This is a genomic window from Mucilaginibacter arboris (genome assembly GCF_009754915.1).
GTDB classification, from domain to species: Bacteria; Bacteroidota; Bacteroidia; order Sphingobacteriales; family Sphingobacteriaceae; genus Mucilaginibacter_A; species Mucilaginibacter_A arboris.
The window spans coordinates 57,672-115,342 of sequence record NZ_WPIK01000001.1 but is presented as its reverse complement, the minus strand read 5'-3'; the positions used below and the strand labels follow the sequence as shown (position 1 = coordinate 115,342).

At 38.0% G+C, this 57,671-nt stretch carries 52 protein-coding genes (2 of these 52 cut by a window edge); 33 read left to right on the top strand and 19 right to left on the bottom strand.

The window, feature by feature from the left end:
* The 4 genes in view from GO621_RS00540 to GO621_RS00525 are tightly spaced (at most 32 nt apart) and all read left to right on the top strand, a layout consistent with a single transcriptional unit that may run on beyond the window.
* Positions 1-140, top strand: partial view of an amidohydrolase family protein gene (locus tag GO621_RS00540; RefSeq protein ID WP_157562873.1) — the end only. 691 nt of this gene lie to the left of the window's left edge; only the last 140 of its 831 coding nucleotides appear in the window; its start codon lies beyond the left edge, outside the window; its stop codon occupies positions 138-140.
* 11 nt (positions 141-151) lie between these two features.
* Complete coding sequence (locus GO621_RS00535; RefSeq protein ID WP_157562870.1) at positions 152-1,204, top strand: aldo/keto reductase; 1,053 nt, start codon at positions 152-154, stop codon at positions 1,202-1,204.
* A complete protein-coding gene (locus tag GO621_RS00530; RefSeq protein WP_157562868.1) occupies positions 1,201-2,214 on the top strand; it encodes a zinc-binding alcohol dehydrogenase family protein in 1,014 nt (337 codons plus the stop codon). The genes GO621_RS00535 and GO621_RS00530 overlap by 4 nt, the downstream gene beginning before the upstream one ends.
* 32 nt (positions 2,215-2,246) lie before the next feature.
* Positions 2,247-3,212, top strand: coding sequence for a pectinesterase family protein (locus GO621_RS00525; protein ID WP_157562866.1), 966 nt, complete (start codon positions 2,247-2,249; stop codon positions 3,210-3,212).
* Between the two features lie 177 nt (positions 3,213-3,389).
* Here the strand turns inward: GO621_RS00525 and GO621_RS00520 are convergent, their stop codons facing one another.
* The 7 genes from GO621_RS00520 to GO621_RS00490 form a co-directional block, all read right to left on the bottom strand.
* Positions 3,390-6,728, bottom strand: coding sequence for a glycosyltransferase (locus tag GO621_RS00520; protein WP_157562863.1), 3,339 nt, complete (start codon positions 6,726-6,728; stop codon positions 3,390-3,392).
* Positions 6,729-6,802: 74 nt separating this feature from the next.
* Complete coding sequence (locus GO621_RS00515) at positions 6,803-6,955, bottom strand: FeoB-associated Cys-rich membrane protein (protein WP_157562860.1); 153 nt, start codon at positions 6,953-6,955, stop codon at positions 6,803-6,805.
* 59 nt (positions 6,956-7,014) lie between these two features.
* Positions 7,015-8,208: a hypothetical protein gene (locus tag GO621_RS00510; protein ID WP_157562857.1), complete on the bottom strand. Its 1,194-nt coding sequence runs from the start codon at positions 8,206-8,208 to the stop codon at positions 7,015-7,017.
* A gap of 11 nt (positions 8,209-8,219) precedes the next feature.
* On the bottom strand, positions 8,220-9,056 hold the full coding sequence (locus tag GO621_RS00505; RefSeq protein WP_157562855.1) for a type 1 glutamine amidotransferase: 837 nt from the start codon (positions 9,054-9,056) through the stop codon (positions 8,220-8,222).
* A 13-nt stretch (positions 9,057-9,069) separates the two neighbouring features.
* The gene (locus GO621_RS00500; RefSeq protein WP_157562853.1) at positions 9,070-10,167 is read right to left on the bottom strand and encodes a carboxylate-amine ligase; all 1,098 of its coding nucleotides are present in this window, start codon (positions 10,165-10,167) and stop codon (positions 9,070-9,072) included.
* Between the two features lie 33 nt (positions 10,168-10,200).
* A complete protein-coding gene (locus GO621_RS00495; RefSeq protein ID WP_157562850.1) occupies positions 10,201-11,271 on the bottom strand; it encodes an ATP-grasp domain-containing protein in 1,071 nt (356 codons plus the stop codon).
* A gap of 18 nt (positions 11,272-11,289) precedes the next feature.
* Positions 11,290-11,994 carry an esterase family protein gene (locus GO621_RS00490; protein ID WP_157562848.1) on the bottom strand — a complete coding sequence of 235 codons (705 nt, stop codon included), beginning with the start codon at positions 11,992-11,994 and terminating at the stop codon, positions 11,290-11,292.
* A 119-nt stretch (positions 11,995-12,113) separates the two neighbouring features.
* On the opposite strand from GO621_RS00490, the gene GO621_RS00485 reads away from it, so the two are divergent.
* A complete protein-coding gene (locus GO621_RS00485) occupies positions 12,114-12,932 on the top strand; it encodes an alpha/beta hydrolase (protein WP_157562845.1) in 819 nt (272 codons plus the stop codon).
* 158 nt (positions 12,933-13,090) lie between these two features.
* A complete protein-coding gene (gene typA / locus GO621_RS00480) occupies positions 13,091-14,902 on the top strand; it encodes a translational GTPase TypA (protein ID WP_157562842.1) in 1,812 nt (603 codons plus the stop codon).
* 87 nt (positions 14,903-14,989) lie between these two features.
* Here typA and GO621_RS00475 read toward each other — a convergent pair whose 3' ends face one another.
* The gene (locus GO621_RS00475; RefSeq protein ID WP_157562839.1) at positions 14,990-16,468 is read right to left on the bottom strand and encodes a lipopolysaccharide biosynthesis protein; all 1,479 of its coding nucleotides are present in this window, start codon (positions 16,466-16,468) and stop codon (positions 14,990-14,992) included.
* 62 nt (positions 16,469-16,530) lie between these two features.
* Between GO621_RS00475 and GO621_RS00470 the strand changes: the two genes are divergently transcribed.
* The 3 genes from GO621_RS00470 to GO621_RS00460 are packed head-to-tail and all read left to right on the top strand — an operon-like array spanning position 16,531 to position 19,297.
* On the top strand, positions 16,531-17,541 hold the full coding sequence (locus GO621_RS00470; RefSeq protein ID WP_157562836.1) for a glycosyltransferase family 2 protein: 1,011 nt from the start codon (positions 16,531-16,533) through the stop codon (positions 17,539-17,541).
* A 57-nt stretch (positions 17,542-17,598) separates the two neighbouring features.
* Entirely contained in the window at positions 17,599-18,375 is a 777-nt protein-coding gene (locus GO621_RS00465) for a class I SAM-dependent methyltransferase (RefSeq protein ID WP_157562833.1), read from the top strand.
* Between the two features lie 22 nt (positions 18,376-18,397).
* Positions 18,398-19,297 (top strand): glycosyltransferase, encoded by a 900-nt coding sequence (locus GO621_RS00460; protein WP_157562830.1) that lies wholly within the window; start codon positions 18,398-18,400, stop codon positions 19,295-19,297.
* Between the two features lie 12 nt (positions 19,298-19,309).
* On the opposite strand, the gene GO621_RS00455 is transcribed toward GO621_RS00460, so the two are convergent.
* A complete protein-coding gene (locus GO621_RS00455; protein ID WP_157562827.1) occupies positions 19,310-20,062 on the bottom strand; it encodes a class I SAM-dependent methyltransferase in 753 nt (250 codons plus the stop codon).
* 103 nt (positions 20,063-20,165) lie between these two features.
* On the opposite strand from GO621_RS00455, the gene GO621_RS00450 reads away from it, so the two are divergent.
* On the top strand, positions 20,166-21,452 hold the full coding sequence (locus GO621_RS00450) for a glycosyltransferase (RefSeq protein ID WP_157562824.1): 1,287 nt from the start codon (positions 20,166-20,168) through the stop codon (positions 21,450-21,452).
* On the top strand, positions 21,445-22,197 hold the full coding sequence (locus tag GO621_RS00445) for a glycosyltransferase family 2 protein (RefSeq protein WP_157562821.1): 753 nt from the start codon (positions 21,445-21,447) through the stop codon (positions 22,195-22,197). The genes GO621_RS00450 and GO621_RS00445 overlap by 8 nt, the downstream gene beginning before the upstream one ends.
* Before the next feature lie 4 nt (positions 22,198-22,201).
* Here the strand turns inward: GO621_RS00445 and GO621_RS00440 are convergent, their stop codons facing one another.
* From GO621_RS00440 to uvrB, 6 genes are all read right to left on the bottom strand, one after another.
* Positions 22,202-22,564, bottom strand: coding sequence for a DUF5615 family PIN-like protein (locus GO621_RS00440; protein ID WP_157562818.1), 363 nt, complete (start codon positions 22,562-22,564; stop codon positions 22,202-22,204).
* Entirely contained in the window at positions 22,564-22,794 is a 231-nt protein-coding gene (locus tag GO621_RS00435; RefSeq protein ID WP_157562815.1) for a DUF433 domain-containing protein, read from the bottom strand. The genes GO621_RS00440 and GO621_RS00435 overlap by 1 nt, the downstream gene beginning before the upstream one ends.
* Positions 22,795-22,834: 40 nt before the next feature.
* Entirely contained in the window at positions 22,835-25,315 is a 2,481-nt protein-coding gene (locus tag GO621_RS00430) for a YfhO family protein (RefSeq protein ID WP_157562812.1), read from the bottom strand.
* 142 nt (positions 25,316-25,457) lie between these two features.
* The gene (locus tag GO621_RS00425) at positions 25,458-25,748 is read right to left on the bottom strand and encodes a hypothetical protein (protein WP_157562809.1); all 291 of its coding nucleotides are present in this window, start codon (positions 25,746-25,748) and stop codon (positions 25,458-25,460) included.
* Positions 25,749-25,753: 5 nt separating this feature from the next.
* A complete protein-coding gene (locus GO621_RS00420) occupies positions 25,754-26,041 on the bottom strand; it encodes a DUF4834 family protein (RefSeq protein ID WP_317163367.1) in 288 nt (95 codons plus the stop codon).
* Between the two features lie 89 nt (positions 26,042-26,130).
* Complete coding sequence (gene uvrB, locus GO621_RS00415; protein WP_157562803.1) at positions 26,131-28,158, bottom strand: excinuclease ABC subunit UvrB; 2,028 nt, start codon at positions 28,156-28,158, stop codon at positions 26,131-26,133.
* A 93-nt stretch (positions 28,159-28,251) separates the two neighbouring features.
* On the opposite strand from uvrB, the gene GO621_RS00410 reads away from it, so the two are divergent.
* From GO621_RS00410 to GO621_RS00345, 14 genes are all read left to right on the top strand, one after another.
* Complete coding sequence (locus tag GO621_RS00410; RefSeq protein ID WP_198170087.1) at positions 28,252-29,076, top strand: DUF3800 domain-containing protein; 825 nt, start codon at positions 28,252-28,254, stop codon at positions 29,074-29,076.
* Between the two features lie 191 nt (positions 29,077-29,267).
* Positions 29,268-29,912: a uracil phosphoribosyltransferase gene (gene upp / locus GO621_RS00405; protein WP_157562800.1), complete on the top strand. Its 645-nt coding sequence runs from the start codon at positions 29,268-29,270 to the stop codon at positions 29,910-29,912.
* Positions 29,913-29,942: 30 nt separating this feature from the next.
* Positions 29,943-30,635: a YjjG family noncanonical pyrimidine nucleotidase gene (locus GO621_RS00400; RefSeq protein WP_157562798.1), complete on the top strand. Its 693-nt coding sequence runs from the start codon at positions 29,943-29,945 to the stop codon at positions 30,633-30,635.
* A 334-nt stretch (positions 30,636-30,969) separates the two neighbouring features.
* Positions 30,970-31,962, top strand: coding sequence for a glycosyltransferase family protein (locus GO621_RS00395; RefSeq protein ID WP_157562795.1), 993 nt, complete (start codon positions 30,970-30,972; stop codon positions 31,960-31,962).
* 49 nt (positions 31,963-32,011) lie between these two features.
* On the top strand, positions 32,012-32,995 hold the full coding sequence (locus tag GO621_RS00390) for a DUF6427 family protein (protein WP_157562792.1): 984 nt from the start codon (positions 32,012-32,014) through the stop codon (positions 32,993-32,995).
* 45 nt (positions 32,996-33,040) lie between these two features.
* Positions 33,041-33,733: a phosphoribosylformylglycinamidine synthase subunit PurQ gene (gene purQ, locus GO621_RS00385; protein WP_157562789.1), complete on the top strand. Its 693-nt coding sequence runs from the start codon at positions 33,041-33,043 to the stop codon at positions 33,731-33,733.
* Positions 33,733-34,473, top strand: a complete 741-nt coding sequence (locus GO621_RS00380) for a type III pantothenate kinase (RefSeq protein ID WP_157562786.1) — start codon at positions 33,733-33,735, stop codon at positions 34,471-34,473. The genes purQ and GO621_RS00380 overlap by 1 nt, the downstream gene beginning before the upstream one ends.
* Entirely contained in the window at positions 34,470-35,774 is a 1,305-nt protein-coding gene (locus tag GO621_RS00375; protein ID WP_157562783.1) for a hypothetical protein, read from the top strand. The genes GO621_RS00380 and GO621_RS00375 overlap by 4 nt, the downstream gene beginning before the upstream one ends.
* Positions 35,775-35,778: 4 nt before the next feature.
* On the top strand, positions 35,779-36,366 hold the full coding sequence (gene lptC, locus GO621_RS00370) for an LPS export ABC transporter periplasmic protein LptC (RefSeq protein WP_232335556.1): 588 nt from the start codon (positions 35,779-35,781) through the stop codon (positions 36,364-36,366).
* A 107-nt stretch (positions 36,367-36,473) separates the two neighbouring features.
* Positions 36,474-38,579 carry a peptidylprolyl isomerase gene (locus GO621_RS00365; protein ID WP_232335555.1) on the top strand — a complete coding sequence of 702 codons (2,106 nt, stop codon included), beginning with the start codon at positions 36,474-36,476 and terminating at the stop codon, positions 38,577-38,579.
* Positions 38,580-38,649: 70 nt separating this feature from the next.
* Positions 38,650-39,171 carry a DUF2480 family protein gene (locus tag GO621_RS00360; protein WP_157562777.1) on the top strand — a complete coding sequence of 174 codons (522 nt, stop codon included), beginning with the start codon at positions 38,650-38,652 and terminating at the stop codon, positions 39,169-39,171.
* A 34-nt stretch (positions 39,172-39,205) separates the two neighbouring features.
* Positions 39,206-39,979, top strand: coding sequence for a DUF3108 domain-containing protein (locus GO621_RS00355; protein ID WP_157562774.1), 774 nt, complete (start codon positions 39,206-39,208; stop codon positions 39,977-39,979).
* A 10-nt stretch (positions 39,980-39,989) separates the two neighbouring features.
* Positions 39,990-40,568, top strand: a complete 579-nt coding sequence (locus GO621_RS00350; protein ID WP_157563616.1) for a DUF3109 family protein — start codon at positions 39,990-39,992, stop codon at positions 40,566-40,568.
* 308 nt (positions 40,569-40,876) lie between these two features.
* Positions 40,877-42,481, top strand: a complete 1,605-nt coding sequence (locus GO621_RS00345) for a gliding motility protein RemB (RefSeq protein ID WP_157562771.1) — start codon at positions 40,877-40,879, stop codon at positions 42,479-42,481.
* Between the two features lie 820 nt (positions 42,482-43,301).
* On the opposite strand, the gene GO621_RS00340 is transcribed toward GO621_RS00345, so the two are convergent.
* The gene (locus tag GO621_RS00340; protein ID WP_157562769.1) at positions 43,302-43,811 is read right to left on the bottom strand and encodes a hypothetical protein; all 510 of its coding nucleotides are present in this window, start codon (positions 43,809-43,811) and stop codon (positions 43,302-43,304) included.
* A 1,161-nt stretch (positions 43,812-44,972) separates the two neighbouring features.
* Complete coding sequence (gene dxs, locus GO621_RS00335; RefSeq protein ID WP_157562766.1) at positions 44,973-46,901, bottom strand: 1-deoxy-D-xylulose-5-phosphate synthase; 1,929 nt, start codon at positions 46,899-46,901, stop codon at positions 44,973-44,975.
* 307 nt (positions 46,902-47,208) lie between these two features.
* Here dxs and GO621_RS00330 point away from each other — a divergent pair, with 307 nt between their 5' ends.
* On the top strand, positions 47,209-48,480 hold the full coding sequence (locus GO621_RS00330) for a serine hydroxymethyltransferase (protein WP_157562763.1): 1,272 nt from the start codon (positions 47,209-47,211) through the stop codon (positions 48,478-48,480).
* A gap of 81 nt (positions 48,481-48,561) precedes the next feature.
* Here GO621_RS00330 and GO621_RS00325 read toward each other — a convergent pair whose 3' ends face one another.
* Positions 48,562-49,260, bottom strand: a complete 699-nt coding sequence (locus GO621_RS00325) for a ComF family protein (RefSeq protein ID WP_157562761.1) — start codon at positions 49,258-49,260, stop codon at positions 48,562-48,564.
* Between the two features lie 37 nt (positions 49,261-49,297).
* Positions 49,298-50,347 carry a 23S rRNA (adenine(2503)-C(2))-methyltransferase RlmN gene (gene rlmN, locus GO621_RS00320; RefSeq protein ID WP_317163357.1) on the bottom strand — a complete coding sequence of 350 codons (1,050 nt, stop codon included), beginning with the start codon at positions 50,345-50,347 and terminating at the stop codon, positions 49,298-49,300.
* Between the two features lie 112 nt (positions 50,348-50,459).
* On the opposite strand from rlmN, the gene GO621_RS00315 reads away from it, so the two are divergent.
* The 7 genes in view from GO621_RS00315 to GO621_RS00285 are tightly spaced (at most 55 nt apart) and all read left to right on the top strand, a layout consistent with a single transcriptional unit that may run on beyond the window.
* Positions 50,460-51,650: an amidohydrolase family protein gene (locus tag GO621_RS00315; protein ID WP_157562758.1), complete on the top strand. Its 1,191-nt coding sequence runs from the start codon at positions 50,460-50,462 to the stop codon at positions 51,648-51,650.
* A 55-nt stretch (positions 51,651-51,705) separates the two neighbouring features.
* Positions 51,706-51,996: an acylphosphatase gene (locus GO621_RS00310; RefSeq protein ID WP_157562756.1), complete on the top strand. Its 291-nt coding sequence runs from the start codon at positions 51,706-51,708 to the stop codon at positions 51,994-51,996.
* A 39-nt stretch (positions 51,997-52,035) separates the two neighbouring features.
* Positions 52,036-53,571: a lipopolysaccharide biosynthesis protein gene (locus tag GO621_RS00305; protein WP_157562754.1), complete on the top strand. Its 1,536-nt coding sequence runs from the start codon at positions 52,036-52,038 to the stop codon at positions 53,569-53,571.
* Entirely contained in the window at positions 53,537-53,971 is a 435-nt protein-coding gene (gene dut / locus GO621_RS00300; protein ID WP_157562752.1) for a dUTP diphosphatase, read from the top strand. Before GO621_RS00305 ends, dut begins: the two co-directional genes overlap by 35 nt.
* Before the next feature lie 2 nt (positions 53,972-53,973).
* Positions 53,974-55,719 (top strand): tetratricopeptide repeat protein, encoded by a 1,746-nt coding sequence (locus GO621_RS00295; RefSeq protein ID WP_157562749.1) that lies wholly within the window; start codon positions 53,974-53,976, stop codon positions 55,717-55,719.
* Positions 55,697-56,515, top strand: a complete 819-nt coding sequence (locus tag GO621_RS00290; RefSeq protein ID WP_157562746.1) for a DUF4292 domain-containing protein — start codon at positions 55,697-55,699, stop codon at positions 56,513-56,515. The genes GO621_RS00295 and GO621_RS00290 overlap by 23 nt, the downstream gene beginning before the upstream one ends.
* Before the next feature lie 17 nt (positions 56,516-56,532).
* Positions 56,533-57,671, top strand: partial view of a murein hydrolase activator EnvC family protein gene (locus GO621_RS00285; RefSeq protein ID WP_317163356.1) — the 5' portion only. It continues 130 nt past the right edge of the window; only the first 1,139 of its 1,269 coding nucleotides appear in the window; it begins with the start codon at positions 56,533-56,535; its stop codon lies off the right edge, out of view.

Genomic DNA, 57,671 nt, shown 5'->3' with positions numbered 1-57,671 from the left:
GTTCGGATTGGCCCGTTTGTAATGTTGCCGGTGGGTATGAAAAAATGCTTTCTATTGTTCAAAATTATACTTCCGCCTTTACCCAAAATGAGCAGGAACTTTTTTGGGGAGGGAACGCCATTCGATTTTACAACTTGTAATCAAGCCTTTTATGTCTTCAAAAATAACTTCTGCCACCGAAATTAATTTGCCACCTGTTATCTGGGGGACCAGCGGTTTAGGAAACATTTACGAGGTTGTTCCTTACGAAAGAAAACTGGCTATCGTTAAAGCTTATGTGCAGGGTTGCGCTGGCGTTCCGGTTTTTGATTCTGCCGGAAAATATGGCGCCGGTTTGGCCTTAAAAGTTTTGGGCCAATGCCTTCGTGATTTAAATATTAAACCTGAGGAAGTAATCATCAGCAATAAATTAGCCTGGTACCAAACAGAACTAACCACGCCCGAACCTACTTTTGAAAAAGGCGTTTGGAAAGGAATTGGCCATGACGCTGTGCAAAAAATAAGCTACCAGGGCATTTTAGAATGTTTTGAACAGGGAAATGAGTTGTTAGAAACTTACATTCCGCAAATGGTTTCCGTACATGATCCGGACGAATATTTAGCCGCAGCTCGAGATGAATCCGATAAGGAAAAAAGATATCAGGATATTTTAGATGCTTACCGTGCTTTAATAGATTTAAAAAAGCAAGGCAAAGTTTCTTCCATTGGAGTTGGAGCAAAACATTGGGAAGTGATACAGCAAATTGCAGCAGACGTAGAATTGGATTGGGTAATGATTGCTAATAGTCTCACTCTAAAAAGCCATCCGCAGAAATTAATTGAATTTATTGGAGAGCTGCATCAAAAAAACATTTCTGTTATTAACTCTGCTGTTTTTAACGGTGGTTTTTTAACTGGAAGTAATTTTTACAATTATGAAGAAGTAGATCCAAACACAGCAAAAGGAAAGGAATTGTATAATTGGCGAAACGCTTTTTTCTCTCTTTGCAAAGGGTTTAATATTCAGCCTGCCGAAGCTTGTTTTAATTTCGGTTTTAATATTTCAGGCGTAAACAGTATTGCTTTAAGCACTTCCAAACCCGAAAAAGTAAAAAGCAATATCGAAATGGCTACTAAAAAAATTCCGGTTGAGTTTTGGAATGCGATGCAAGATCAGGGATTGTTGGATAAGTATAGTACTTCTTTTATCAAACAAAAATCATGAAAATATTAACATGTACAGAACCGGGAAGCTTTGCTTATAGAAATGCCGAGGCACCATCTTTACAAGAAGGAGAAGCAATAATTAAAATTAAAAGGATTGGTATATGCGGAACAGACTTACATGCTTTTGAAGGTACGCAACCATTTTTTAGTTATCCGAGAATTTTAGGACATGAATTGGCCGGAGAATTGGTTGATTTTGACGATGCGCCGGGTTTTGAAAAAGGTGAAGCAGTTACTTTTATTCCTTATTTTAACTGCGGGCATTGCATAGCTTGCCGTTCTGGTAAACCAAACTGCTGTACGCAAATACAAGTTTGCGGTGTTCATGTTGATGGTGGAATGGCAGAATATCTTAGCGTTCCTTCCCGTTTGCTGGTTCATGGAGAAGGATTAAGTTTTGATGAACTGGCATTGGTAGAGCCTTTAGCAATCGGTGCTCACGGCGTTCGCAGAGCGGATGTAAAAGAAGGTGAATTTGTACTTGTGGTTGGCGCCGGGCCGATTGGTTTAGGCACTATGGAATTTGCCCGGATTGCAGGCGGAAAAGTAATTGCCTTAGACATCAACGAAAACAGACTGAACTTTTGTAAAGAAAAACTGAAAGTACATTATACTATTAATGCTACTTCTGCAAACGTTACCGAACAATTACAGGAAATTACAAATGGAGACATGCCAACTGTTGTGATTGACGCAACTGGCAGCCAGAAAGCAATCGTTAATGCTTTTCAATATATGGCTCATGGTGCAAGATATGTTTTGGTTGGCTTGCAAAAAGGAGAAATTTGCTTTAACCACCCGGAATTTCATAAACGCGAAGCTACGTTGATGAGCAGCCGTAATGCAACACGGGCAGATTTCGAGCATGTTATCAGCAGCATGAAAAAAGGATTGGTTGACCCAACCACTTATATTACGCACCGTGTAGGTTTTGATGAAGTAAAAGATCAGTTTGAAAGCTGGCTCAATCCGGCAAATGGTGTGATTAAAGCAATGGTTACTGTTTGATGCTTCTTTTATCGGATAAAAATCTACATCAAATGAAAAACATGCTTTTTTTACGCCTACTTTTTATAGTTCTGTTATTTGCTGCAAACGCAGTTAAAGCACAGCAAAAGCAATACGATTTTGTAGTCGCAAAAGATGGCAGCGGCAATTTTAAAACGGTACAGGAAGCAATTAATGCCGTGCCAGCGTTGCGGAAGCAAACTACTACAGTATTTATCAAAAATGGTATTTACAAAGAGAAACTCACACTTCCTACAAATAAAACAATGGTGAAGTTTATTGGTGAGAACGTGGGAAAAACCATTATTACTTATGATGATTACCATCAAAAGAAAAACCAGTTTGGCGAAGAAATAGGAACATCTGGCTCTGCCGGCTTCTTTATTTATGGAAATGATTTTTCTGCCGAAAATATCACTTTTCAAAATACGGCAGGCCCGATTGGACAAGCAGTTGCAGTTTGGACTTCCGGCGACCGGATGATCTTTAAAAACTGCCGTTTCTTAGGCTTTCAGGATACTTTATATACTTTTGGTTACGGCAGCCGCCAATATTATAAAAACTGCTATATTGAAGGTACAGTCGATTTTATCTTCGGTTCTTCCACCGCTGTTTTTGAAGATTGCGAATTGTTCTGCAAAAAGAACGGTTTTGTAACTGCTGCTTCTACGCCCGATAGTACAAAATATGGTTATGTTTTTTTGCATTGTAAAATAACCGGCGATGCACCTGAAGGTTCCTTTTATCTTGGCAGGCCGTGGCGGCCTTATGCTAAAGTTGCTTATTTAAATTGTGATTTAGGCAAACAGATCAACCTAAAAGGCTGGAACAACTGGGGCAATGCCAACAACGAAAAAACAGCGCAATATGCAGAATATAAAAGTACGGGGCCAGGGGCAAATGCAGCAGAAAGGGTTAACTGGGCGAAACAGTTAACAGATGAAGAAGCTAAGCAATATACGCTTCAAAATATTTTTCGAGGTTGGAAACCAGACTGATACTTCTTTTTAAGGTAATGCAGAAATAGGTGAATAGCATTGTTCTGTCATCCGATTAAAGAGAGATCTTCTTCAAATGATTATACTGTATTATTTGATGAAGATTTCTTCATGGTATCGACATGGCAAAGTGGAGGGAAAAAGGGCACACTAATTTTTGTGCAATAAAAGAAGCATCTAAATTTTAGCTTCCTGCATACTTACCGTTCCGGTACGTTTTAAATTACCCCAACCATGCAATTCTCCTTTTAAAGCTTTACGGACTGATTTAAAAAGTACGTAATACATCAACTGCCGCCACATAAAACGTTGCGGAATGATGTAGATCAATTTTCGGTAATCTTCTTTTTCCATTTTAAAGGCAAGTACGCCCACAAAAAGATCTACCAATACAAAAACCAAGTAATAGATCAACATTTTTCCCGGGTCTCCGCCAAATAAACTGGCAATCATCATTAAATCTGCCAGCGGCGAAAATAAGGGCAGGATAATCTGGAAGATTAAAATATTAGGCATACCAACCATTCCAAAATAGCGGTATTTAGGGTTTAATAAAGCTTTACGATGTTTCCAGAAACTTTGCATCACGCCAAAACTCCAGCGAAAACGTTGTTTAACCAGCATTTCTATGGTTTCAGGCGCTTCTGTATAAGCAATAGCTTCACCGCAATTTCTAATGATGTAACCTTCTTTTAAAATGCGCATGGTCAAATCACAATCCTCGGCCAAAGTATCAGAAGTAAAACCGCCAGCTTGTTCAATGGCTTCTTTACGAAAAGCACCGATGGCACCGGGAACAACAGTAATGCTGTTTAAAAGGTCAAAAGCACGTCGGTCCATGTTTTGTGCCGTAATATATTCGATGGATTGCCAGCGTGTAATCAGGTTCACTTCATTTCCTACTTTTACCGTTCCGGCAACCGCACCAATTTCTTCATCAGTAAAATAAGTCATTAAGTGATAAACTGCATCCGTTTGCAGTTGGGTATCTGCATCAATACAAACTGCAAAATTGTACATGCTTCTTTTAATGCCATAATTTAATGCTGTTGCCTTGCCGCCGTTTGGTTTAGTAAAGATTTTGACCTGTGGATGATTGCCATAAGCAGCAGTAACAATTTCGAGCGTTCTGTCTTTTGAGCCGTCATCTACAAAAATGATTTCAAAAACCGAATAATTAATTTTTAGTAAACTGCTGATGGTTTGCAGTACCGTAACTTCTTCATTATAACCCGGAACAATAATGCTAACTGGCGGCAATTCATCCGGAGAAAGCTTTCTAACCGTTTTTTTATTAATGCTGAATTGCCTTAACGCTAAAACCCCGACTAAAATAATGCGGCCTAAAGCCAGGAAGATGGCGATTAAAAAAACGTAGAACAAAAACCAGTTGCCATAAAAATAACTCAGGATGAAAAAGCTGTAAAAGCGGCCTAAAAACACACTTGTTGCATCATCATGGATTACCGGCATTACTTCGTCTTTTGTTTTTCCGATGATTTTAGCAATGGTAGTAAACTGATAGCCGTGCTTTTTATAATAATCTATTATCCGTGGCAATGCTTTTACTGTTTCCTGACGCGTATCTCCGCCTGCATCGTGCAGTAAAATCATAGAACCTTTATTGCGCAGGGCAATGGCGCGGGCAACAATAGTATCGGCTGTAACACCGGGTTGCCAGTCGTTCGGGTCGATGGATTCGCCAATATTGATATAATTTTCTTTACGGCTTTGCTCAACCGGGATTACTTCTGCTACATTTTGCGGTTCTGCATCTGCATTAAAAGGCGGGCGGAATAAAATGGTACTGCGGCCTGTTACGGCTTCAATTAAACGGCGCGTGGCATTTAGTTCTAATATAACCCGTTTTAAACTGATGGTAGAAACATCGGGATGGAGATAAGTATGGTTTCCAATTTCGTATCCATCATTAAACTCCTCTCTTAATAACGGGATGCTTTTTTCTGCCATGCTGCCAACAACAAAAAATGCGGCAGGAACATGTTCCCTTTTTAAAATAGCAAGAATTTGTGGTGTATAAATAGGGTCAGGGCCATCATCAAAAGTTAAAACCACTTTTTTAGGCGAATAGCCATACCTACGGATCACATATTTAGTGGGAAGCTGAATGTAATTTTGATCCTGTATCATAAATGTTTTAGGGTCAAGTTTTATAGATAGCCTTCCTACTGTAGGTGTAGAAACTAAATCGAGCACTTCTCCATCTCCGGTATAATCAACCCGGTTGCTCATGCCCACTCGGGTAAGCCTGGCGGTATCAACACCGGTTTTGCGCAAAGAATCAATAGAAAGGTTTTTGGCAAAATAATTCCATATCCTTGAATCTTCGGAACCTAAACGCCATAAAGCCACACCACCAGTTGCCCAGTCATCCGCCATACGTATAATGTTGAAATTGGTAGCAGCATCTGTAAAATAGACCTTATGTTTAATCTGGTTCAGGTCCGTATAAGTAAAGGTTAAGTTTGCAGATTCCGGACTAAACTTGATTTTACTTTGATGTTCCTGTGCAAGTTGTATAGCTTCCTGATAAGTTACTGCTTTGCCTGCACTATTTTCTGGCCAATCATAACCTAAGGCTGCAACGGTTAAAATAACTTTTTCACTTGGGACTTGCGAACAAATGTTATCTAAAATACTTTCCACATCGTGCTGATCGGAAATATCGCTATCAGTAAGGCCATCGTTAAAAGCCATTACAATTAAATAGTCGCAGTAATTTTGCAATAGTTTTAAATCATATTCGTCGTCATTTGGTACCACCTGCTGCATAACCAGGTAATTTTTTGCATGTAGTGTAGTATAAAGCTCCTTTTCAAAAGCAACAAAATTTTTGTCGTTACGATTGGCAATATCTTCAAAATGAATATCTACACCTTTGATATTGTATTTAACCAATTTTGTTAGGATATTATTGATAAGCTTAGTCCGGCGGGTTTTACTTTTAACAATTGCTTGAATTGTTTTTGTATCCCAATTACCGTTATCTAAGTTTTCTATAATTGCTATAACCGGTTTTTTATTTTTTTGAACAAGCCTGGTTAATTCGGGCTCTAACTTTCCTTTTAATGTATCTGTACCAGGAGAAATCGAGAACGATTCGCTGATTACCATATCCATTTTACTGATATGATCTGTTAACGACGTAAAAGATTGTGGGTCCCAGGGCCAGAAAAAGCCTACATTTAATCGGTTTTTATTATTTGGATGTTTAAGCTGATGTAATTTCCGGTTGCGGGCAAGTTCTTTTATCTGCCTTACATCTAACTTTATTTCTTTAAATTTCTTTGATTTTTTTACCTGATCAAGCTCTTTTTGGCTTAGCTTTTTAGGAATATCAATCAGGTTGGGCAAAGAAGGATATTGCTGAGAAGAAATAGTGATAACCGCAGCAATAGCACTCAGGATTAAAATTATAATAAGCGTTCTGCTAAGCCATTTTAACCTGTTCCATCTGCCCGGAGAATCTGTTTGAAAAATCTGTTTATCAGCCATTAATAAAAATAGTTACAGCTAAATTTGTAATAATAGGTTGGAGGAAAATTGCAACCAAGAGTTTAATTGCTTAACTATTTATCAATATGAACATTAGAAAAATCTACACCACATTTACAATTGCTGCCACAGCCTTTTTTAGCTGTCAAACTTTTGTATATCATTCTGGCAACATAAAAAACAGCGCCGATAAAAATAAGGATTACAATAAAAAACTGAATGTTCATTTTCTGAAAAGCTATACTTCTTTTATAACGAAAAAAATAGCAGCTTAGTTCAATAAGTGTTATTTCGGAAAAAAAGCTACTGTTCCGCCTACCCAGTTAAAATCTTTATTGTAGCGGACACCAATCATTTTTCCGCGACTTAAACGCGCCAGGTTAATAGCCAATGTTGGCTGCTTATCTTCTTCGGGCCAAAGATACAAAATTCTGATCTCACATTTTACGCCATCGTCTGGTGCCTGCACTACAGGTTCATAAATTACTTTTTCCTGAAGAACCCAGTTCTCAGGATCAGTAATCGTATGGATGTCTGCTTCTTTTACATCAATAATTACACCTTGCCCGGCAAAAGAAAACAGCGGTTTCAATACGTAATTTTCCAGGTTAGCAGGAATGGACGGAAGCTCATTTAAAAACCAGGTTTTAGGTATAAATTTACTGTGTAAAAAAGGCATTGTAAATTTACTAATGCGGTAAAACCATTCCGGGTGAGTAATCCATTCTACATCCAGATCCTGACGTATATCAACTACTTTATCAAAAATAGCCGGGTCTGTATCAATTTCGTCAAAAATTAAACGATTATAAATCCTTTTAATAAATACTTTTTGATCGTCGGCCAGGTAGTATAATTGTTTGCCTTCCTGTTTTAAATCTTCCAGTGAAACAATCGGAATACCAAGATATTTTTGGGTGATTAAAAAATCAACTGATGTTTTTTGCTGATGCGCATCTACATCCATCAACACTACTTCTTTTGGTTGATAAGGGCCGATAATTGTTTCTTTAAACAGTTCCAGATAGGATGCTTTGTTTAACCCGGAAAAATAGATGTCCCAATCAGCAGGTAAATCATAAGCTTGTTGATAACAATCCGCCAAAAAGGACTGGAAACCATACAAAGACGGAAAACCCTGTAATTCAATTAATTTGGGTATAAGTTCTCCTTGCTGATCTTTGCAGATAGCAAAATCAAAAGCAATAAAATGTGGATGATTGGTTTCGTTTGCTACTTTCCATTTTTTAGGGATGGAACGATCTGTTAGTTTTTTAAAACCAGGCTCAAGCAATGTTTTTAAAATTTCATCGCCTGCAAGCACTAATTTATCTTTTAATTCCTGGCTTAAAAAGACCGGCGTTTCGGCAACACGGAAAGCAACCTCATCTTTTAAATCCTGATGAAGACAGGTTAAAAAATCTTGATACTTTTCTGCTGAAAACTGCTCGTTAAATGCTTTCCGTGCCGCTGAAACCATTGGTTATTAAATTATATTTCCTGAAAAGTTAAAATGGCCTGGTTTAAAAAGTTAGGGATCATGGTATTTTGAGTGAGCAACAGCTTATCCGGATCGTTAAGCCTTTCCAACATTTCATAATATTTATGCTCTCCGTGTTCTGCAATAGTTTCTTCCTTTTTATCAGGCTCTAACAAACGCAACCGCATTCCTTCCGGGTCTGCTTCCGGATGAAATTGTGTCCCGATAAAATATTCGCTAAAACGAATAGCCATCAAACAACGTTCGTATTCTACATTTGGCCGCTCTTTTTCTATCGCTAAAAGTGTTGCACCCAATTCTGCTAAACGTTCGTAGTTTGGTTGGATAACTTGCCACGAACGTGAATCAACAGCGTAAAAAGGATCTGGTAAACCGGCAAAAACAGGATCCTGATAGCCTGTTTCGGTCTGGTGGACAGGCAAAATACCAAATGACGGAGAATGTCTTTGATTAACTGTTCCTAACCCATAATGTCTGCACATTAATTGGAAAGAATGACAAACAAACAAAACGTGCTTTTTCTGCGGATGATCGGAATCATTGTGTTTCTGAATCTGATCGATCAGGGTAAAATAATTGTTTTCCCATTCAGAACCTTCACTTTCTAAAGGACTTCCTGGTCCGCCGCTACCAATATAAATATCAAAATCAATTCCCGGAAACTGGTTGTTCCCCCGAACATCAAAAACCTGATAACTCAAATCAAGCTGGTTATCTTTCCGGTATCTATCTAATATCTCCTGAAAGCAGCGCATTCCCTGGTTTGGATGCCCGGCATATAAATCGAGAATTGCTACTTTTATAGATGTTTTGTCTGGGCTTGTCATGCTTCTTTTACGGCTAAATTCCTATTAATGTTTGTGAAGTAATATAATCCACCACATCTTCAAAACTGTTTCTTTGCTCATATATTGCCAACTGCCGATCTGCACCGGTGCCATGCTCTAAAATTTTATGGATGTACTGCAAATCCTGGCGGCAACCTAATTCATCTACCACATCATCAATAAAATCAAGTAGTTCTAAAATTAATGCGCGTGTATTTACTTCTACTTCTTTACCGAAATCAATCATTTTGCCATCAATGCCATAACGTGCCGCACGCCACTTATTTTCGTTAATTAAAGCACGGGTATAAGTAATAAACTTCATGTTTTGCAGCCGCAACTTGTACAGTTTGGCACATAAAGCCTGAAAAAGCGCTGTAAATGCCATCGTTTCATCTACCAGCATCGGGCAATCACAAATCCGGAACTCAATCGTTTCAAAGAAAGGATGGACACGGATATCCCACCAGATTTTTTTAGCATTATCGATACAATTGGTTTTCACCAGCATTTTAATGTAATTATCGTACTCTTCGATGCTGTTAAAATAATCTGGAATGCCGGTTCTTGGAAATTTATCAAAAACCTTGGTCCGGTAAGATTTATAACCCGTATTCCTGCCAACCCAAAAAGGAGAGTTGGTAGAAAGTGCATAAACGTGAGGCAGAAAGTAACGGACCTGGTTTGCTATATGAATGGCCAGTTCGCGCGATTGAATCCCCACATGTACATGCAAACCAAATATCAAATTGGAACGCGCAGCCTGCTGCAGTTCATTCACAATTTCATTATAGCGCGGATGCTCGGTTATCAACTGGTTTTGCCAATGTGAAAATGGGTGTGTACCCGAAGCGCCAATGCGTAAACCCAGATCGCCGGCTAATTGTGCAACCGTTAAGCGCAGTTTAGAAACTTCTTTACGGGCTTCATCTGTGTTGTTGCAGATATGTGTGCCTACTTCTACCACGGCCTGGTGCATTTCTGCCTTTACCTGGTCTTCATGTATTTTCTGTGCGCCTTCAACAATTTTCTGATCGTGGGAAATTAGCTCCCGCGTTACCGGGTCAATCACCATAAACTCTTCTTCAACACCCAATGTGAACTTGTTCATAGCGCTCCTTTCTGCTTTTAAAAATTGAAATGGTTATGCTTCTTTTATGCCGGTATTTTCATCAACAGTTTTTTCAGTCTTGGCTTTTCCTGTGGTTTTTGCTTTTGTTGACGGTTTGGCTTTTGCTGTTTTTACAGGAGCCTGAATACTAACCAAAGGCGAACCTGTTGAAGATGATTTTACATATTCCCCCCAGATTAAATTATCCTGACCAGGTTTTTGCTTTTTAGCACGTTCTATGGCATAAGTTGCAGCGGTTTCTACCACCCATTCAAAATTTTCTGCCCCAACACTGTTTACATCTGCATCTGGTGCCGGATTGCAAAAATCTATAGCATACGGAATGCCATCACGAACGGCAAATTCAACCGTATTAAAATCGTAGCCTAAATACTGGTTTAAAGCAATTACATATTTTTTAATAGTATTTAACAACTTTTGGTCTGTAGTTGCACCTTCAGTTACATAACGTTCGTGGAAAGGGTTGCGCGGCTCGTATTGCATAATTTTTACATATTTTCCGCCAATGCAATAGCACCTGAAATACTCTGTAAAAATAATTTCTTCCTGCAGCATCATCACGTATTGCTTGGTACCGTTGTATTTATTGAAGAAATCTTCTGAGCTGTGCATTTTATAAACTTCTTTCCAGCCACCGCCATCAAAAGGTTTCATATAAGCCGGAAAACCAACATATTTAAAAATAGCAGGCCAGTTAAAAGGATAAGATAAATTGCGGAAAGACTCTTCAGAAGTATCATCCGGATGCTCTTTTGAAGGCAGTAAAACTGTTTTTGGGACCGGAACGCCAATTTTTAAAGCAAGTGCATTGTTAAAAAACTTTTCATCAGCACTCCACCAAAACGGATTGTTAATTACTGCTGTACCGCAAATAGCTGCATTTTTTAACATGGAACGATAAAAAGGGACGTCCTGAGAAATGCGATCGATAATTACAGCATAATCCAATGGTTCGCCTTGAAAAACCTTATCTACTTTAACAAACTCAGCAGTAATATCTTTTTCGTTTTTGCTGTTAACGCGATCTACAAAAGCTTGGGGAAAACTGTTTTCCTTTCCAAACAATATGCCTATTTTTTTCATAATAATTTAATATAAAAGTTATAAGGTTGATAAATAATGCGGAAACATTTCCCGCCAAACGGGCCAGTCGTGCATTTCATCTGGTTTGATGTCTAACCAATGATTAATATTTTTGTTACGCAAAATATTCGATAATATATAATTAGATTCCAGGCAAATATCATGTTCTGAAGTACCAAGAATAATGTTCATGTTCCAAAGGTCCTGCTGGTTGTTGCCAGGTAAAAAATCAATCGGGTTATTATAAAAAATATCTTCATTATAAAAGCCTTCCGTAAACATGCGGATATCAAAAGCGCCGCTCATCGAAAACATAGCACTTACTTTTTCGGGATGTTTAAAAGAAAAGTTAGCTGCATGGTAACCACCAAAACTACAACCTGCCATAACGGCTTTGTTTACACCCGTTTCTAAAGTAACCCAGGGAACGAGTTCTTCGTTTAACATCTTATCATACAAAATATGGTTTTTTACACGATCAGCAGGGTGAATGCTTTTATTATACCAGCTTAAAGTATCGATAGAATCAGGACAATAAATTTTTACTAAACCTTCATTTACAAACCAGGAAACAGCATCAAGTAGGCCAAAATCTTTATTTTGATAATATCTTCCGTATGAAGTTGGAAATAAAATAACCGGACGGCCACGATCACCATAAACCAGCATATCCAGTTCAAAACCTAAATTATATGAATACCAGCGTCGGTAATTTTCGATCATATTTTAATTAATAGGGCGTAATATAGTTGCTTTGTAATTAAAATCAAAAATATTGGGCCTTGGTACTGCTTTTGTTACCTACTAATCTTTATTTCTATAATTATTACTTTTCCTATTACATGTATTATCAAGAATTAACGCGGGGGATGGCCATAACAGATGAGGTTTTAACAATTCATTCCACTTTTTTAAATCGCGAAGTAACCTGTTCTCTTTTGGTCCCTGAAAGTTTAGATGAACTAAATAAAATAAGCCTGTTATTGCTTAATGACGGGCAGGAACTGGAAAACCTCAAGCTGAAAACAACTTTAGAAAATTTATATAACAACCAGCAAATTGTGCCGGTACTGGTTGCTGCCATTCATGCTAATGAGGAGCGCATCCAGGAATATGGCGTATCAGGAACGCCAGATTTTAAAGGCCGCGGAAGTAAAGCATCTGCTTATACTTCTTTTATCACACAAGAATTGTTACCAAAACTACAAGAACTGGTTGGTTTAAAAACATTTAACAATATTGCTTTTGCGGGTTTTTCTTTAGGCGGATTATCAGCTTTGGATATCGTGTGGAATAATCCGCAAATGTTTAATAAAGCCGGTGCTTTTTCAGGTTCTTTCTGGTGGAGAAGCAAAGATTTGAACGATGGTTACGATGAAGCGCAAGACCGCATCATGCACAAAATGATAGGGCAAAAGAAGCATCAGCCCGGTTTAAAATTCTGGTTTCAAACCGGTACGAAGGATGAAACGGCTGACCGTAACCATAATGGTATTATTGATTCTTTGGATGATACGGTTGACCTGATTAAAACACTTCGGCATAAAGGTTACGATGCATGGAAAGATATTCAATATCTGGAGGTGGTTAACGGCCAGCATAACATAGAAACCTGGTCTAAAGCAATGCCTAAATTTTTGCGTTGGGCATTCAGTAAGTAAAAATCTTTCTATTATCTCTGCCGACCAGCACTTTAAAACCTATCCGGTTAATGTAATCTGGTAGTTATATTTCTCTAAATAACCACCATTTTGTTGCTATCTCTTTAAATTCTAATATATTAAAGCTACCTTTGCGGCAAAATTATTAACGCATTTACATGCAGAAAATCAGAAACATTGCGATTATCGCACACGTTGACCACGGCAAGACTACGCTGGTTGACAAAATTTTACACAGTTGCGCCGTTTTCAGGGATAACCAGGAAACCGGTGAACTTATTTTGGATAACAACGACCTGGAACGCGAACGTGGTATTACCATCGTTGCTAAAAACGTTTCTGTTAGATATAAAGATGTTAAAATCAACATTATTGACACACCTGGTCACGCCGATTTTGGTGGTGAAGTGGAACGTGTATTAAAAATGGCCGATGGCGTACTGCTTTTAGTGGATGCTTTTGAAGGTGCCATGCCGCAAACGCGTTTTGTAACCCAAAAAGCTCTGGCTTTAGGTTTAAAACCAATTGTGGTTGTTAATAAAGTAGATAAAGAAAACTGTCGTCCGGAAGAAGTTTACGAACAAATTTTTGAGCTGTTCTACAATTTAGGCGCAACAGAAGACCAGTTAGATTTCCCTGTAATTTACGGTTCTTCTAAACAAGGCTGGATGAGTACCGATTGGAAACAACCAACCGAAGATATTTTCCCTTTGATGGATGCTATTTTAGCAAACATTCCACCAGCCCCAATTCAGGAAGGTACTTTGCAAATGCAAATTACATCATTAGATTATTCTTCTTTCGTAGGCCGTATCGCTATTGGCCGCGTTGCCCGCGGAACAGTTAAAGAAAATCAACCGGTATCTTTAGTAAAACGTGACGGAACGATTCAAAAATCACGTATAAAAGAACTATATACTTTTGAAGGTTTAGGTAAACTTAAAGCAACCGAAGTAAGTTCCGGCGATATTTGTGCCGTTGTAGGTATTGATGGTTTTGATATTGGCGATACCCTTGCTGATTTTGATAAACCGGAAGCACTGGAAATCATTCATATTGATGAGCCAACCATGAACATGCTTTTCACCATTAACAACTCTCCGTTTTTTGGTAAAGAAGGCAAGTTTGTAACTTCCCGCCACTTACGCGACCGTTTGTTTAAAGAAATGGAGAAAAACCTGGCGTTAAAGGTTGTTGAAACTGAGTCGCCTGATTCTTACCTGGTTTATGGCCGCGGGATCCTTCACTTGTCGGTTTTAATTGAAACCATGCGCCGCGAAGGTTATGAGTTGCAGGTTGGCCAGCCACAGGTGATTGTTAAAGAAATTGACGGCCAAAAATGTGAGCCGATTGAAACTTTAATTGTGGATGTTCCGGGTGATGTTGCCGGTAAAGTAATTGAACTGGTTACACAACGTAAAGGCGATTTACTGATTATGGAACCAAAAGGCGATTTGCAGCATTTGGAGTTTGATATTCCTGCGCGTGGTATCATCGGTTTACGTAATAATGTGTTGACTGCAACTGGTGGCGAAGCTATTATGGCCCATCGTTTTAAAGCTTATGAACCTTGGAAAGGTCCAATTCCTGGCCGTTTAAATGGTGTTTTGGTTTCTATGGATACCGGTAAAACTACTGCTTTTGCAATAGATAAATTGCAGGACCGCGGCCGTTTCTTTATTGATCCGGGGGTTGATATTTACGAAGGACAAGTTTTAGGCGAGCACATCCGCGATAATGATTTGGTTATTAACCTAACTAAAGGTAAACAATTAACCAACATGCGTGCTTCCGGAAGTGATACTAACGTTCGTATTGCACCAGCTATTAAGTTTTCTTTAGAAGAATCTATGGAATATATTCAGGCTGATGAATACATTGAAGTTACACCACAAAGCATCCGTTTGCGTAAAATCTTCTTGAACGAAGGTGAGAGAAGAAATAATTCTAAAAAGTTTGTGAACCAATAATTAGCAAACTAATAATATTATTGAAACCGGAATGATTTAATATTATTCCGGTTTTTTTATGCGATAAAAGAAGCATTGGTAAATGTCTTACTTTTTCAATTTGATAATATAACCGTTCAAATAAGCATTAATATCTTCTGAAAGATTGAGAAAGTAAACACTCAATCCATAAAAAACAGTGATAAAAGAAGCACGGATAAAACTATCCAGAATAAAATTTTTTTGTGCAGGAATAAATCGATCACAAATCCAATAAGCAGCCAAAGCAATTAAAATAGCATACAAAGATTTGATGGTAAACGGCTGCATTTTGTAAACAAACAGGATAAACAAATATCGGAACAAGTTAAAAATCAGCAGTGTACTTGCGGCGGCAATAGCAGCTCCGGTAATACCATAAAGCGGAATAAAAATCAAATTAAGCACGATAGTAATTCCAATTAAGCCAAGATTAAAAAAGGAATCGTACTTAAAATGGCGGGAACTGGTTAAAATTACACCGTTTATACCCGTTGCAGAATCGATTACATAACCTAAACCGATAAAAAAGATCACGTACTTTCCAGCAGCATAATTATGCGGAAGGACTTTAAAAATGTTATCTACGTTTATCCAAACCAAAAGGAAGATAAATAAAGCGGCAATGAGTTGGTTAATGCAGCTTTTACGATAGATATTTCTGATATTTTCCAGATCGTTGCTTTTCCAAGATTCGGAAACGATAGTGTAAGCAATACTGTAAAGCGAACGTGCTGGTAAGGTAATCACGATCCCAAAATAAGCAGCAACACTGTAAATACCGGTTTCAGCTAAACCGAATTTCTCATTAACCATGTATTTATCCAAGCTATCAATAATTATTGGTGCAGAACCTGTCAGGATTGCGAAAAAGCAAATGCTGATTAATTTCCGGCTCATATCCTTATTGATAAAAGCGAAATCAGTTTTTAAGGAAAAGTTTCCTTGAGAAATCAACTTTCTCATCATTAAAAAAGTGGGAAAAATATTAGCTATCAGCCATAAAATCATGAAAGTTTGGAAGTTGACCCACTTAAAAAAGATCAGCAAAAGTACCAGCAAAATGAAAAGGCGCTTGGTAAATTCCCGCAAAACTCGACCACTGATGGTATCGTAAAGCATTCGCGCAAACAAATCAAACACGTTAAAAAACAGCGTAAAAAATGTAAGTGGCAGCAGATACCAGAAGTATTGGTTAAACAGTCCACTTTTTTCTGATTTTTTGCCGATAAGCTCATTTTTAAAAACATAAGCAAGTACAGCAAACAGCCCAAACCCAATTAAAGAAACTAAACAGGCCAACGCCAGATAACCATGATGATTTTTCTCATTATTTCGGAAATAAGGAAAATATCTGGCTGTTCCGTTAAAACCTAAAATTGCAAACTGCGCAAAAAGTAACGAAAACGGAGCTAAAATATTGATCAATCCAACCTGTTCTGGACTGAGTGAATGTGGCTGGAAATAATAAATGGTAATAAAGCCAATCGCAACACCTAAATAAGAGTAAAAAGTGCCTTTTATAGTTTGCTGCTGTATAATTCCCATGCTGTACTAAAGGATAATTGCGTAGCTGATGCTGTTTTTAATTGATATTTTTGAACGATCAGATGACAAATATAAAATATAAAGTGTGCGTGCTTACCGTAACTTATGGAAATCGCTGGGCTTTTCTGGGGCAGGTGCTTAAACGCGTTCTTTCTTTTGAGCAAGTTAGTCAGGTTATTATCGTTAATAATGCTTCTGATTATGAGGTGATAAAAGAAGTACAGCAGCTTGCAGATAACCGTTTACAAGTTATTGATAATGCAGAAAACAAAGGTTCTGCCGGAGGATATAAACAAGCTATAGAATATGCACATCGGTTTATTGATACAGATTTTATCTGGCTGCTGGATGATGATAATTTGCCGGATGAAAATGCTTTAAAAAAATTGCTGCAAAAGTGGGATGAAATCCCCGGAGGAAATAATGAAAAAGCACTTTTTTGTTTGCGTGGAGACCGAAAACCGCATGTAAAAATTGCACAGGGAGAAAACCCTTACCGCTATTATTTAGTTCCTGATAATTTCTTAGGGTTTAGTTTGCCACGCATCTTTTACAATCAGTTTTTAAAGTTGCAGGATAAGTTGAAAAAACCTGCTGCCTTTAAGGATCATGTACCAATTCCTTATGTGCCTTATGGTGGATTGCTGATGCAAAAATTGATGATTGATAAAATTGGTTATCCTGACGAACGTTTTTTTCTTTATGTAGATGATTCGGAATACACTTACCGCATTACGGAAAGCAGGGGAACGATCTGGCTGATTCCTGAATGCAGGGTTACAGATGTTGACCAATCGCAAGGAATTAATTACCAGAAAAAGCTTTTTACTTCAAACTTGTTAGATCAGTGGAATTTCCGCATCTATTATCATACCCGTAATCGTTTGTTCTTTTATACAAGAGTTACAGTTAAAAATAAGCTGCTCTTTAAGCTGAATAAATTTCTTTTTTTAAACGGATTGAAACTGATTAGCATTATCAACGCTAAACAAAAAGAGTATAAAAAACTGTTGATAGCAGTAAATGATGGTTTAAAAGGTAATTTAGGAAAAGCAGATCCGAACAAATTTTGATGCTGTTTTTACCACCTAAATAATTGTATCAGCGGAAAAAGCTACTTTTACGTACGCATGTCAGAACAAAATTTAACCAATTCCAGCGTCATCAGCGCTTACGATAATTTCTATGATAACCACGATGAAGCGTGGCGAATGTTAGGTGCAAAATACAAGGCGCAAAATATTTTGGAGGTTTGCAAAGGAAAACAATTTGTAAAAGTGCTGGAAGTTGGCGCAGGCGATGGCAGCATTTTATATTATCTCGACCAATGGAACTTTGCGCCGGAATTATATGCAATCGAAATTTCTGAAAGCGGTGTGGAGCATATTAAAAACCGCAATTTAAAGAGCATAAAAGAAGTACAGGTTTTTGATGGCTATCATATTCCTTATGCTGATCAAAGTTTCGATCTGGTGATTTTAGCACATGTTTTGGAACATGTAGAATACGAGCGCATGCTGCTGCGCGAACTAAAAAGAATTGCTAAATATCAGGTGATCGAAGTGCCGCGGGATTACCGTTTTGGCGTAGATGCAAAAATTAAACATTTTCTGGCTTATGGCCACATCAATGTTTATACACCAAGTTCCTTACGCTATTTGCTTCGTTCCGAAGGATTTGAAGTTTTGGCAGATAAAACTTCCATGATCCAGCCGGAAGTAACGCGCTTTAATACTTTTATCAACCAAAAGAAAAAGAAAAGCCTGTTAAAAAACGTTAAGATTGAGGCTGAATATCAGCTTAAAAAAGTTTTAAACCAACTTGTAGGAAAAAAATTACAGGAAAAATTAGCAAATGCTTATACTGTTTTATGCTCTGCTACAGATAAAAGCCCACAAATTTTCTGATCTTTAAAGAAGATAAAACTTCATGCAAATCCTGGCCCCGATTGCCCTTTTTGTTTATAACCGTCCTGATCATACCAGGCGTACCATCAATCATTTGCAAAAAAATTTATTAGCCGAAGATTCGCGCCTGTTTATTTTTTCTGATGGTGCAAAAACAGCAGCCGATCAGGCAAAAGTAAATGAAGTAAGGGCGCTGATAAAGGAAACAGACGGATTTAAGTCAGTCAAAATAATAGAAAGTCAGGAAAACCAGGGATTGGCAAACGCAATTATTTCAGGTGTGAGCCAGCTGGTTAAGGAATACGGCAAAGTAATTGTTTTTGAGGACGACCTGCTTTCCTCGCCGTTTACCTTAAATTATTTTAATGATGCTTTGCAACATTATATTAACGAGGAAAAAGTAATGCATATTGGTGCTTACATGTATCCTTTGGCTGATAAAAACCTGCCCGAAACTTTTTTTTACCGCGCCGCAACCAGTTGGGGCTGGGCAACCTGGAACCGTGCCTGGAAAAACTTTAATCCGGATATTGATAATCTGATCAGTCAGTTCAGCAAAACACAGATCGGGCAATTTTCCATTGAAGGAACGATGAATTTCTGGAAACAAATGCAGGAGTTTAAATCGGGCAAAAACAATTCATGGGCCATCCGCTGGTATGCTTCTGTGTTTTTAAAAGGTGGTTTAACGTTAAATCCTTCCAAATCATTGATCCATAATATTGGGCATGATGGCAGCGGAGTTCATTCTAACAAAGAAGATATTTATCAGGTAAATGTGGCACAACAACCGGTTCAGTTTTTTCCTTCGGAGATAACAGAAAATGTAGAAGCTTATACCGCAATTAAGCAATTCTTGCGCAACCGGAAAGGTAATCTTCTGCAACGGATTCAACGCTTCGTTACAAAAAAACTATCGTAAAAGAAGCATGCGTTATTGTGGTTTCCGGGCGGTAAGTACAATGTAAGGCGAAAGCAGTTTGCTTTCAACCGGAACAATCCGTGTAAAAAGTTTGCCTGCCAGCCAGATCGTTTTAGTCAGGATTTTAGCAGCAACAGATTTCGTTTGCCCATTTTCCAGCCAGACCGAAAACTTGCCGTAGTGGTTCAATTCAACATCCTTTAAATTCAGTTGATGGCAAACGTATGCAAGTAAATCCAGTTCCATACTTTTAACGTTGTGTTTGCTGTAATTTTCTGGGTCGAAGTTACGCTGGACCCATCCGTTTATTCCAAGAAAATTTGGCAATGTAATAAACAATGTGCCACCGGGTTTTAAAAAGGGTAAATGCCTTTGAATAATATCCTTTGTGTCTTCAAAATGCTCGATCAACCCGCATGAAAGCACAAGGTCGTACTGTTTTAAAGCTTTATATTTAAATAAGTCGCCTTCAATCACACCAATACTTTTTTCGCTTAGATCATTAGCGGCCAGAACATCAACCAAAATTCCGGTATGCACATAATAATCGAAAAGGGTTGTTTCAATTCCTTCGTATTTATTTAAATAGATAGCATAATAACCCGGAAAACCACCCAGTTCAATCGCTGTTCTGATATTATTTTTTTTAACGAGTTTTTTTAAGAGCTTATGAAAAGTATAATCAGGTTTAATGGCAACAGCGAGGTCTTTCTTCGATTCCCAATATTTTTTCCAGAAAGTTCTATCGGTGAGTTGGTTGCTCATTTTGATGCAAAGTAAAGAAAAAATAGAGATTTCTGTAAAAAAGCAAAGCAACAACAAACAAATTTTATGAGCATGTAATGCTTCTTTTACACCATAAATTTTAATGTATTTTTGGGCGATGCTGAAAGTGGTCCACTTGAATACTTACGATGGAAATGGCGGTGCCGGCCGTGCCTGTCTGCGTTTAAATCTGGCATTGAATGCCGAAAAAGAAAACAGTTCCAGCATTGTTGTTTTTTACAAATTCGGCCAAAATCCAACTGTAAAAACTTTTACCAATACTTTGGCAAAACGTGCTTATGCCGCTTTTACCATTATTACCGAACGTTTGCTGGCAAAACGTTATTTAAAACCGGTAAAAATTCCGTTTTCTTTTACCTGGTTTGGCAGTTCTGTGATCCATCATCCGGATGTTTTGGCTGCGGATATTATTCATTTGCATTGGGTTAACCATAGTTTTCTCAACCCAAAACATTTGGCAGAACTGGCAAAACTGAACAAGCCAATTGTTTGGACTTTCCACGACAGCAACGCTTTTACCGGCGGTTGCCATGTGCGTTATACGTGTGATCATTTTGAAAACCAGTGCGGTAATTGTCCGGTTTTGATTGATGCAAATCCTGACGATATTTCCTACAAGATATGGAAACAGAAAAATTCTGCTTACGCTAAATTAGATTTTAACATTATTGCGCCGAGTAGTTGGATGAAGAAATCCGTTTTGAGAAGTAGTTTGATGAAAGGAAAGCAAGTAAATGTAATTCCTAATACGTTAGAAACAAATATTTTCAAACCTCAAAACCAGCAGGAAGCCCGTGCAAAATTGGATTTGCCAACAGATAAATTCATTTTCCTGACGGGATTTATGCCTTCCAAAAAAGATTCGCATAAAGGCGCTGCTTACCTTTTAGAAAGCCTCGAACTTTTAGCTGCTAAAAGAAGCATCCAGCCAGAAAATATAGAACTGGTTGTTTTTGGAAACCGGAACACAGAAGATATGCCGGTTTTTCCGTTTAAAACTATTTTTTTAGGAACGATTAAAGAAGATGAAAAACTGGCAACCTGTTATGCCGCGGCCGATGCTTTTTTAATTCCTTCGCTGGAAGATAATTTGCCTTACACGGTAATGGAAAGTTTAGCTTGTGGTACGCCGGTAATTGCTTTTACAACTGGCGGAATCCCTGATATGGTTCAGCACCAATACAATGGTTTTTTGGCAGAATACCGTTCGGCAGCGAGTTTTTGCGATGGGATGGAATGGATGATAAATTATCCGGTAAAAGAAGCATTACGAAACCAGGCGCGGGAAACGGTGATGCAAAAATTCTCAGAAAAAGTGATCGCAGAAAAGCATCTGGAATTGTATAAAAGCTTGGTAAAAAATGAATAAACCACTTCTAAGTGTAATTACCGTTGTTTTTAACAATGTAAACGACATAGAACGGACAATGCTTTCTGTGCTTAACCAAACTTATCCAAACATTGAATACTTGGTAATTGATGGAAAATCAACAGATGGAACTTTGGAAATTATCGAAAAATATCGTTCTCGCCTTGCTGTTTTTATCAGTGAAAAAGATGCAGGAATTTATGATGCCATGAACAAAGGCTTGGCTAAAGCAACCGGAGATTACGTTGTTTTTATGAATTCGGGTGATGAATTTTATGAAAAAGATACGGTAAAAGAAGTATTTGCAAGCGGGCCTGGTGCGGATATTTATTATGGCGAAACAGAAATGATTAACGAGGAGCTGCAAAGTTTAGGTCAGCGCCGGCATAAAGCGCCGGAAAATTTTACCTGGCGGGATTTTAAATACGGTATGAGCGTTAGCCATCAAGCTATTTTTATCCGCAGAAAACTAACAGGGCTTTACGACTTAAATTATCAATTAAGTTCGGATATCGATTGGATTTTAACAGCTGCAAAAAAAGCGCGGAAAATTGTAAACGTACATCAATATGTAGCTAAATATTTAGTTGGCGGAATGTCTAAAAAGAAACACCGGCAAAGTTTACAAGAGCGTTTTGCTATTATGCGGAAGCATTACGGTTTGCTATCTACTGTTTTTAATCACTTTGTAATTGCTTTTAATTTGGGTTGGTATTGGTTTAGGAACCGGAGAACAAATGATTGACCGTTTAATCTATTATGATAATTCTTTCAGCATTTATCTCAATATAAAAAACTTTTTTTATAGATGATAATTCAATCAAAATGGGTAGATGTTTTGCAAAAAGAAGAATTAGATCATTATTGGAAATATTTCCCAATGCAATCCGAATTATTTTTTTAGGGGTTTTATTGATAAAGTGCGAATTTTTAAAATCCTGATCTTTTGTAATTACAGCAATATTATTTTCATCAGCATATTTACAAATATCAGCATCGGGTGTATGCCATTTCTGTAATATTTGATTAACATGAATTGCGCTGCAATTCTGTTGCTTACTTAAAAACTTAGATAAACTTATAGGTAAATGCACATCAACCAAAAAGTTCATCAATTAACTTCTGCTAATGACTTACCTGATAAAGTGATTTTTGCATATGCTAAAGATGCGAGGATATCCTCTTTTTCTAATTCGGGATGATCTGTAATAATATCATCAAATGACATACCTGAAGCTATCAGATCGATAATTACTTCAACAGGCCAGCGCATATGACGGATACAAGCTTTCCCGTGACATATATTTGAATCAATAGTAATTCTTTCTATAATATTGGCCATCATGTAAATTTAAGGATTTATAATTCTTTTATGTTAGTAATTATACTGTTTTTACCACCTTTTTCTTTCTGCTTTCTGCAAAAACATATCCGCCAAAAGCAAGGACCAATAAAATAGAGCCAGCCATAGAAATACCTTCACCGGTATAGTAGGAATTTGGATGAAAGATAAACTCAATTTTATGGTTTCCTACGGGGATTTGTGCCGCGCGCAATAAATAATCAGCCCGGAAATAAGGTTTTTCCTGTCCGTCAATCAGCATCTTCCAGCCTTTATCGTAATAAATCTCAGAAAAAACAGCAACCTGATTAGAAGTTGAACCCGTTTCGTAAACCAAATGTTCCGGTGCGTAGCTTACTAAAGTTATTTTTCCGTTCGGGTCTATCGCGTTTTGTTTGGTATCAATTAGAGGTTGATACTTTTTATCAACAATTGCTTCTTTTTTAGGATCAAAACTGCTGATGGCCTGCATTTCCTGATCGGCATTATCAGCAAAACGAACTTGTTCTACAAACCAGGCATGGCCGCAAGCCGTTGCGTTTGCTTTCATGCCAACAGCTTGTGTTTTAGGGTCAGCGGTGATTACATATTTGGTATTTAGCATGTCCAAAGCATCCTGATTGAGGCTTTTAGAAAACTGATTTTCAATCAATTCCTGGAAACGTTTCAATTTTGCCGCATGATATCCGCCTAAAGTTTTATGAAAATAGGAGGTAGAAGCATCGGCAAAAGGATCTCTCAGAGTAAGGTCAAGCACACGAAAATCCGGATCGGTATCACGCAAAATAAACTGGTCAACTTCCCTCGGTGTCCTTGCCTGCAAAGCCTCATCTTTTGCCTGGAAGCTGTCGTCTTTCAGATAACGTTTATCTACCGACCATAAATCAACGAGCGTAACCGCCAGAATAAGCAGGGAAGTAATTTGTAAATTAATTTTTTGTTTGATAAAAGCCCATAAAACACCGAAAGTAATCAGCACGAAAACAAGCGACCGGATAGCATCCATGCGCGCAAGTGAAGCACGGTCTTGTACCAAATCGCTGTTTACAATGGTATTGGCAAAACTGCTGTCGCCTTGGAAAGCTTGTGTTAACTGCGCAATCAGCGATTCATCTCCGGTACTGCTTTTAAAGCTAAAAAACAGTTGAGGCAGCAGGGCAACCAGCAACGCAATGCCGCCTGTTATGTATAATGACAGGAATAGTTTTTTCAGGATGAATGCCTTATCCTTAGTTTGCAATGCTTCTTTTATCGCTAAAAAAGCAAGAATTGGAAAAGCAAGCTGCGTTAAAACAAGGATTGACTCGACGGCGCGAAACTTGTTATAAAGCGGGAAATAGTTAAAGAAAAGATCGGATACCAAGGTAAAGTTTTTTCCAAAGGAAAGCAACATGCTCAGGATTACAGTTGCCAGTAACCACCATTTAATACGGCCACGAACAATCATCAATCCAAAAACAAATAGAAAACAAATACCCGCACCAAAATACCAGGGACCTTCGGTAAATGGTTTTCCGCCCCAATAAGTTGGCAATTGCGCAGCAAAACCAGTCGCCTGATCTTGCGGAACACCTTTGTCTATTAAAGCTTGTGCAACTTTAGAATCAGCTTTTAAAGCACCGCCAGAACCGCCGCCATAAGCATTTGGAATCAAAAATGTAATACATTCGCCTATTCCCTGGCTCCAGCCATAAGCATATTCTTTATCCAAACCGTTACTATTTCCTGAAGTTGCTTTTTGAGAGAGGTTTGATTTTCCGCGGATGGATTCTTGTCCGTATTCGTAGGTTGTCCACAAAATAGAAGCATTGATCATCACAGCAACCAATGTAGCACCGGCGAGATAAGCAATAGATTCAAAAAATATTGTTGTCGTTTTATTTTTGATAGCATGATACAATTCAATCCCAACCAAAATCAGCAGCGAAAGCATTAAATAATAAGCCATCTGAATATGGTTGGAACGAATTTCCATCGCCAGGAAAAAGGTAGTTAAAATAGCACCAAGCCAATGTTTTCCTCTTAGGGTAAGGATAATCCCGGCTAAAATTGGCGCAAAAAAAGTAATTGCATAAGCCTGATTAGAATGCCCGGCATGCAGCAAAATAAAATTATACGACGAAAAAGTAAACGCAATAGCACCGGCTGCAGCCAGCCATGGGTTTAATTTTAAAACGCAAAACAGCAGATAGGCGCCAAACAGCGACAGCAAAACGGTATCAATCGGATTTGGAAATACTGTTTTTAAGGCAGAAATTACGTAAGTGGTAATGTTGGATGGATAAAATGCCCAAATTTGATAAGCTGGCATCCCGCCAAATACCTGGTTGGTCCAAAGCGGGGCTTTACCGGTTTTGGCACGGACATCCATAATTTCTTTCTGCATGCCTTGTGCCTGTATCACATCGCTTTGTACCAGCACTTTACCCTGAAAAGCAGGTGTGAAATAAAAGAAACAGATTGCTATAAATAAACCTGCTACGGCAAAGTGAACGCCGTTTTGCTTGAACCAGTTATTCATCTAAAATTTAAAATTGTATAAGTTCCAAACCTAACGAAATTTTACAAAAAGGATGTATAAATTCATCAGAACCTAATCAATTTAAGCCAATTAAAGCATGTAAAGGCGTTTGATTGAAAACAGAAAAATCAGCAGGGTGATTTTAGCAAGGCTGTGCTTTTGTACGAAGCAGAAAAAACACCACTAAAAGAAGCACTAAGCTAAAGCCATAAACCAGGAGGTTTTTACGATCGAAAACTTCCAGGTTTTTCCGGACCTGGAAAATGTTATAAATTGCCAATAATCCCATCACAACCCAAAAAAACCATTTGATGTGCGTACACATGGCAAAAGCTTCAATAGAAATTACAGTAACAATATAATTGATTACAATCAGCGAAACAGATTCTGGCGTTCCAAAATGGCGGCGTTTATAAATTTCTTCCGGGATCATGGCTGTTACTTTATTTCCTCGTATTTTACAAACTCGCCTTCCGAATCCGGAATAGCGCTTTTATTAGCATCAGGCGGAATGAAATCTATTTTAACAGTACCTTCTTTTGGGCGTCGTTCTGTACGGTCTTGCATTGGGTTACCTTGTTGTGCCTGCGCCTTGTTTACCATGCCCCTAAATAAAGCTGGCAGCAATAACCGCCCAAGCATGCGAAGCATGTACAGGATAGAAATAGATATGATTAAAAAGCGGATTAGCAACATGATTATAAACAAAAGTTGTAGTACAAATATAAAAGTTTAACGGAAAAAAGGTTTGCTTATGATTTTCTTTCAGCCAAAAGAATTTGGTGATAAAAGAAGCATATACTTCTTTTATCACCCTAAAATTTCTCTGTCATCATTTTTTCGAGCGCAAACATTTCATCACGTAGTTTGGCTGCGCCGAGAAAATCCATGTCTTTTGCTGCTTTTAGCATCTCTTTTTTAGTATTGTCGATGGCTTTTTTCAGTTCCGGTTTGCTCATGTATTGTACAATCGGATCAGCAGCAATGTTATCTGCAACATCCTGTTCCACATACGCCTGCTGTACACCACCTTTAAAATCCATTACAGAAGTTTGTTCGATAATAGCTTCGCGAGATTTTCCAACTGTTTTCGGCACAATTCCATGCTCTAAATTGTATTGGATCTGCTTATCCCGGCGACGATTGGTTTCGTCCATCGTAATTTGCATTGAATCTGTAATTTTATCAGCATACATAATAACGCGTCCACGATCATTTCTTGCAGCTCGTCCAATGGTTTGGATTAGTGATCTTTCTGACCGTAAAAATCCTTCTTTATCGGCATCCAGAATTGCTACCAAAGAAACTTCCGGCAAATCCAAACCTTCACGTAATAAGTTTATACCAATCAATACATCAAATTCGCCCAAACGCAAGCCGCGTAAAATTTCTACGCGTTCTAACGTTTTTACTTCAGAGTGAATGTAGCGGCATTTAATGTTAAGGCGGTCCATGTATTTAGCCAGTTCTTCTGCCATACGTTTGGTTAATGTGGTTACCAAAATCCGGTCGCCTTTTTTAATAGTTTGGTCAACTTCTTCCAGTAAATCATCAACCTGGTTTATGACAGGCCGGACTTCAATTACCGGATCCAAAAGTCCGGTTGGCCGGATAACCTGCTCAATCACTACACCTTCTGATTTTTCCAACTCAAAATCTCCAGGTGTTGCACTTACATAAATGGTTTGTGGTGCTAATCTTTCAAATTCCTGAAAGTTAAGCGGACGGTTATCCATCGCCGCAGGCAAACGAAAACCATATTCGACCAACGATATTTTGCGGGAACGGTCGCCGCCATACATGGCACGAATTTGCGGAACGGTAACGTGGCTTTCATCAATCACCATTAAATAATCCTTCGGGAAATAATCCAGCAAGCAGAAAGGTCGCATTCCTGGTTGTCTTCCATCAAAAAAGCGGGAATAATTTTCAATACCGGAGCAATAACCCAGTTCACGGATCATTTCCAGATCGTAATTGACCCTTTCTTCCAGTCGTTTTGCTTCCAGGAAACGGCCGTCCTCAATGAACTGCTTTTTGCGCGTTTCCAATTCTTCCTGAATTGCCCAAACTGATTGCTGGAAACGTTCTCGCGGAGCCACATATAAATTGGCTGGAAAAACAACCATGTTTTCCATTTTTTCTAACGTTTTTCCGTTAGAAACATCAAACGTACTTAGCTCTTCAATGTCATCACCATAAAAATTGATGCGGTATGCATAATCCAGATAAGCCGGATAAATTTCTACCACATCACCTTTTACACGAAAAGTTCCGCGTTTAAAATCGGCCGTGGTCCGCGCATATAAAATCTCGACCAAACGATGCAAAAAAGCATTTCTGCTAATTCGCGTTCCAACTGCAAAACGGAAAACAGAATTGGAAAAATCTTCCGGGTTTCCCATACCATAAATGCAGGAAATGGATGAAACGACAATAATATCACGCCGGCCGGACATCAACGCAGAAGTAGTGCGTAAACGAAGCTTTTCAATTTCTTCGTTGATCTGCAAATCCTTTTCGATATAAGTATTGGAAGATGGAATAAAGGCTTCAGGCTGATAGTAATCGTAATAAGAAACAAAATAGTTTACGGCGTTTTCCGGAAAAAACTGCTTGAACTCCCCATAAAGCTGTGCCGCCAGTGTTTTATTATGACTTAAAACAAGCGTCGGTTTCTGCGTTTCCTGGATCACATTGGCAATACTAAACGTTTTGCCCGAACCGGTAACGCCCAGCAAAGTCTGGTAATTATCGCCATTTTCAATACCTTGAACCAGTTGTTTAATTGCTTCCGGCTGATCGCCGGAAGGTTTATATTGTGAGGTTAATTTAAAATCCATCGGAAAGATAAAAGTACGAAGAATGCTGCTGAAATGCTAAGGAATATAGCTTTTTTCTATCTTTGAAATGTCAGGAATTTTAATAAAATCTTAGTGGAATATTGTATTTGGTGTGATGAGTCGGTAAAAAAGGGAAAGTATTATTCTAACTTCTACGGAGGTGTTTTAGTGCAGGCAAAGGATTTAAAATATGTAAATTCATGTTTGCAAAAGGTGTGTAAGGAGTTGTTTTTAAAGGATGAATTAAAGTGGGTAAAAGTATCGACGGCTTATCTCGAAAAGTATAAAACACTAATGGATGAGTTTTTTAGGTTGTTAAAATCCGGAAAAGTTAAAGTCCGCATTATGTTTACTCAAAATGCAGAAAAACCTTTAGGTTTAACAAATGAACATTTAGAAAACGAATATTTTCTGTTGTATTATCAGTTTTTTAAACATGCTTTTGGTCTGCCTTATAGCAATCCAGGTTTAAAGCCTGTTTTTGTTAGGGCATATTTTGATTATTTGCCAGATACTTTAGAAAAGCGGCAGCAGTTTAAGGAGTATATTAAAGGTTTACAAAGCCAGCGGAAATTCCAATTGGCGCGTATTAAATTTAGAAAAGAGGACATTACAGAAGTAGATTCAAAAAAACATTTAATACTGCAATGCTTAGATATTGTATTAGGCAGTATGGCTTTTCGTTTGAACGATTTGCACAAAGAAAAACCACAAGGGCAAAAACGAAGAGGTAAAAAAACTATTGCTAAAGAAAAGTTATATAAGCATATCAACAAGTATATCAGAGAGATAAAATCAGGGTTTAATATTGGAATAAGTACAGGTACAAATGTAGAATCGGATAAGTGGGAGCAACCTTACCGGCATTGGAAATTTACTGCAGCAAACGTAGAGATAGATGAAAACTTGTATAAATAAAAAAAGCTCCATTCTCACTACATCAATTTCCCAAGTGGAACTTAGGCGTTCGTGAGCTACAGAGCTTTACACAAAAATAGTAATAAAAGTTTAAACAAAAAATTGAAATCAAACTACAACTTTTATCCCTATAAAAACAGTATTGCTTTCTCCTAAAACCCAACCTTCAAAAAAAGCACTAATTTCGCTGCATGATTTTCCAGCTCGATCAAACCAACTCGGTTGCAAACCGATTTATTGCCGAAATGCGCAACGTACATACTCAGCAAAATCCGCATCGTTTTCGCCATAACCAAACACGTTTAGGCGAAATTCTGGCGTACGAAATCAGCAAGAAACTGGATTATGAGGAAACGGAAGTAAAAACACCGCTTGGTATTGCAAAAGTAAACCTGCCTTCGGCACAGCCAGTTTTGGCCACGATTTTACGTGCCGGTTTGCCTTTTCATCAAGGTTTTTTAAACTTTTTTGACCGTTCGGCTTCGGCTTTTATTACTGCTTATCGTAAAACAGATTCAAATCATGATTTTACGATTCAGGTTGAACATATTTCAAGTCCAAACTTAGACGGGCAAACTGTAATTATGTGCGATACGATGTTAGCAAGCGGACAAAGCATTGTGCAGGTTTGCAAGCGTTTGCAAGAAAAATACAAGATAAAAGAACTACATATTGCAGCAGTAATTGCAAGTGCCAATGGTTTAAAATATGTACATGAAAACTTGCTGGAAGCGCATATTTGGGTTGGTTCTGTTGATCAGGAAATGAACAGTTACTCCTACATTATTCCTGGTTTGGGCGATGCCGGCGATTTGAGTTTTGGAGAGAAAGTTTAATGCTGTTTTTATCTACCTAAAATCTTTAAAATGCTTTACCAACATATTTTCTTCGACCTTGACCATACCATTTGGGATTTTGATAAAAATGCTGAAGAAGCATTACACGAACTTTTCATCCTTCATAATCTAAAAGATTTGGGTTTGGCTGCGCCTGATGTTTTTATTGAAACCTACACGCGCAACAATCATCGCTTGTGGGCGGAATATCATTTAGGAAAAATCAGTAAAGAAGCTTTGCGCGAAGCCCGTTTTAAGCATACTTTTTTAGAATTGGGTTTGGACGAAACCGTTATTCCGGCTGGTTTTGAAGATGCTTACGTGCAACTTTGTCCAACAAAAACCAACCTTTTTCCGGAAGCGCATGAAGTTTTGGAGTATCTGCACGAGAAATACAATTTGTATGTGATTTCCAACGGATTTAAAGAATCAACACAAATGAAAATTCATTTGTGTAGCCTCGATCAATACTTTAAACATGTTTTTATTTCGGAAATTATTGGCATCAACAAACCTGATCCGGCAATATTTAAACATGCTTTAAATATTGCTGGTGCTAATAAACAGGAAAGTTTAATGATTGGCGACAGCTTGGAAGCTGATGTTTATGGTGCACTGAATTTTGGAATTGATGCAATCTACTTCAATCCAAATAAAGCAGCAAAACCAGAAAAAGTGCCTGTGCAAATTCATCATTTAAACGAACTGATGCTTCTTTTATAGGCATAAAAACAGCATGCAGATTTAACAAAAGTTAACAGAATTATTTTTAATGTTAACGTAACTTTAAGTTCATATTATAGTCAGACCTTGCAATTGATTTATTAGTTATGAACATTGAATACTTCTACCAACTTGCCTTGGCCGTACTGTTTTTACTGTTGTTCCTCTACTATCTTAGTCCGTTTGAATTAAGCGTTAACGAAGATGAGGACGACGAATAACTTCTTTTACCCGTGAAATTTATATTGCCCGGATTGCTGCAAACTTAAATGCAGTAACGATGAAGGCGGTTGTTATTGAACAGTTTTTCTACTTTTACGGCTTTTTGTGATTGATGAAAATACTGTTTGCCATACAAGGAACAGGGAATGGCCACATCAGCCGGGCCCGCGAAATTGTGCCTTTGCTGCAACAATACGGCGAACTGGATTTATTAATTAGCGGTACACAAGCAGATGTTTCGCTTTCGCAGCCCTTAAAATACAAGCTGCATGGTTTCAGTTTTATTTTTGGGAAGAAGGGCGGCGTAGATTACTGGAAAACGTTTAAAGTAATGAATTTGCGCCAATTGCTGCGCGATATCCGTTCGCTTCCGCTAAAACAATACGATTTGATTCTGAATGATTTTGAGCCGGTTTCTGCCTGGGCTTGTAAGTTGCAAAAGCTGGAGTCCGTTTCTTTAAGTCACCAATGCGCTTTTATCTCTCCAAACACACCCCGCCCTAAAAAATGGAACTATGCAGAGTGGTTGTTTAAGTATTATGCACCTGCAACACATCACGTCGGTTTTCATTTTGAACGCTATGCCGATTTTATCCATACGCCGGTTATCAGAAGTGAAATCCGAAATATGGAAATCCGAAATTTAGGGCATTATACCGTTTACTTGCCCGCTTATCACGATCAGTTTTTGCTTTCGTATTTAAAGCAGGTAAAAGAAGTACAATGGCAAATATTTTCAAAACATACCCAAAAAGAATATACGGATGGAAACGTGTTGGTAAAACCAGTGCAAAACGCAGCTTTTAACCAAAGCCTTGCTACCGCTGCCGGACTGCTTACCGGTGGTGGTTTTGAAGGTCCGGCCGAAACTTTGTTTATGCACAAAAAAGTAATGATGATACCAATGAAAGGCCAGTACGAGCAACAATGCAACGCTGTTTCTGCAGCTCGTTTAGGTATTCAGGTACTTCAAAAAATTGATGAAAATTTTATTGCTGAGGTTAAGCAATGGGTTACAAGCGCTCAAAAAATCAAAGTTAACTTTCCTGATGAAACCGCTCAAATTATCGCTAATATCATTTCTGATTACGCCAAAAAGAGTTGAGTTTCGGCATATTCTGTTTTTCTGCTAATATTGCGTAAATAAACTGTGCATGGTCCAGCTTTTCCGATCTCATAACCCCATCAATATTTTCTGGCTGATTGTGCTGCTGTTTGTAACGCGCTTTAGTGCTTTGGTCCATTTTCCCGCTACTCCGGATGCTTCTTTTACCGGCCTTTTTTCGAGGCTGCTTATTGCTGCGCCTGCTCATAATTTAACCCATCAGGGCCATGTTATGTGGGCGGCAATTATTGTTTTGATACAGGCACTTTGGTTTAATTACATCATCAACAACAATAATCTGTTAGGCAAACCTTCTTTTTTGCCGGCTTTGCTTTACCTCACTGTTTCCGGTTTGTTTACTTCTTTTTTAACCTTGAGCGAGCCTTTGATCTGTAATTTTTTGCTGGTCTGGATGCTGCAAAAGCTACTCGATCTGTACCAAACAGAAGAAGCAACTGCAACAGCTTATGATCTGGGTTTGCTCGTCGGGATTGGCACGCTAATTTATTTTCCGTTTATTTCGCTTTTTTTAGTCATTTGGTTCGGGCTGCTTATTTTCCGTCCGTTTAACTGGCACGAATGGGTTTCGGCCTTAATGGGTGTTTTAACCATCTTTTTTTTTCTGTCAGTTTATTATTATTGTACCGACCAAACAGCCGCCTTCCAAAAAATCCGATCGTCTTTTGATGCACAATTGCCAGTAATAAGCAATACAAATCCGTATTATTATTTAGTGCTTGTTCCGCTGGTTTTAATATTTGTCCCGGCACTTTTCAGGCTGCAAAGCAATTTCCTTAAAAGTATGGTGATGGTGCGTAAAACATTTCAGTCGTTATTTTTTATCCTTCTGGTTGTAGCATTTGCAAGTTTTATCAAAACCGATTTCAGCTTTAACCATTTTTTGCTTGCCGTAATGCCCATTGCCGTTATTACCGCTTATTATTTTTTGTACGCTACCAAAAAATGGTTTTACGAAAGTTTGTACCTGTTGCTGTTGTTTAGCATCATCTACTTTCAGTTTAACAATTTTTAACTTTTAAATGAGGTGGTTTTTAAAGGGTTCTGTTAGTTTTGTAGGATGAAATTCGGAGTAGTAATTTTCCCTGGTTCTAATTGCGATGAGGATGTAATCCATGTATTGGAAAAAATCATGGGGCAGCAGGTTGTTCGTTTATGGCACAAAGACCATGATTTACAGGGCGCAGATTTTATTGTGTTGCCGGGCGGTTTTTCTTTTGGTGATTATTTGCGCTCCGGCGCCATTGCCCGTTTTTCTCCGATTATGCAGGAAGTGATCCGTTTTGCAGATAATGGCGGATACTTATTGGGGATTTGTAACGGATTTCAGATTTTAACAGAAGCCGGACTGGTTCCGGGAGCGTTGCTGCATAATCAAAACCGTAAATTTATTTGTCGTAATACTTATATAAAAGCACAAACCAATAATTCGCTTATCACTTCTCAGGTTGATGTAAATAAAGCTTTAAAAATTCCTGTTGCCCATGGCGAAGGAAATTTTTATGCTGATAAAAACAGCATGGAAGAATTGAACCAGAACGATCAGATCCTTTTCCGTTATTGTGATGCTGCCGGAAATTATTCTGATGAAGCAAATGCAAACGGTTCTATGGAAAATATTGCAGGTGTTTGTAATAAAAACCGGAATGTTTTTGGATTGATGCCGCATCCTGAACGCGCAGCAGATAGTTTATTGGCAAACCAGGATGGACTTGCAATTTTTGAATCGATACTATCGGTTGCCAACGTCTGATGGTTAACCTGGTTTTTGATATTGGTAATACTTTTGCCAAAGTTGCTGTTTTTAAGGAGCAAAATATTTTGTGGACAAAGCGTTACCGGCAAATAACAGAAACCTTGATTAACAAAATACTAATCAAATTTAAACCGGAAAGAGCCATTATTTCTTCAGTACAAAACAAAATATTTTTGTGGGAAGCCATGCTGGAAAAGCAATTGCAAACGTTCAGGTTTCAATACCAAATGGCAAAAACGATCAGCAATCATTATGAAAACCCTGAAAAATTAGGATTAGACCGTTTAGCTGCTGTAGTTGGGGCACGTTTTTTATACCCTAAAAACAGCAATCTGGTTATTGATGCAGGTACTTGCGTTACTTATGATGCAATAGATGTACAAGGAAATTATTATGGCGGCAGTATTTCTCCCGGTTTAAAAATGCGGTTTAAAGCGTTAAAGCATTTTACTAAAAAGCTGCCTTTAATAGAAGCAGAACAAGGTTTTGAAAAACCAGTTGGAAACAATACTAAAGAAGCTATCCTTTCGGGCGTACAAAACGGTTTACTTTTTGAGGCAGAAGGATTTATAAAAAAACAAATAGAACAACAGCAACATACAAATATCCTATTAACCGGCGGCGACCTTAATTTTTTTGATACTCACCTTAAAAGTAGCATCTTTGCCGCTTACGTTAAGCCGGAACCCTATTTAGTTCTAAAAGGATTGAACGCAGTTATACATCAGCAAGAATGATTAATCGTACCAGAAAAACTTTACTTATACTTTTAACTATATTTTCGGCATTGAAGGCTTCGGCTCAATCTACCACCAGTTCGCCTTATTCTAAATTTGGTTTAGGTGATTTACAGGAGCAAGCTTTACCACAAAATATGGGCATGGGCGGTATTGCTGCAGGTGTACGCACCGTCGGTGGATATAATAATATCAACATGCTTAATCCGGCTTCGTATTCTGCCATTGGTTTAACCACTATTGATATTGGCGCTTATGCAACCGTTAACACTTTAAGCAACAGCTCGGCCAAACAAACCGGCGCAGATTTCAGGCTTAACCACCTTGCTTTTGCCATTCCGGTTACTAAAGGAACTTCTGCTTTAAGCTTTGGCTTGCTGCCTTACAGCGATTTGGGCTATAACTTTAAACAGGTTACTAAAATTGATACCAATACCGTTAACAGTGTTTATGGTGGCGAAGGCGGTTTATCAAAAGCCTATTTCGGATATGGTTTCAACTTGTTTAAACACCTTAACCTCGGTTTTAACGTTTCCTATATTTTTGGAAACCTGCGCCAAACAAGTTCTGTAGAAATCCCTGATTATTATGTATCTTCTTTCAATACGCGTATCGAGAAAAGCCAAAGTATTAAAGGTTTAAATTACGATTACGGTTTGCAGTACGAAATTGGTTTATCTACCACATCAAGAGTTGTTCTGGGTTATTCCGGTTCTTTAAAGTCAACCATAACTTCTTCAACCAAATATGTTTCTACACAATATTTAATTGACCCAAGCAGCGGTTCCGAATCTACTGCTGCCGATACTACTTACCTCCGCCAGGGCAGCAATGTTAAAGTTGTATTGCCGCTGATACAGCATTTCGGTATCTCTTACCAAAAAGATTATCATTATTTAATTGGTGTTGATTATAGCCGGGGCAACTGGTCGCAACTTACAATTGATGGAGTAAACCAAGGCCTTAATAATACTGAATCTTATCATATCGGCGGACAAATCACCCCTAATCCTAACGCTTTAAATAGTTATCTGGCCGTAATGGATTACCGCCTGGGTTACCAGTACAATAAAACTTACGTTCGTACTTCTGGTACAGATATTAACGAATCTGTGTTTTCTTTCGGTTTAGGTTTGCCTATCCGCTCTCAAAACCGCAGCGCTTTTTATAAAGTTAATTTTGCTACCGAGTTTGGGCAGCGCGGCACGTTGGCCAACAACCTGATCAAAGAAAATTTTGTCAATTTCAGGTTAAGTTTTTTGCTAAACGACCGCTGGTTTAATAAGTTTAAGTTCGATTAGATTTATGAGGCTATCCATTCCGGTTAAAAATTTTTCGACCCAATGGTTAATGCTTCTTTTACCAGTGTTTTTTTTTTCTTGTGAGAATGATCTGAAAAAAGTTCAGCAAATATCCAGCAAGGAAGTAAATAAACCTGTGGAAACTACCATTGGTGTTGATGTAATTTATAGTGATTCGGCCAAAGTAAAAGCCAGGATGACGGCGCCAATTATGCTTAATTATACTGCCACAAAAACAGTAAAGCCTTATTACGAAATGCCAAAGGGTGTGCATATTGATTTTTACGACCTGAAGCAAAAAATAATCAGCACAGTAACTGCAGAGTATGCCATTACCAAAAACGAGAGTAAAATTATAGAGCTTCACCGAAATGTGGTGGTGGTAAACGATAAGGGCGATACCTTTAAATCCCAGGAACTGATTTGGGACCAGTTGGCAAAAAAGTTTTATTCTAACCAGTTTTCTACCTTAACTACTATAGATGGCAATACCATCAGCGGAAGCACTTTTCGTTGTAATGAAGATTTAAGCAATCCGGAGTTCCTGCAATCTACAGGAAACTTTAATGTAAACCAAGGAGTAAATCCTTAAAAACATTAAAAACAAATACCGCAATTTCATGTATCGGTTTTTTATCAAAAGTTGTATCTTGCGCCCTCTTTTTTAAGCATTTAAATGAACAATTTTTTATGGGTATAATGAGTTTTTTGCGGAACCGCTTAGGTTTGATCATGGTAATTGTGATCGGTTTAGCGCTTTTCGCATTTATTATTGGTGAAGTAGTGCATTACGGAAGTTCTTTTATGAACGGCGACCGTACCACTATTGGTGAAGTGGCAGGAGAAAAAATCAATTACGATGATTTTAGTAGTAAGCTGGAGCAGAACATGCAGAATTTCAGGCAGCAGTCTAACCAGGCAAGTCTAAATCCGCAAATGGTTAGTTATGTGCAGCAAACTACCTGGAACCAGGAAATCAGTCAGATTATCGTGCAAAAGCAAATCAGCAAGTTAGGGATTACGGTTGGCGATGATGAAAGCAAGGCTTTAATTCAGGGCAGTAACCCAAGCCCGCAAATTATACAGGCTTTTACAAACCGTGAAACCGGACAATTTGACCGCCAGCAATTAGCTGCTTTTCTGGGAAATATTAGCTCTACCAAAGCAGACCCGGCAACCAAAACCCAATGGGCAAATTTTGTAAACCAGATTATTGAAGGTAAAAAATCAGAGAAATATCTTTCCATGATCCGTAACGGGCTTTACGTAAACTCTCTGGAAGCAAAAGAAGATTACGAAGCACGTAATAAAATTGCCAATTTTAAATATGTTGCTTTAGATTATGCTTCTATTCCAGACAATCAGGTGAAGTTAACCGACGAGGATTACAATACGTATTATAACGAGCATAAAAACGAATTTAAAAACCCGGAAGAAACCCGTTCTTTTAATTATGTAGTTTTTAACGCTGCACCATCCAAAGCTGATACTGCTGTTGTAAAAGAGCAGATTAATAAACTCTTAGAAAGTTTTAAAGCTTCTAAAAATGATTCGCTTTTTGTCGCCATCAACGCTAATACGCCTGCACCTTTGGTTTATCAGAAAAAAGGGCAATTAGAACCGAAGTTGGATTCTGTAATGTTTAATGCAACGCCGGGCTTTGTTTACGGCCCTTATTTTTCTAACGGAGCTTATAAAATTGCTAAATTAGTTAATACTGAAGTTGGCCCGGATTCTGTAAAAGCGCGTCATATTTTGATCAACCCGGCAACGGAAGGAGGAGTGGACAAAGCTTTAGCCAAAGCTGATTCTTTGAAAAAACTGATCCAGGGCGGAAAATCATTTGCTGATCTGGCTAAAACTAATTCTGTTGATGGTTCTGCTGCAAAAGGAGGCGAACTGGGCACTTTTGCACGTGGCGCAATGGTCCCTGTTTTTGAGGATGCTGTTTTTAATGGCAAAAAAGGCGACTATAAAATTGTTACTTCGCAATTCGGTGTTCATTTAATTGAAATTGAGGATCAGAAAGGATCATCCAAAGTGGTAAAAGTTGCTGTGGTTGATAAAGCGTTAATGCCGAGCAGCAAAACACAGTCTGCTGCTTATGCCCAGGCGCAAGCATTTTTAAGTAAAGTTTCTGGTAGTTCTTTTGATCAGGAAATCAAAGCAGAAAAACTTAAAAAATTAACTGCAGATGATGTTACGGCTACTGCATCTGCTGTAGCAGGACTGGAAAACGCACGCGATGTAGTAAAATGGGCTTTTGGCGCTAAAAAAGGTGATGTATCAAACCAGGTTTTTGAGTTGAACTTAACTAACCAATATGTTGTAGCGCAGTTACAAGCCATCAAACCAAAAGGGATATTGCCACTTGATTTAGTTAAAAAGCAAATTGAACCGGCTGTACGCAACCAGGTAAAAGCTAAACAACTGGAAGATAAATTAAATAATGCCTTAAAAGGAGCATCGGATTTAGACAAAGTTGCCGCTGCAGTTGGCGGAAAAGTTGTACCGGTACAAAACGTTGTTTTTGCAAACCCGATTATTCCGGGTATTGCACAGGAAAATAAAGTAATTGGCGCTATTTTCGGTTCGCCTCTACATAAAGTATCGAAAGCAATTGAAGGCCAGAACGGCGTTTACGTTTTTACCGTAGATAGCTTTAATAATCCGCCGGCATTAAACAATGCTTTAAAAGACCGTCAGCAAATTGCCCAGGCAATGGTTCAACGCATGGATACAGATGTATTTAATGTGTTAAAAGATAAGGCCAACATAAAAGATTACAGAGCTAAGTTCTTTTAAATAAAGCATTACTATAATTTTGCATCCGGAAATCAGTTATACTGTTTCCGGATTTTTTATTTTAATCAACATGGACATTCAGGAAAATATAGTTAATAAAGTTGCACAAAGTGGTTTGGCAACTTTTGATCCGGCAAGCCTTTATCCAAATGGCGAAAGGGTTTTGTACGACATAAAAGATAATCTTTTTCACGGCCTGATGCTGCGGGAAAAGGATTTCCGGGAGTTTATTAAAGAGCATGATTGGGCGCAATATCAGAATAAGTTTGTAGCCGTTACCTGCTCTGCTGATGCGATTGTTCCGACATGGGCATATATGTTACTAGCCAACAAAATGGCCCCTTATGCTAAAAAAGTAGTTTTTGGCAATTTAACTACCTTAGAAACAGTGTTGTTTGAAGAAGCAATAAATAACCTGGATCTGGAAAAATTCAGGGACCAGCGTGTCGTGATAAAAGGCTGCGGAGATATTGCCGTACCAGAATCAGCTTATGTAAGCTTAACCTTTCGCTTAACTTCAGTTGTAAAAAGTATTCTTTACGGAGAACCTTGTTCCACAGTTCCCGTTTATAAGCGCAAAGAGTTAGTTTAAAAAACAGAATTTACCGGCTTACCAATTACTAATTATGGCAAAAATATTATGGGTACCAATTGCTTTTATAATTATGCTGCATCAATTAGTAGCCGCACAGGAATTAGTAAAAAAGAATACCCTCGCTTTTAAAGATGGCGAACAATTGAGCTACCGTTTAAAATATGGTATATTTTCGGCAGCAGAAGCAAATTTAAGAATAGAAGAAAGCGGGATTAAATTTGATGGAAACCCTACTTACCATATTATAGTAGATGGCAGGACAGCCGGGAGTTTTGATGTTTTTTTTAAAGTAAGAAACCGGTACGAATCGTTTATAGACCGTACAACAACGCTTCCATATTATTATACTGAGAACCGGCGTGAAGGGAAATACCGGCGGACAGATAAGGTAAGTTTTGATTATGAAAACAAAAAAATAACTGCCCAAACCGGTACTTTTCCGTTTAAAGGAATGGTTTTTGATCTGCCTTCGGCTTTTTATTTTGCCCGTAACCTTGACCTGTCTAAAATTAAAGTTGGTGAGGAACTGACCCTGCAATATTTTTCAGAAAAAAAGGTAGAAACGCTGGGTATTACTTATCTGGGAAAAGAAACCGTTACCTGCGATTTAGGAACATTTAATTGTTTAAAATTTTCCCCTGCTATTGTACCGGGCCGAATTTTCCGTAAAGACAGTAAATTGTACCTGTGGATTACCAACGATGGTAACCGGATACCTATAAAAGCACAGGTAGAAATTTTGGTAGGTACAGTAACGTTGGAAATAACCAATGCAAAAGGGTTAAAATATCCGCTTAATCCATAAGTAGAAAATGATGATAGAAGTAAATAGCACCCTTGTACATGAGGATGTGATTAGTGAGAATTTTGTATGCAATTTAAACCGTTGCAAAGGTGCTTGTTGTGTAGAAGGTGATTCCGGCGCGCCGTTAAACCTGGATGAACTGAATGTACTGGAAAAGATTTATCCTGCTGTAAAACCATACATGACAGCTAAAGGCATAGAAACGATAGAGCAGCAGGGAACTTCGGTGGTAGATTTTGAAGGTGATTATACTACACCTTGTGTAGATGGCAATAAAGAATGTGCTTATGTAACCTGGGAAAACGGCATTACAAAATGTGCTATCGAAAAAGCATACGAAGCAGGTGCTACCGATTGGAAAAAACCAATTTCCTGCCACCTTTATCCTATCCGTGTAACCAAATATCCTGAGTTTGAAGTTTTGTATTACGACAGATGGAGCATTTGCAGCCCTGCCTGCTCCTTTGGAAACGAATTAAAAGTAAGTGTTTACCAGTTTTTAAAAGATCCTTTGATCCGAAAATATGGCCCTGATTGGTACCAGGAACTGGAAGGGCAGGTTGCAGCGATGGCACAATCTGAAAAATAGTTTTCTTTTCTTTGGGCCTGTTTAAAATTTGTTCAACTTATTTTCTATGCTTCTTTTATCACCTAAAAAGTAACAAAATTTAGTGCTTTTTGCGCCTTTGGCCTTTATAGAAACAAAATTTTACAAGCATAAAAGAAGCATCCTTAATAAAAAAATTAAACAGGCCCTTTAATTATTTTAATATTTGTGCCGTATAGGCGGCAAAGAGAATAGTAGTTTCACTGGTTGCAAATAAAAGCTCATTACTAATCAGATCTTGCTGATAGCTGATGCTGTTTTTATCATACAAAAATACATTAAAACAATACATGAAAAAAAAAATACTTTTTGTAGCCGTCATTTTACTGATTAAAATAAGTGCCAATGCGCAGTCTGTTTATCTGCCTTATGCTTATCAATTTTACCAGAAATTAGATTCAAGTGTATATTCCAATCAATCCAGGTTTCATAGTTCAATGAAACCCTTTTTAGTGGATGATCCACTAATCAGTCAGCAATATCAATCTTTAATGAATGCAGGTGTGGATTCTGTAGGTAAAAGAAGCTGGGTTCATCGTAAATTATTTAATGAGCATTTAGTCGATATCAAAAACAAAGAATATACTGCTTTTTTTGATTACTTACCAGATCTTACCGCTGGCAGGGATTTTTCTGGTAATAGAACAACCTGGTTAAACACACGTGGCTATCAGGTTGGCGGCACAATCGGTAGTAAATTTTATTTTTATACCAGCGGATATGAAAACCAGGCCGTATTTCCAAACTATCTAAATAATTATATCAACAGCATTGGTATCGTTACCGGGCAATCATACGACAGGAATTATGGCACGAATACTAAGGACTGGTCTTACGTTACTGCTTTATTGTCTTACACGCCAATCAAATATCTCAATATTACTTTGGGTCAGGATAAAAACTTTATTGGCGATGGTTATCGTTCAGTATTATTATCTGATTTTGCATCTAATTATCCATTTTTAAAATTAACCGGAACATTAGGCAATGTGAGGTATATGGCAATGTGGGCAAACATGCAAGACCCATTAGCACCAAAGTTATCCTACCAGGATGGTAACCGCCAGAAATGGGGCGTTTTTCATTATCTGGATTGGAACGTAAGCAACAAAGTATCTTTAGGCTTTTTTGATTCTGTAATTTGGGCGGATAAAGATGATCAGGGAAATAAGCGCGGCTTTGATTTTAATTACGTTAATCCGTTTGTTTTTCTTCGCCCGGTGGAAGCCAATATCGGGTCTGGTGATAATGCTTTAATTGGCTTTACCGGAAAATATAAATTTGTGGATAAGTCAGCGATTTATGGACAATTCGCATTGGATGAATTTCATTCAAAAACATTTTTCTCCAACAACGGGAGTTACTTTAATAAATATGCCTGGCAATTAGGAGTTCGCGGAGCCGATTTGTTAGCAGTAAAACGGTTAAATTATTTATTGGAATTTAACAATGCCAAACCATATACTTATTCCGAGGTTAATGCCATTATTAATTATGCACAAAATGCAGAACCGCTTGCGCATCCTTTTGGCGCAAATTTCCGCGAAGTTGTTGGAATTTTAAATTATTCTATCGGCCGGTTTGACTTTTACGGACAAGCAGAATTTGGGCATTATGGTTTAGACCCAACTATAACCGATAATTATGGGAAAGATATATTTAAACTATATCCAGATGCGTCTAAATTTGTAGGAAATTACACCGGACAAGGTATTACCACTAATTTATATTATGGCGAAGGCCGTATCGCTTATATGTTAAATCCAAAATATAACCTGCGTTTAGAACTTGGCGGCATCCTTCGCCAGGAAAAAAACGCTTTAAGTACCAATAATACCGCTCTGGTTACAATTGGCTTGCGCAGCAGTTTCCGCAATCTGTATTCTGATTTTTAGGGTTGAGGGAAGTGCTTTATAATCAGGGTTAGGTTAAGTGGAAAATTTCATCCCCTTCTACTTTAGTAATTTGGCAAACTTGATCACCCAAAAGTGAAAAATCTGCGTTTTCTTCATTTTAAACTGGCCAGTTTCTTAGAAGGAGGCCAGAACTCTATTACATCCTTTTGGACAAATAGATGCTTTTTATAAGATATGGTCGAACCAACAGTAACAACCGTATAACTAAACATCAACCATAGATTATTAGGCGACGATATTATAAGCCCATCATAAGGATTAAATATTAGGTATAGAACTGGAAACAGTACGGCAATACCAACTATAACTAGCACTTTTAACCTGGTTGTTAATGTGCCAGTTTTACTAATCCAACTAGTCAACGCCCAGAACATTAAGAGGCTAACAAGTGAATAAAGAAAGCCTTTTGCCAGTAACATAACATATGCGAATAGTAGAATATTGAACTGGTCATCTGGATGGTTTTGTAATGTCCTTAAAAGCAGAATCAATAAAAATAGTAATGGAGAAAGTAGTATTGTAGTCAGCCATACTTTTAAAGTATAAATAAGAATATCGTATTGCATATATTTATGATTCAAGTTAATCTTATGTTGAATAAAACTACGCTGCCCTATATAGGGCAGCAGAATTACATTCTTCCAGATGCCAATGTTTAATGATAATAACCTATGGCGAGAGTCTTCGTTTTTTTTTAAACTTTTCTGTTGAAAAGAAAGATCCGGATATGGTTTTAATGCGAATTACCTGTGTTTCTTAGTAGTTTACCATCTATACGACGCAAAAAGGATTCATCAAATTAATTCACTGTTGAGATTGAATCAATAACTTCCTTGCCATAAAAACTTCTTACGCTGTCGGTTAACTTCCCGTGATACTTACGAATCATTTCAGCAGCCTTGTCAAAAGGAAAAGACTTATTAAAGGTTATTATCAACGGTATAGGTGCAAACGGGTTAGAAGCCTTTAATAATCTATTTCGAAAGTAAATATAATTTTTATTAAAATAAAGAGTTACGCCGACACAGCTTTCAGGTCCACCATCAACTTGGGACATTCCTATAGGTATCAATTTTACTATCGGTAATTCAAGCTTCGTAAAAACAGTAGCTAACGTCTTACCTTTATAATATTTTTGATTACGAATAAAATTTTCTCTCATATAAGACGAAGAATCACCGGAAAACGAAACCAATCTTTTATAGTCCTGCTGTACATAAATAGAAGCTGGACTATCTATTGCCCATAAAGATAAAGCAAGAACCGCTAAAAAAAGGTTCAGCACCGATCTAATATCTGTCGTTTTCATATGTCTAACAATCTGCATCCTAATTAGCGTTGTCTAGGTCATCTCTTAAAATTACTCCATTTTTTTGAAATTACCATCCTCATCTATTTTAGTATCAAGCCTTCTTTAAAAGCCATTTTCCTTAAATCTTTGAGGAAGCTGTTGAAGAGATATTTAGTAAGGGCTACACTTTAAGTTATAACGCTCAAGTAGAAACATTTGAGGCTTTTGTTGTGGGTTAAGAATTTCATAAGTTAGTAGCACGATAGCAATACGACTACAAGTTAAAACAATCAATAAAAATGGAATCATTTATATACAGCTTTAAGGTATGGATAACTAGTGTATTTCTTGGACCACTGGTTTATTATCCTGTGAGATTGATTATGGAACCACAAGATCCGCATGCATTCAGTTACGGTTTCCAATTTATGTTACTGTTTTCTTTGCCGAGCTTTATTTTATCTATAGTGATAGTAGCACTTGTACGAGCGATTACAATCAATCAGCTTATTAGAAAACTAATATTGTCTATAACAGGGATTTTACTCACCGCCATGCCATCATATCTATTACATAAGGTGTGGACACATCAGAATTCAGAAATCACTATCGCTTACGGTAGCATTGTAGTAATTGGAATATGGTTTTACAATTTCTGATAGAATTTCCTTAAAATAATTTTCAAAGTTGTCAATAGTTCTAACATACATGTAGTCATCATAAGACCATCCTGATCTTTTAAATAAAAGTAGCCCCTGGGCATAATGATTTACAATGCTTTTCCTATTACATTTAAACGAACGTATTTCTGTAATCAGGGTTTGCACAACACAAATTCATTTTTCGATTCTTAAACCATTACATAAAACTATTACACAAACTACATTACACCTAATCAATGTTTTTGGACGTTTAAATGTAACAGCTGACTATATGCGTGCTAAACGGTAAAAAGAAACAATAAACAAGATCCTTCGATATGCATAGGATTGGATTAATAATGATGCTTCTTTTATCCTATAAAAATTGGTGCTTGTATCAATTTAACTCCATCAAAAAGCCAAATGCTTATCATTTTGTAGGTAATAAAAGAAGTATAGGAAATAATTTGAACAGCCCTAAGCCCGGAAATAAAATGGATAACTTTTGGTTTAAGTTTTTATGCCATTAAAAGAAGCATCACGAAGCTATAGTTTGCGTTGCTCTTTTTACAGCTAATTTTTTTACTTGTGTAGAAATAGATGCAGCATCATAACCGCATTCTGCCCATAATTCAGGTTGCTCGCCATGTTCAATAAAACGATCTGGAATACCTAAACGCACTACTTTTGCTGCATAACCTTTATCAGCCATAAATTCTATTACTGCGCTGCCCATTCCACCTTGCAGGCAACCATCTTCAACGGTAATAACCTGGTCAAACTTTTTAAATACTTCGTGCAGCAGCTCTTCATCCAGTGGTTTAACAAAACGAAGATCGTAATGTGCAGGATAAATACCTTCCTGGTTTAAGGTTTGTACTGCTTTTACCGCTTCATTTCCAATCGTGCCGATAGTTAAAATGGCAACTTCTTCTCCATCACAAATCCTTCGCCCTTTGCCAATTGGTAAAGCTTTCATTGGTTTCTGCCAGTTTACCATTACGCCATTTCCACGAGGATAACGAATTGAAAACGGCCCCATATTTTCCTGCTGTGCTGTAAACATCAGATTTCTGAGTTCTTCTTCGTTCATTGGGGCAGAAACAATCATATTAGGGATACAACGCATATAAGCCAGGTCATAAGCGCCATGATGTGTCGGGCCATCAGCGCCGGCTAACCCCGCCCGGTCTAAGCAAAAAACAACGTTTAGTTTTTGTATCGCAACATCATGGACCATCTGGTCATAACCACGCTGCATAAAGCTGGAATAAATATTACAGAAGGGAACCATGCCTTGTGTAGCCAAACCAGCCGAAAAAGTTACCGCATGTTGTTCTGCAATCCCCACATCAAAAGCTCTTTCCGGCATCGCTTTCATCATTAAATTTAACGAAGAACCGGAAGGCATAGCAGGGGTAATGCCTATAATTTTAGGATTATTTTCTGCAAGTTCTATAATCGTTTCGCCAAAAACATCCTGGTATTTGGGTGGCTTTGGTTTATCGTAAACGGGTTTTTTTATTTCTCCTGTAATTTTATCAAAAAGGCCGGGTGCGTGCCAAACCGTTTGGTCTTTTTCTGCCAAAGCATAGCCTTTGCCTTTAACGGTAATACAATGCAGCAGTTTCGGTCCCGGAATATCACGCAAATCTTTTAAAACCTTTACCAATTGCTTTACATTATGCCCGTCAACCGGGCCGAAATACCGAAACTGTAAAGATTCAAAAAGATTGCTGTTTTTAAGGATAGTCCCTTTAATGCTTTTCTCCAGCTTTTTTGCAATCTGGAAAGCATCAGGGCCAAGGGCAGAAATTTTAGCTAAAATATGACTGACTTCATCGCGGAAACGATTGTAAGAACGCGAAGTAGAAATATTGGTCAGATATTCTTTCAGTGCACCAACGTTCGGGTCGATAGACATGCAGTTATCATTCAAAATAACCAGCAAATTAGAATTTTCGATACCGGCATGGTTCAAAGCTTCAAAAGCCATTCCGCCTGTCATCGCTCCATCGCCAATAACGGCAACATGCTGGCGGTCGTGCTCGCCTTTTCGGTGCGAAGCAACAGCCATACCTAAAGCAGCAGAAATAGAAGTGGAAGAGTGGCCAACGCCAAAAGTATCATAAATACTTTCAGCACGTTTTGGGAAACCGCTGATGCCTTTATACAACCTGTTTGTATAAAAAATTTCGCGGCGGCCGGTTAAAATTTTATGCCCGTAAGCCTGATGGCCAACATCCCAAACCAATTGGTCATAAGGGGTATTTAAAACATAATGAAGTGCAACAGTTAATTCAACCACACCTAAACTCGCACCAAAATGGCCTCCGTTAACAGAAACAATATCAATAATATATTGCCTCAGTTCCTGAGATATTTCCGGGAGGTCTTCTTCATTAAATTTCTTTAAATCAGAAGGGTAATTAATCTGCTGTAAAAGTTTACCCGCCTGTACTTCCATGTGTTTGTTATGCTGTTTTTAACTATACAAAATTAGATTATTTGGTTAAATAATCGTTATTCAAATTCTACGCGCAAGCCCGATTAATGTTTGGCCATTTGTTTTTTCTTTTAAATATCAGAATAATCTTTTTAGGATAAACCTTTCTGTTAACACTAATCTCCTGAATTTTGTGCGATAAAAGAAGCATCAGGACATAATAAATCAGCTACAGAAAAGCTCTTTTTACAGCAACATTTTTAGTAACTGTAAAAATTTGATGGTCAGGATTAAAATATGGCTAAATTTGGGCATCATAAATCAGATCATGAAAAGAGATAAATTAATATTTAAACTATTAGACGAAGAACAGGAAAGGCAGGAAAAAGGGATAGAATTAATTGCTTCCGAAAACTTTGTAAGCAAACAGGTAATGGAAGCAGCAGGCTCGGCAGCAACTAACAAATATGCAGAAGGCTTGCCAGGAAAACGTTATTATGGTGGTTGCGAAGTGGTGGATGAAATTGAAACGATAGCGATTGAACGCGCCAAACAATTGTTTAATGCTGAGTGGGCCAACGTGCAGCCACATTCTGGTGCACAAGCAAATGCAGCAGTTTTATTAGCTTGTTTACAAGCTGGCGATAAGATTTTAGGTTTTGATTTATCTCATGGCGGACATTTAACGCATGGGTCGCCGGTTAATTTCTCCGGGAAATTATACAAACCATTCTTTTATGGCGTAAAAAAAGAAACCGGTTTAATTGATTACGAACAGTTGCGGGAAGTTGCCTTGCGCGAAAAACCAAAACTGATTATTTGCGGTGCTTCTGCTTATTCCCGTGATTGGGATTATGCGTTTATCCGTAAAGTTGCCGATGAAATTGGTGCTTTGGTCATGGCTGATATTTCTCATCCTTCCGGCTTAATTGCAAGAGGATTGTTAACAGACCCGCTTCCGCATTGCCACATCGTTACCACCACTACACATAAAACTTTGCGTGGCCCGCGTGGCGGGATGATTTTATTAGGAAAAGATTTTGAAAATCCGTTCGGCTTAAAAACGCCAAAAGGCGAAGCACGCATGATGTCGTCTGTGTTAGACATGGCTGTTTTCCCGGGAACACAAGGCGGTCCGTTAGAACATATTATTGCAGCAAAAGCAATTGCCTTTGGCGAAGCTTTAAGCGATAAATACATGAAATACATTGTGCAGGTGAAGCAAAATGCAGCAGCTATGGCAGAAGCTTTTGTGGAATTAGGTTACGAAATTATTTCAGGAGGAACAGATAACCACATGATGTTAATTGACCTGCGGAACAAAAACGTAACCGGAAAAGCAGCAGAAGCAGCATTGGACAGGGCAGGAATTACCGTTAACAAAAATATGGTCCCGTTTGATGATAAATCGCCGTTTGTTACTTCCGGGATCCGTGTTGGAACGCCAGCTGTTACCACAAGAGGAATGAAGGAAAAACAAATGAAAAAAATTGTTGAACTGATCGATTCAGTCATTCAGCATATTGATGATGAAAACAATGTAGAAAAGGTACGCAAGCACATTCACGAGCTTACCAAAAAGTTTCCGTTGTATTTGTAAGTTTTTGAAGGAAGCAGCAGTAATCAGCAACAAGATTACTGCTTCTTTTATCACCTTAAAAAACTGTTGATAAAAGAAGCATCAGGCAGTATAAGCAATAGCTGTTAGGCTGATTTTTACACCGGGAATTTCCAGCAAAACGTTACAGCAAGCTTCTAAAGTTGCTCCGGTGGTAATAATATCATCCACCAATAAAATATGTTTGTCTGCTAATTTCTCGGGTTTTTTTACGGAGAATACATCTTTCATATTTTCATAACGCGAAGTACGTGATTTTTTAGTCTGGCTTTCTGTTCCGGTTATCCGAACTAAATTATCAACTTCTGCCTGAATTGATAGTTTTTCTGAAAGTCCTTCTGCAAAACTTAAACTCTGGTTATAACCTCTTTTTAACAACTTCTGCTTGTGTAACGGAACGGGAATAATCATATCCGCAGAAGTAAAAATCGGATTTTCCAACAAACGTTTTCCGGCCAGTTTTCCTAAATAAACGCCAACTTCCGGCTTGTTTTTGTATTTAAGCTGGTGCATCAGGTTTTGCACGCGGCTTCCTTTGGTAAAATAAAGCAGCGCAGCAGCAGCTTCTAAAGGAACTCTTCCCCAAAATTGTTGTGCAACCGCGTTATCAGCGTTTAGATGAAAATCAGTATAAGGTAAATGGTAAAGGCAATCAGCACAAATCAATTCTTCGTTGCGGTACAGGCTTTTGGCACAAGCCTGACAAAGTTCGGGGAAGATGAGTGAAACAAAATCAGCAAAATAACTTTGGCGTAGATTCATTTTGCTGATGCTTCTTTTATCGACTAAAAATTAGTGTTTATTGCTGTTTAACCGCTAACTGTCCGCAAGCAGCATCAATATCCTTACCCCGGCTTCTGCGGATGTTTACATTAATTCCCTGCTTTTTTAAATAAGCTGCAAAAGCATCTGTTTTAGCTTCCTGCGTATTGATAAAATCTGCAAAAGAAATCGGGTTATATTCAATAATGTTTACTTTGCAAGGCAAATGTTTACAAAATGCAGCTAATTCTGCCGCATCTTCCAAACTATCATTAAAATTATCGAACAAAATATACTCGTACGTAACCGGGTTTTTGGTTTTAGAGAAGTAATATTTCAACGCTTCTGCCAATGCCTTTAAAGAGTTTTGCTCGTTAATCGGCATAATTTCATTCCGCTTTTTATCATTCGCAGCGTGTAATGAAAGTGCCAGATTAAATTTCACCTGGTCATCGCCCAGCTTTTTAATCATTTTAGCAATGCCGGCAGTAGAAACGGTAATGCGTTTGGCCGCCATATTTAAACCATCTTCTGCTGTAATCCGCTCGATAGATTTCATCACATTAGCATAATTCAGCAACGGTTCGCCCATTCCCATATACACAATATTAGTTAACGGATGATTGTAGTTTAGTTTGGCCTGCTGGTCTAACAAAACCACCTGATCGTAAATTTCGTCGGGATTGAGGTTTCTTTTCCGCTCCATATATCCGGTAGCACAAAATTTACAAGTTAAACTACAGCCCACCTGAGAAGATACACAAGCGGTCATCCGTTCTGGCGCAGGTATTAAAACACCTTCAATTAAATTTTCATCATATAATTTAAAAGTATTTTTAATCGTTCTATCGTTACTAAACTGAGAGATATGTATTTTTGCCGCATTGATAGTAAACAGTTCTTTCAATTTGTTCCGAAGGTCTTTAGAAAGATTGCTCATCTGATCAAAATCAGAAACCGATTTTTCCCAGAGCCAGGAGTAAACCTGTTTAGCACGGAAATTTTTTTCGCCCAGTTCAGCGAAATGTTTTTCAAGAGTTTCCAGTGTTAAACTGCGTACATCGATTTTTTTAGCTGTAACTACCACATTACAAATTTACTACTATAAAAGTAGTAGTAAATATATTTTAATTTTTATTACAATTAAAAGAAAACTCTTTCTCTGTCTTTCCTGATATTTACAAAGCCGAAATTACTACATGAAAAAGTTCACTGCCGATTACATTTTAACTTCCACCAGCAGCCCCATTAAAAACGGGAGTATTGTTGTTGATGATAATGGAAAAGTTTTGCAGGTTGAAGACCCGCAAAACCTTACTGCAAAACCACAGCAGCAATATGCCGATTTAAAAGCAGAAAAACTAAGCGGCGTAATTTGTCCGGGCTTTGTCAATACGCACTGCCATTTAGAACTTTCGCATTTAAAAGGAAAAGTCCCTGCCGGGGAAGGGTTGATAGAATTTATAAAAAATGTACAAAAGCTGCGTAAAACCGATGATGCCGAAGTAATCGAAGCTGCTGCCAAAGCTGATGAGCAAATGGAGCAGAACGGTATTGTTGCCGTTGGTGATATTGCCAATAGTGCAGTTACGGCATCGGTTAAACTAAAAAGTAAACTTTATTACCATAACTTTATTGAGGTTTATGGTTTTGACCCTAAAAATGCCGAGGCTGTTTTTAACAGTGCATTGGCTATACAGGAACAGTTTAAGCCGCTTGCTGCTTCTATCACGCCACATGCTGCTTATTCGGTTTCTAAAGAATTGTTTAGGCTGATCCGAAAGGAATCAGACGATAAAAATTCTATGCTGACCATCCACAACCAGGAATCAGACGAAGAAAATAAATTATACCGCTACAAGCAGGGCAGCTTCTTAGATTTTTATGACCGCTTAGGCCTTGATATTTCCTTTTTTAAACCTCAGGCGCGCAATTCTATCCAGTCTATCATCCCGCTTTTTAGTAACCGGCAAAATGTGCTGATGGTACACAACACTTTTACCAGCATGAAAGATGTTTATTTTACCCGGCGTTTTGATCGTAAAATAAACTGGTGTTTTTGTCCGGGTGCTAATTTGTACATCGAAAAAACATTGCCAAAGCTTAATATTTTTACCCATCATGGTTTTAATATTACTTTAGGGACTGATAGTTTGGCCTCTAACCATGTTTTATGTATCCTCAAAGAAATGAGGCTTCTGCAAGAAAATTTTCCGTATTTAGAATTAGAAAACATGGTTGAATGGGCAACCATTAACGGCGCAAAATTTTTAGGCATCGATCATGAAAAAGGGACCATTGAAGCCGGGAAAACGCCAGGCTTAAATTTGATTTCGGGTTTAGACCGGATGAAAATAACGCCCGAAACTAAAGTGCGCAAACTGGCTTAATAAAAGTTGCTTTTTTTAACTTTGCCAACGCTGTTTTTTGGGCGATAAAAGAAGCATGGTTAAAAAACATCTCGATATAAAAGTTAGCGGCAAGGTGCAGGGCGTATCTTACCGGGCAACAACAAAGGCCGTTGCCGATCAGTTAGGGATAAAAGGTTTTGTAAAGAACGAAGAAGATGGTTCTGTTTACGTAGAAGCTGAAGGAGATGCGCCCATGATTGTATCTTTTTTAGAGTGGTGCCACGAAGGGCCGGACACGGCACGCGTAGAACAGGTAGAAAGCAAGGAAGGCGAAATGAAAAACTATCGTAATTTTGAAGTTGTAAAAAAGAACCCGCTGCCTTGATCTGTTAAATGTTCGTGCAGCTTTAACCAACTTCAAAATTTGTCAACAATAAAAAAATTTGCCGGCCAAACGGCTGTTTATGGTGTAAGCACCATTATATCAAGGTCGCTGTACTTTATACTTACACCCATTTTGGTTCATGCTTTATCGCCTAAAATTTATGGTGTATTTACTAAAATGTATAGTTGGGCATCCATGCTTAATGCCGTGCTGTCTTTTGGAATGGAAACTACTTTTTTTCGCTATTTAAATAAGCGGGAAGATAGGAAAGACAAAGTATACAACAATTCTTTTATTACCGTAGCAACTGCTGCAATACTATTCTTTTTATTTACTTTTTTTTATGCTGATAGCATCGCGTTATGGCTAAATGGCGGAACTGATAAAAAAGCGGCCGACTATGTTTTTTACGTAAAATGCTTTATTTATATTTTAGTTGTTGATGCTTTATGTGTTATCCCTTTTGCTAAAGTACGGGCAGACGGAAGGCCGTTTCGTTATTCAATTATTAAATTTCTAAATATCATTTGTGTATTCGGCCTAAACCTATTTTTCCTATACGGTGCTCCGTTTATCATTAAACATCATTTGTCCGGTGCGGGATTAATAGAGCAATGGTACAGGCCACTTTGGGTTGGCTATGTTTTTCTGGCAAACCTGTTGGCAAGCTTGCTAACTTTAATTTTATTATTACCAGAAATACTTAAATTAAAGCTACGGTTTGATGTTAAAATGTTTGGCGAAATGGTTTTGTATAGCTGGCCTATTTTAGTCGCCAATATTTCATTTATCATTAATGAGAATTTGGATAAGATTATGTTGGATAAATTATTGCCAGCAAGAATTAGTGATCAGGAAGTAGGCATTTATGGTGCTTGTGCTAAAATCGCACTATTTTTAAGCCTTTTTGTTCAAGCTTTTAGATTAGGTGCAGAGCCTTTCTTTTTTAGTCATGCTAAAAATAAAAATTCCGGACAAACTTATTCCCGTATCATGGATTATTTTGTAATTGTAGTAGCGCTAATTGCAGTTGCATTAACAGCTAATATCGAGTTACTGAAATATTTCGTCAGGGGGGGAAGCGTTGCACTTCAAAATCAATATTGGTCTGGCTTAAAAGTGGTCCCTATCTTATTGTTCGGTTATGTGAGTTTAGGTATTTACATGAACCTATCTGTTTGGTATAAGCTTTCTGATCAAACTAAATACGGTTTATATATTTCCGGCATTGGCGCTATTTTAACCATCATTTTAAATATCATCTTTATCCCAAAATATAGTTACATCGCTTCCGCCTGGATTTCGCTCATTGCTTATGCAACCATGATGGTTTTATCCTACATCCTCGGCCAAAAAAATTATCCAATTCCTTATCATCTTAAAAAAAATGTTGCCTATCTGCTGGCATCGGTAGTAATTGTATATTTATCGTTTACTGTTTTTCATCGAAATTTGATTATTGGCAACCTGTTTTTAATTTTATTTGCAGCAGCAGCACTATTTGCCGAGCGCAAAGAGCTTCTTTTATTAGTTAAAAAAAATGAACATTCAGATCATCAACAAATCAAACAATAGCCTTCCTGCTTACGAAACAGCACATGCAGCAGGCATGGATTTAAAAGCCAGCCTGGAAGAAGCAGTTGTTTTAAAACCCATGCAGCGGCAGTTAATTCCGACAGGGATTTTTATTGAATTACCGGTTGGGTTTGAAGCGCAGATCAGGCCGAGAAGCGGTTTAGCGTTTAAGCATGGCATTGGTATTGTTAATTCTCCGGGAACGGTTGATGCTGATTATCGCGGAGAGATTAAAGTATTGCTGATCAATTTTTCGGATGTTGATTTTGCTATAAACAATGGCGACAGGATTGCACAAATAGTCATTGCAAAACATGAAAAAATTGATTGGAACGAAGTTGAAATATTAAGTGAAACATTAAGGGGCGCAGGAGGGTACGGCCATACAGGCGTACAGTAAAAATGATAAAAGTTGGGAAACTGGTTTTTGGTTTAGCGTGGCTGTTGTTTCCAGGGTTTACTTTTGCACAACACAAAAAAAACACCGATAAAAACAGCATGGTGATGGTAGTGGGCAAGCCGCTAACCAGAAGGGACAGTGTGTTGGTTGATGAGCTTTTTTACCAGGCACTGCGCGAAAAAACAATGGAAAACGCTTCGGCGGCGGCAACACTTTTTTCACAGGTTTTAGAAATAGATCCTGCAAATGATGCCGGCATGTATGAACTTTCACGCATCCGCACCAACCAAAATAAGGATGCTGAGGCAAGGCAGCTTTTAGAAAAAGCGGTAACCGTAAACCCGGACAATGAATGGTATTGGCTGGCACTTGCCGGTAACTATGAAAAGATTAACGATATACCCAAACTGGAAAATGTATTTAAGGAACTGGTGAGGCTTAATCCTGATAAACCTGATTATTATACCAATCAGGCACGTGCATTTGTGCTTGATAAAAAATATGATGAAGCTTTAGCCGTTTATAACCAGCAGGAAAAGCTGTTTGGAAAAAATGAGGAAAGTATTTTTGGCAAACAAAAAATCTACCTGAAACAAGGAAAGCTGGACCTGGCAACAAAAGATCTGGAAGAGTTGATCCGGGAAAATCCGCAGGAAATCCGTCCTTACCTGCAATTAAGTGAGTTGTATAATTCCAATAATCAGAATGATAAAGCTTTAAAAGTTTTAGAAAGCGCAGGGAAAATCGATTCAGATAATGCTTTGGTCCATTTGGCTTTGGCAGATGTTTACCGTGATAAAAAAGATTACGCTGCTTGTTTTAACCAGCTAAAAACCGCATTTGCCTTTCCATCATTAAAAATTGAAGAAAAACTTCGCATCATTTCGGGCTATTTTCCCAGGTTCCCGGATCCGGAAGCTAAATCGAGCGCTTTAGAACTGAGCCGGATTATTTCGGTTGCCCATCCGGATGATGCCCGTGCTTTTACTTTGTATGGCGATATGCTCGTACAAAACGCTTCTTATCAGCAAGCTATTCCGGTTTATCGTAAATCCCTCACTTTAAATGATCAGACTTATGCTGTTTGGGAGCAAATCATCCGGTTGGAATTAGGCGAAAACCAGTTTGACCAGGCAATAAAAGATGGGGAAGAAGCGCTTTCGCTTTTCCCCAACCAGGCGGTTGCCAACTATTTACTTGGTGTGGCTTATGCACAAAAAGGCAGGGTAAAAGAAGCATTAAGTTATTTTAAAAATGCCATTTCCTTAAATCCGACCAATAAAGAGTTGCTGAGCCAGGTTTACGCAGCCATGGGCGATAATTATCATCAGCAAAAAGATGATGCACAATCGGATGCGTCCTACGATCAATCTTTAACCAACAATCCGGATAATGCTTACACCTTAAATAATTATGCTTATTATTTATCGTTAAGAGGAGAAAAGTTAGACAAAGCAGCGCAAATGTCGCGCAGAAGTAATGAACTGCAGCCAGACAATGCTTCTTTTGAGGATACTTTTGCCTGGGTCCTTTTCAAACAAAAAAAATATCCGGAAGCAAAAACCTGGATGGAGAAAGCCATCAGGCATAATCAAAAAAGTGCAGGACTGGCAGAGCATTATGGTGATGTTCTGTATTTTTTAAACGATACAGAAAACGCAGTTAAATATTGGAAAACAGCAAAACAATTGGGAAGCAGTTCGGCTGTTTTAGAACGGAAAATTAATGAAAAAAAATATATTGAATAAAGCGCTTGCAGCAGTAATAGTGTTTTCGCTGTTTATTAGCTGTAAAGCAAAAAAACAATTGGTACAAGTTAATCGCCAAGCAGTTGCAGATTCTGCTGTAAAAACAAACGATAACCCTAAAACTGATAATAGCAAAACCGAAAAAATTACAGCTATACAAAACCAGCAAATCAACTTTAATACCTTTTCCGGCAAAGCGCGGACTCATTTAGAAATAGATGGAAAAGGTTATGATGTGACCATGAACATCAGGATACAAAAAAACAAACAGATTTGGGTTTCGATTACAGCAATTGCAGGTATTGAAGTAGCGAGGGCTGTTATTACGCCCGACAGCATTAAGATTATTAACAAACTGCAAAGCATTTATCTGAAAAAACCTTTTAGTTACGTTTACCAATATACAGGCAGGCAGATGAATTATAAAATGGTCGAAGCTATTGTAATTGGTAATGCCATTTCTGAATTTATTACACCTGATGCTACGATGGCAACAAGCGGGAATAATACTGTTTTTTCCGGGATTCTGAATGGCCTTGCTTATCAAACAACATTTGATACAGATTTAAAAGTAAGTAACTTAAAATTAACCAACCAGCAGGCCGCACAAAATTTAGATGTAAATAACAGTAGTTTTATTCGGGCTGATGACCGTATTTTGCCCACTGTTATCGGTATAAATTCTGTATCCGGCGAAAACAGCATTAAAGCTGATCTGCATTATATTAAAACAGCGTTTGATCAGGCACTGGATGCTCCTTTTAACGAACCAAAAGGTTATACACTTATAAATTAAAATCAGCTTAAAAGCTAATGATGAAGTTGAAAAAAACTTTACTGCTCTTGTTTTTTGTAATGTTTACGATACATGGATTTGCGCAAAGCAGTGCAGAATTAAAACGGCGCAGAGATAAAATTACCAGTGAGCTGGAGAAGCTGAATGATGAATATACCAGGATTTCCAGTGATAAAAAAACATCGTTAAAGCAATTAAGCCTGTTAAAGGCACAGATTGATTTGCGGGAAGAAAAGATCAAAACTGCCAATTCTGAAATCAGATTGCTGGACCATCAAATCTCTGACAACAGTAACAACGTACGTAGTTTACAATCGCAGTTAGATCAGCTTAAAAAAGAATATGCAGCTATGGTGCTTTTTGCTTTTCGTAACCAGAGTGCCTATAATAAACTCATGTTTGTTTTTGCAGCGAGTGATTTTAACCAGGCTTATAAGCGGTTAAAATATATGCAGCAGTTTGGCGATTATAGGCGGCGGCAGGCAGGCTATATTGAAGGGACACAGAAAGACCTGCATATTAAAATTATAGAACTCGATCATAATAAGAAGGAAAAAAATAATATTTTAATAGACCAGGAAAAAGAGAAAGAAAAGTTAGGCAAGGAAAAAGACAATCAGGCTGAGGTTGTAAATACGCTGAGTAAACAGGAAAAGCTGACCAAAAACCAGATTGCTAAACAGAAAAAGGCCAGGGACCAGCTTAACCGGGCAATTTCAAACGCTATCCGCAGGGAAATTGAAGAGGAAAGAAGAAAAGCGGCAGAAGAAGCAAGGATAGCAGCGGCAAAAGCAAAGGCAGAAAATAAACCGGCAGCAGTTGCAAAGCCAGCTTCAAAAGGTACAGATGTATTGTCTGCCACACCAGAAGCTGCAAAGCTGTCGAATGATTTTTTAGGGAACCGGGGAAGGTTGCCATGGCCGGTTGCAAATGGTGTGATTGTTGGACGGTTTGGAATGACGTATATACAAGGTATTAAAACAGAGAACCCTGGCGTTGATATTAAAACAAATGCAGGCGCAGCAGTAAGGTCGGTATTTTCCGGAGAGGTAAGCAAGGTGGAAAATGTGGATGGTTCTTATTTAGTTGTGATCCGTCATGGCGAATATTTTACTGCCTATATTAATTTAAGGTCTGCAAGTGTTACAAAAGGCCA

Coding starts and splice junctions, on each gene's coding strand:
- GO621_RS00535 (WP_157562870.1), top strand. CDS start 152: ATGTCTTCAAAAATAACTTCTGCCACCGAAATTAATTTGCCACCTGTT.
- GO621_RS00530 (WP_157562868.1), top strand. CDS start 1,201: ATGAAAATATTAACATGTACAGAACCGGGAAGCTTTGCTTATAGAAAT.
- GO621_RS00525 (WP_157562866.1), top strand. CDS start 2,247: ATGAAAAACATGCTTTTTTTACGCCTACTTTTTATAGTTCTGTTATTT.
- GO621_RS00520 (WP_157562863.1), bottom strand. CDS start 6,728: ATGGCTGATAAACAGATTTTTCAAACAGATTCTCCGGGCAGATGGAAC.
- GO621_RS00515 (WP_157562860.1), bottom strand. CDS start 6,955: ATGAACATTCAGTTTTTTATTGTAATCCTTATTTTTATCGGCGCTGTT.
- GO621_RS00510 (WP_157562857.1), bottom strand. CDS start 8,208: ATGGTTTCAGCGGCACGGAAAGCATTTAACGAGCAGTTTTCAGCAGAA.
- GO621_RS00505 (WP_157562855.1), bottom strand. CDS start 9,056: ATGACAAGCCCAGACAAAACATCTATAAAAGTAGCAATTCTCGATTTA.
- GO621_RS00500 (WP_157562853.1), bottom strand. CDS start 10,167: ATGAACAAGTTCACATTGGGTGTTGAAGAAGAGTTTATGGTGATTGAC.
- GO621_RS00495 (WP_157562850.1), bottom strand. CDS start 11,271: ATGAAAAAAATAGGCATATTGTTTGGAAAGGAAAACAGTTTTCCCCAA.
- GO621_RS00490 (WP_157562848.1), bottom strand. CDS start 11,994: ATGATCGAAAATTACCGACGCTGGTATTCATATAATTTAGGTTTTGAA.
- GO621_RS00485 (WP_157562845.1), top strand. CDS start 12,114: ATGTATTATCAAGAATTAACGCGGGGGATGGCCATAACAGATGAGGTT.
- typA (WP_157562842.1), top strand. CDS start 13,091: ATGCAGAAAATCAGAAACATTGCGATTATCGCACACGTTGACCACGGC.
- GO621_RS00475 (WP_157562839.1), bottom strand. CDS start 16,468: ATGGGAATTATACAGCAGCAAACTATAAAAGGCACTTTTTACTCTTAT.
- GO621_RS00470 (WP_157562836.1), top strand. CDS start 16,531: ATGACAAATATAAAATATAAAGTGTGCGTGCTTACCGTAACTTATGGA.
- GO621_RS00465 (WP_157562833.1), top strand. CDS start 17,599: ATGTCAGAACAAAATTTAACCAATTCCAGCGTCATCAGCGCTTACGAT.
- GO621_RS00460 (WP_157562830.1), top strand. CDS start 18,398: ATGCAAATCCTGGCCCCGATTGCCCTTTTTGTTTATAACCGTCCTGAT.
- GO621_RS00455 (WP_157562827.1), bottom strand. CDS start 20,062: ATGAGCAACCAACTCACCGATAGAACTTTCTGGAAAAAATATTGGGAA.
- GO621_RS00450 (WP_157562824.1), top strand. CDS start 20,166: ATGTATTTTTGGGCGATGCTGAAAGTGGTCCACTTGAATACTTACGAT.
- GO621_RS00445 (WP_157562821.1), top strand. CDS start 21,445: ATGAATAAACCACTTCTAAGTGTAATTACCGTTGTTTTTAACAATGTA.
- GO621_RS00440 (WP_157562818.1), bottom strand. CDS start 22,564: ATGAACTTTTTGGTTGATGTGCATTTACCTATAAGTTTATCTAAGTTT.
- GO621_RS00435 (WP_157562815.1), bottom strand. CDS start 22,794: ATGGCCAATATTATAGAAAGAATTACTATTGATTCAAATATATGTCAC.
- GO621_RS00430 (WP_157562812.1), bottom strand. CDS start 25,315: ATGAATAACTGGTTCAAGCAAAACGGCGTTCACTTTGCCGTAGCAGGT.
- GO621_RS00425 (WP_157562809.1), bottom strand. CDS start 25,748: ATGATCCCGGAAGAAATTTATAAACGCCGCCATTTTGGAACGCCAGAA.
- uvrB (WP_157562803.1), bottom strand. CDS start 28,158: ATGGATTTTAAATTAACCTCACAATATAAACCTTCCGGCGATCAGCCG.
- upp (WP_157562800.1), top strand. CDS start 29,268: ATGATTTTCCAGCTCGATCAAACCAACTCGGTTGCAAACCGATTTATT.
- GO621_RS00400 (WP_157562798.1), top strand. CDS start 29,943: ATGCTTTACCAACATATTTTCTTCGACCTTGACCATACCATTTGGGAT.
- GO621_RS00395 (WP_157562795.1), top strand. CDS start 30,970: ATGAAAATACTGTTTGCCATACAAGGAACAGGGAATGGCCACATCAGC.
- GO621_RS00390 (WP_157562792.1), top strand. CDS start 32,012: ATGGTCCAGCTTTTCCGATCTCATAACCCCATCAATATTTTCTGGCTG.
- purQ (WP_157562789.1), top strand. CDS start 33,041: ATGAAATTCGGAGTAGTAATTTTCCCTGGTTCTAATTGCGATGAGGAT.
- GO621_RS00380 (WP_157562786.1), top strand. CDS start 33,733: ATGGTTAACCTGGTTTTTGATATTGGTAATACTTTTGCCAAAGTTGCT.
- GO621_RS00375 (WP_157562783.1), top strand. CDS start 34,470: ATGATTAATCGTACCAGAAAAACTTTACTTATACTTTTAACTATATTT.
- lptC (WP_232335556.1), top strand. CDS start 35,779: ATGAGGCTATCCATTCCGGTTAAAAATTTTTCGACCCAATGGTTAATG.
- GO621_RS00365 (WP_232335555.1), top strand. CDS start 36,474: ATGAGTTTTTTGCGGAACCGCTTAGGTTTGATCATGGTAATTGTGATC.
- GO621_RS00360 (WP_157562777.1), top strand. CDS start 38,650: ATGGACATTCAGGAAAATATAGTTAATAAAGTTGCACAAAGTGGTTTG.
- GO621_RS00355 (WP_157562774.1), top strand. CDS start 39,206: ATGGCAAAAATATTATGGGTACCAATTGCTTTTATAATTATGCTGCAT.
- GO621_RS00350 (WP_157563616.1), top strand. CDS start 39,990: ATGATAGAAGTAAATAGCACCCTTGTACATGAGGATGTGATTAGTGAG.
- GO621_RS00345 (WP_157562771.1), top strand. CDS start 40,877: ATGAAAAAAAAAATACTTTTTGTAGCCGTCATTTTACTGATTAAAATA.
- GO621_RS00340 (WP_157562769.1), bottom strand. CDS start 43,811: ATGAAAACGACAGATATTAGATCGGTGCTGAACCTTTTTTTAGCGGTT.
- dxs (WP_157562766.1), bottom strand. CDS start 46,901: ATGGAAGTACAGGCGGGTAAACTTTTACAGCAGATTAATTACCCTTCT.
- GO621_RS00330 (WP_157562763.1), top strand. CDS start 47,209: ATGAAAAGAGATAAATTAATATTTAAACTATTAGACGAAGAACAGGAA.
- GO621_RS00325 (WP_157562761.1), bottom strand. CDS start 49,260: ATGAATCTACGCCAAAGTTATTTTGCTGATTTTGTTTCACTCATCTTC.
- GO621_RS00315 (WP_157562758.1), top strand. CDS start 50,460: ATGAAAAAGTTCACTGCCGATTACATTTTAACTTCCACCAGCAGCCCC.
- GO621_RS00310 (WP_157562756.1), top strand. CDS start 51,706: ATGGTTAAAAAACATCTCGATATAAAAGTTAGCGGCAAGGTGCAGGGC.
- dut (WP_157562752.1), top strand. CDS start 53,537: ATGAACATTCAGATCATCAACAAATCAAACAATAGCCTTCCTGCTTAC.
- GO621_RS00295 (WP_157562749.1), top strand. CDS start 53,974: ATGATAAAAGTTGGGAAACTGGTTTTTGGTTTAGCGTGGCTGTTGTTT.
- GO621_RS00290 (WP_157562746.1), top strand. CDS start 55,697: ATGAAAAAAAATATATTGAATAAAGCGCTTGCAGCAGTAATAGTGTTT.